This window comes from Herbiconiux ginsengi (assembly GCF_900107435.1).
In the GTDB taxonomy this organism is placed as follows: Bacteria; Actinomycetota; Actinomycetes; order Actinomycetales; family Microbacteriaceae; genus Herbiconiux; species Herbiconiux ginsengi.
On record NZ_FNPZ01000008.1, the window covers coordinates 57064 to 98454 of the forward strand.

General features: G+C 70.3%; 36 protein-coding genes and 1 pseudogene (1 of these 37 only partly in view). 19 read left to right on the forward strand and 18 right to left on the reverse strand.

The features are described 5' to 3' along the window. The 7 genes in view from BLW00_RS21490 to BLW00_RS21520 are tightly spaced (at most 51 nt apart) and all read left to right on the forward strand, a layout consistent with a single transcriptional unit that may run on beyond the window. Positions 1-740, forward strand: the 3' portion of a protein-coding gene (locus BLW00_RS21490; protein WP_175494531.1) for a BMP family lipoprotein. The gene continues 283 nt to the left of window position 1, outside the view; the window shows 740 of its 1023 coding nt (coding positions 284-1023); its start codon lies beyond the left edge, outside the window; its stop codon occupies positions 738-740. After that, positions 740-2314, forward strand: coding sequence for an ABC transporter ATP-binding protein (locus BLW00_RS21495; RefSeq protein ID WP_092558135.1), 1575 nt, complete (start codon positions 740-742; stop codon positions 2312-2314). Before BLW00_RS21490 ends, BLW00_RS21495 begins: the two co-directional genes overlap by 1 nt. Next, positions 2311-4188, forward strand: a complete 1878-nt coding sequence (locus BLW00_RS21500; protein WP_092558137.1) for an adenine deaminase C-terminal domain-containing protein — start codon at positions 2311-2313, stop codon at positions 4186-4188. The genes BLW00_RS21495 and BLW00_RS21500 overlap by 4 nt, the downstream gene beginning before the upstream one ends. Beyond that, entirely contained in the window at positions 4185-5360 is a 1176-nt protein-coding gene (locus BLW00_RS21505; protein WP_175494533.1) for an ABC transporter permease, read from the forward strand. Before BLW00_RS21500 ends, BLW00_RS21505 begins: the two co-directional genes overlap by 4 nt. Beyond that, on the forward strand, positions 5357-6313 hold the full coding sequence (locus BLW00_RS21510; RefSeq protein ID WP_092558141.1) for an ABC transporter permease: 957 nt from the start codon (positions 5357-5359) through the stop codon (positions 6311-6313). The genes BLW00_RS21505 and BLW00_RS21510 overlap by 4 nt, the downstream gene beginning before the upstream one ends. Continuing rightward, positions 6310-7050 (forward strand): GntR family transcriptional regulator, encoded by a 741-nt coding sequence (locus BLW00_RS21515; RefSeq protein ID WP_092558143.1) that lies wholly within the window; start codon positions 6310-6312, stop codon positions 7048-7050. The genes BLW00_RS21510 and BLW00_RS21515 overlap by 4 nt, the downstream gene beginning before the upstream one ends. A 51-nt stretch (positions 7051-7101) precedes the next feature. Next, positions 7102-8235 (forward strand): acyl-CoA dehydrogenase family protein, encoded by a 1134-nt coding sequence (locus tag BLW00_RS21520; protein ID WP_092558145.1) that lies wholly within the window; start codon positions 7102-7104, stop codon positions 8233-8235. A 91-nt stretch (positions 8236-8326) separates the two neighbouring features. Here the strand turns inward: BLW00_RS21520 and gap are convergent, their stop codons facing one another. The 6 genes from gap to BLW00_RS21550 all read right to left on the reverse strand — a co-directional run bounded on the left by gap (position 8327) and on the right by BLW00_RS21550 (position 14296). Further along, positions 8327-9322 (reverse strand): type I glyceraldehyde-3-phosphate dehydrogenase, encoded by a 996-nt coding sequence (gap, locus tag BLW00_RS21525; protein ID WP_092558147.1) that lies wholly within the window; start codon positions 9320-9322, stop codon positions 8327-8329. Between the two features lie 184 nt (positions 9323-9506). After that, positions 9507-10463, reverse strand: a complete 957-nt coding sequence (locus BLW00_RS21530) for a GlxA family transcriptional regulator (RefSeq protein WP_092558149.1) — start codon at positions 10461-10463, stop codon at positions 9507-9509. A 14-nt stretch (positions 10464-10477) separates the two neighbouring features. Next, positions 10478-11314 carry an ABC transporter permease gene (locus BLW00_RS21535; RefSeq protein ID WP_092558151.1) on the reverse strand — a complete coding sequence of 279 codons (837 nt, stop codon included), beginning with the start codon at positions 11312-11314 and terminating at the stop codon, positions 10478-10480. An 11-nt stretch (positions 11315-11325) separates the two neighbouring features. After that, entirely contained in the window at positions 11326-12375 is a 1050-nt protein-coding gene (locus BLW00_RS21540) for an aliphatic sulfonate ABC transporter substrate-binding protein (RefSeq protein WP_092558153.1), read from the reverse strand. 42 nt (positions 12376-12417) lie between these two features. Then, positions 12418-13260 carry an ABC transporter ATP-binding protein gene (locus tag BLW00_RS21545; protein WP_092558155.1) on the reverse strand — a complete coding sequence of 281 codons (843 nt, stop codon included), beginning with the start codon at positions 13258-13260 and terminating at the stop codon, positions 12418-12420. Between the two features lie 124 nt (positions 13261-13384). Further along, complete coding sequence (locus tag BLW00_RS21550) at positions 13385-14296, reverse strand: LysR family transcriptional regulator (protein ID WP_092558158.1); 912 nt, start codon at positions 14294-14296, stop codon at positions 13385-13387. A gap of 107 nt (positions 14297-14403) precedes the next feature. Here BLW00_RS21550 and BLW00_RS21555 point away from each other — a divergent pair, with 107 nt between their 5' ends. From BLW00_RS21555 to BLW00_RS21565, 3 genes are all read left to right on the forward strand, one after another. After that, positions 14404-16989 carry an MFS transporter gene (locus BLW00_RS21555; RefSeq protein WP_092558160.1) on the forward strand — a complete coding sequence of 862 codons (2586 nt, stop codon included), beginning with the start codon at positions 14404-14406 and terminating at the stop codon, positions 16987-16989. A 67-nt stretch (positions 16990-17056) separates the two neighbouring features. Then, entirely contained in the window at positions 17057-17986 is a 930-nt protein-coding gene (locus BLW00_RS21560) for an aldo/keto reductase (RefSeq protein ID WP_092558162.1), read from the forward strand. A 26-nt stretch (positions 17987-18012) separates the two neighbouring features. Continuing rightward, a complete protein-coding gene (locus tag BLW00_RS21565) occupies positions 18013-18951 on the forward strand; it encodes a cytochrome b/b6 domain-containing protein (RefSeq protein WP_092558164.1) in 939 nt (312 codons plus the stop codon). Between the two features lie 71 nt (positions 18952-19022). Here BLW00_RS21565 and BLW00_RS21570 read toward each other — a convergent pair whose 3' ends face one another. The 4 genes from BLW00_RS21570 to BLW00_RS21585 all read right to left on the reverse strand — a co-directional run bounded on the left by BLW00_RS21570 (position 19023) and on the right by BLW00_RS21585 (position 22189). Continuing rightward, entirely contained in the window at positions 19023-20630 is a 1608-nt protein-coding gene (locus tag BLW00_RS21570) for an ABC-F family ATP-binding cassette domain-containing protein (protein WP_092558166.1), read from the reverse strand. Positions 20631-20894: 264 nt separating this feature from the next. Continuing rightward, positions 20895-21512, reverse strand: coding sequence for a hypothetical protein (locus BLW00_RS21575; RefSeq protein ID WP_092558168.1), 618 nt, complete (start codon positions 21510-21512; stop codon positions 20895-20897). A 42-nt stretch (positions 21513-21554) separates the two neighbouring features. After that, entirely contained in the window at positions 21555-21743 is a 189-nt protein-coding gene (locus BLW00_RS21580; protein WP_092558170.1) for a hypothetical protein, read from the reverse strand. A 2-nt stretch (positions 21744-21745) separates the two neighbouring features. Further along, a complete protein-coding gene (locus BLW00_RS21585) occupies positions 21746-22189 on the reverse strand; it encodes a VOC family protein (RefSeq protein WP_092558172.1) in 444 nt (147 codons plus the stop codon). A 68-nt stretch (positions 22190-22257) separates the two neighbouring features. Between BLW00_RS21585 and BLW00_RS21590 the strand changes: the two genes are divergently transcribed. Beyond that, positions 22258-24519, forward strand: a complete 2262-nt coding sequence (locus tag BLW00_RS21590; RefSeq protein WP_092558174.1) for an ATP-binding cassette domain-containing protein — start codon at positions 22258-22260, stop codon at positions 24517-24519. 183 nt (positions 24520-24702) lie between these two features. Next, positions 24703-24837, forward strand: coding sequence for a hypothetical protein (locus BLW00_RS24290; protein WP_281242444.1), 135 nt, complete (start codon positions 24703-24705; stop codon positions 24835-24837). 98 nt (positions 24838-24935) lie between these two features. Here the strand turns inward: BLW00_RS24290 and BLW00_RS21595 are convergent, their stop codons facing one another. Then, positions 24936-25343 (reverse strand): hypothetical protein, encoded by a 408-nt coding sequence (locus BLW00_RS21595; RefSeq protein WP_092558176.1) that lies wholly within the window; start codon positions 25341-25343, stop codon positions 24936-24938. Positions 25344-25439: 96 nt separating this feature from the next. On the opposite strand from BLW00_RS21595, the gene tal reads away from it, so the two are divergent. Next, positions 25440-26570: a transaldolase gene (gene tal, locus BLW00_RS21600; protein ID WP_092558178.1), complete on the forward strand. Its 1131-nt coding sequence runs from the start codon at positions 25440-25442 to the stop codon at positions 26568-26570. Here tal and BLW00_RS21605 read toward each other — a convergent pair. Continuing rightward, the gene (locus BLW00_RS21605; RefSeq protein WP_092558180.1) at positions 26557-27009 is read right to left on the reverse strand and encodes a VOC family protein; all 453 of its coding nucleotides are present in this window, start codon (positions 27007-27009) and stop codon (positions 26557-26559) included. The genes tal and BLW00_RS21605 overlap by 14 nt on opposite strands. 19 nt (positions 27010-27028) lie before the next feature. Next, positions 27029-27628 carry a TetR/AcrR family transcriptional regulator gene (locus BLW00_RS21610; protein WP_139256838.1) on the reverse strand — a complete coding sequence of 200 codons (600 nt, stop codon included), beginning with the start codon at positions 27626-27628 and terminating at the stop codon, positions 27029-27031. A 95-nt stretch (positions 27629-27723) separates the two neighbouring features. On the opposite strand from BLW00_RS21610, the gene BLW00_RS21615 reads away from it, so the two are divergent. Next, the gene (locus BLW00_RS21615) at positions 27724-30753 is read left to right on the forward strand and encodes a glycoside hydrolase family 2 TIM barrel-domain containing protein (protein WP_092558182.1); all 3030 of its coding nucleotides are present in this window, start codon (positions 27724-27726) and stop codon (positions 30751-30753) included. A 20-nt stretch (positions 30754-30773) separates the two neighbouring features. On the opposite strand, the gene BLW00_RS21620 is transcribed toward BLW00_RS21615, so the two are convergent. The 3 genes from BLW00_RS21620 to BLW00_RS21630 form a co-directional block, all read right to left on the reverse strand. Further along, positions 30774-31217: a hypothetical protein gene (locus tag BLW00_RS21620; RefSeq protein ID WP_092558184.1), complete on the reverse strand. Its 444-nt coding sequence runs from the start codon at positions 31215-31217 to the stop codon at positions 30774-30776. Positions 31218-31327: 110 nt separating this feature from the next. Continuing rightward, a complete protein-coding gene (locus BLW00_RS21625; RefSeq protein ID WP_092558186.1) occupies positions 31328-32149 on the reverse strand; it encodes an enoyl-CoA hydratase/isomerase family protein in 822 nt (273 codons plus the stop codon). 112 nt (positions 32150-32261) lie between these two features. Next, positions 32262-34775: a X2-like carbohydrate binding domain-containing protein gene (locus BLW00_RS21630; protein WP_092558188.1), complete on the reverse strand. Its 2514-nt coding sequence runs from the start codon at positions 34773-34775 to the stop codon at positions 32262-32264. Positions 34776-35088: 313 nt separating this feature from the next. Here BLW00_RS21630 and BLW00_RS21635 point away from each other — a divergent pair, with 313 nt between their 5' ends. The 5 genes from BLW00_RS21635 (at position 35089) to BLW00_RS21655 (ending at position 39439) form a co-directional block, all read left to right on the forward strand. Then, on the forward strand, positions 35089-35769 hold the full coding sequence (locus BLW00_RS21635; RefSeq protein ID WP_092558190.1) for a hypothetical protein: 681 nt from the start codon (positions 35089-35091) through the stop codon (positions 35767-35769). Between the two features lie 145 nt (positions 35770-35914). Then, entirely contained in the window at positions 35915-36628 is a 714-nt protein-coding gene (locus tag BLW00_RS21640; RefSeq protein WP_092558192.1) for a 3-oxoacid CoA-transferase subunit A, read from the forward strand. Further along, the gene (locus tag BLW00_RS21645; protein ID WP_092558194.1) at positions 36625-37269 is read left to right on the forward strand and encodes a 3-oxoacid CoA-transferase subunit B; all 645 of its coding nucleotides are present in this window, start codon (positions 36625-36627) and stop codon (positions 37267-37269) included. Before BLW00_RS21640 ends, BLW00_RS21645 begins: the two co-directional genes overlap by 4 nt. 114 nt (positions 37270-37383) lie before the next feature. Continuing rightward, positions 37384-38556 carry a thiolase family protein gene (locus tag BLW00_RS21650; protein WP_092558196.1) on the forward strand — a complete coding sequence of 391 codons (1173 nt, stop codon included), beginning with the start codon at positions 37384-37386 and terminating at the stop codon, positions 38554-38556. A 100-nt stretch (positions 38557-38656) separates the two neighbouring features. Beyond that, positions 38657-39439 carry an IclR family transcriptional regulator domain-containing protein gene (locus BLW00_RS21655; protein WP_092558206.1) on the forward strand — a complete coding sequence of 261 codons (783 nt, stop codon included), beginning with the start codon at positions 38657-38659 and terminating at the stop codon, positions 39437-39439. 66 nt (positions 39440-39505) lie between these two features. Here the strand turns inward: BLW00_RS21655 and BLW00_RS21660 are convergent, their stop codons facing one another. Together BLW00_RS21660 and BLW00_RS21665 are read right to left on the reverse strand one after the other, a co-directional pair. Then, positions 39506-40618, reverse strand: coding sequence for a 3-hydroxyacyl-CoA dehydrogenase NAD-binding domain-containing protein (locus BLW00_RS21660; RefSeq protein ID WP_217634471.1), 1113 nt, complete (start codon positions 40616-40618; stop codon positions 39506-39508). Next, a pseudogene (locus BLW00_RS21665) lies at positions 40615-41391 on the reverse strand (iron-containing alcohol dehydrogenase); the annotation flags it as partial. The gene BLW00_RS21660 and the pseudogene BLW00_RS21665, both read right to left, overlap by 4 nt.

A 41391-nucleotide genomic window follows, 5' to 3' on the forward strand; every position in this document is an offset into this window, starting at 1 on the left:
ACTTCGCCAGCCAGGGCTACGACCTCATCATCGGGCACGGTATCGAGCTCGGCGACGCGGTGTTCTCGGTCGCCGGCGACTTCCCCGACGTGCACTTCACCGCATCCGGTGGGCCCGACATCCTCGAGAAGTACACCGACAACGTCGAGACGTGGACCTACGACACCCCTCAGGTCGGCTACCTCTCCGGCTACATCGCCGGAGTGACCGGCGCGTCGCCGATCGGCCGGGTCGAGAGCATGGAACTCGACTTCGTCAAGGCGACCGACTCGTTCTTCCAGCAGGGGGTCACCGCCGCGAACCCCTCGGCGGAACTCCTCCCGGTCGTCTACGCGGGCAGCTTCGACGACGCTCAGGCAGCTGCGGCCGCCACCACCGGACTCGTCGGCCAGGGCGCGAAACTCGTCTACACGACCGGAGACGGCATCGCCACCGGTGTCGGGTCTGCCGCCGCCGAAGCCGGTGTGCTGAGCGTCGGGGTCTCGTCCGCCGCCGGAGAGGCGGCGCTCGCGAACAACGTCTCCACCGTCGATCTCGACATGTACCCGATCATCAAGGCCTGGGTCGAGGAGGTCGCCGCTGGTGACTTCGGCGGCAAGGGCGTCACCTCGACCCTCCAGAACGGCGGGATCGTCTACTCGCCGATCAACGACGTCGACGGCGCGGTGCCGGCGGATGCCGCCGCCAAGGTCGACGACGTGATCGCCGGCATCACCGACGGATCCGTCACGATCGGCTGATGACCGTCTCACCCCCGGAGATGGACCGCGTTCTCGAGGCGCGGTCCATCTCCAAGAGCTTCGGGCCGGTGCACGCCCTGACCGACGTGTCGATCCTCGTGCGCCCCGGCGCCGTGCACGCCCTGGTGGGCGAGAACGGCGCCGGCAAGTCGACCCTCGCCAAGGTGCTCGCCGGAATCGAGCAGCCCTCGAGCGGCACGATGACGATCGACGGCGCGGCCTTCGCCCCGCGAGACCGGGCCGATGCCAAACGGGCAGGCGTCAACATGGTTCCGCAGCAGCTCAGCCTGGTCGGCGAGCTGAGTCTGGTCGAGAACTACCTCCTGGTGGGATCGCGGCGGCTGGTGAGCCGTCGATCGGCCCGCGCCCTGCTCAAGGCGACGCTCGAACGCGCCCGTGTCGATGTCGATCTCGATCTGCCGACCGCGACGCTCAGCCAGGCGCACCGGCAGCTCGGCGAGATCGTCGTCGCGCTCGCCGAAGGCGCCCACACCCTCATCCTCGACGAGCCCACCGCGAGCCTCGGCCCGCTCGAGGTCGGAGGGTTGTTCGAGCACCTCCGCTCGCTGTGCGACCTCGGCACCGCGGTGGTTCTCATCACCCACCGCCTCGACGAGGTGCGGCAGGTGGCCGACGACTTGACCGTGCTCTCGCACGGCGAGAACGTGCACCACGGCTCGGCCGCGCGTCTCGAGTCCACCGAGATCGCCCGGCTCATGGTGGGCGAACTGCCTCCGCCGGCGGCCCGCTCGGAGCGCCGGCCGGGGGCCACGGTGCTCCGTGCCGCCGGTGTCGTCGCCGCCTCGACCCGCGACGCCTCGCTCGACGGCGTCGACCTCGCGGTGCGCGCCGGCGAGATCGTCGGCATCGCGGGCGTCGCCGGCAGCGGTCAGAACCTCCTGCTCGACGTGCTCGGCGGGTTCGTGAAGCCCGACTCGGGCACCGTCGCCTTCGCCGGCACCGAGGCCGGCTCCCGGGCGGGCGCATCGGCGGCTGCATTCCAGCGGGCCGGCCTCGCCTGGATTCCCGAGGAACGCACCGAGGCCGTGGTGCCCGCGATGTCGCTGCGCGAGAACCTCACCGTCTATTCCGCCGCCGTCGGCGCTGCGCGGAAGCGGGGTGGTGCGACGAGAGACGCCCGCACGGGTGGCACCCAGACCGTGGAGGACACGTTGAGTGCCTACGACGTGCGGCCGGTGCGGCCCGAGCTCGCGGCATCCGGTCTCTCCGGCGGCAATCAGCAGAAGTTGCTCGCCGCGCGCGAACTCGGCGCGAGCCCCGCCCCGCGGGTCGTGCTCGCCTACGGCCCCACGCAGGGTCTCGACCTGCGCGCCTCGCAGGCCATTCGTGAGCGGCTCGTCGATCTGGCCGTCGGCGGCTCGGCCGTGGTGGTGGCCTCGCACGATCTCGAGGAGATCCTCGGTGTCGCCGACCGCGTCGTCGTGATGTTCGCCGGCCGCATCGTGGCCGACCTGCCGATCGCCGAGGCCGACACCGAGCGGATCGGCCGCGCGATCGCCGGTCTGGTCGACGGTTCCGCCCCCGATTCCCCAGCCCGAGGAGATGTCGAATGACCGACAAGACCGATCTCTACCCGACGGTCGCCGAGCTCGGGCGTCTGCGCGCCGTCGCGGCCGGCCGGGAGAAGCCCGATCTGATCGTGCGCGGCGGTCTCGTGCAGTCCCCGGGCACCGAGGAGTGGCTCGAGCGCGACGTGCTCGTCGCCGGCCGTCACATCGCCGCTCTCACTCCGTGGGGGCACGTCGCAGCGACGCCCGGAACCGGTGGCATCGTGATCTACGGCGCCGAAGCCGACGACGCCCACGGCCACGCGATCGAGGAGATCGACGCATCCGGATGCCACGTCGTGCCGACCTTCATCGACGCGCACCTCCACATCGAATACACGAACCTCACGCCCGGAGAACTCGGCCGTCTGAGCGTCGCCCGGGGCACGGGAACCGTGCTGACCGATCCGAACGGCGCCGCGAACGTGTGGGGCGCACGCGGGATGGACGCGCTGCTGTCGACCACGACGCCGCTGCACATCTTCCAGCAGGTCTCGCCGAAGACACCTGGCTCGCCGCACCTCGAGCGCGGCGGTGCCGTCATTCCCGAGGAGGTCGTGCGCGGCCGGCTCTGGCACGACGTCACCACCAACCTCGGTGAGGGGAACCCCTTCGACTACGGCTCGGAATCGACCGGCAGATTCCGGGAGGCGCTGGTCGCCGGCCGCCGCATCACCGGCCACACGGCCGCCCAGACGAACGAGTCGCTCTGGGGTTACCTCGCTGCCGGCGTCGGCGACGACCACAACTCGGCCACCATCGACGAGGTGCTCGAGCGGGTGCGCCTCGGCGCGATGATCACCGTGATGGGCGCGTCGCTCACCGACAACACGGTGCCGATCTTCTCCGACCTGGAGAAGGTCGCTCCCGCGCTCCGCAGCCTCTGCTTCTGCGCCGACGACAAGCACGCGCTCGACCTCAGCACCGAGGGGCACATCGACCATCACGTGCGGCAGGCGATCCGCTTCGGCGTCGATCCACAACTCGCCTACCGGATGGCCACGACGCAGCCGGCCTCCTATTACCGGCTGGATCAGATCCTCGGCCTGATCGCTCCGTCGAGGCTCGCCGACCTGCAGATCATTCCCGACCTCGCCGAGGTGCGGCCATCCGTGGTCATCGTCGGAGGCCGCGTGGTGGCTCGCGACGGCGAGGCCCTGTTCGCGAACACCGACGAGCTGCCCGACTGGATGTCCGACACCGTGCGACTGCCCGAGACCCTCGACCCGGCGATGTTCGAGGTGCGCGCCGCGGGTACCGACGGGGCCGAGAGCGGCCGGGTGCGTGTGCGGGCGATGGAGCTGTACAAGGGCTACTTCAAACAGGCCTTCGAGGCCGAGCTCGATGTGGTCGACGGGCTCGTGCAGGGCGACACGACGGCGGACGTGCTGAAGATCGCCATCGTCGATCGGCACCACGGCGACGGCCTGACCGGTATCGCCTTCGTGAAGGGCTTCGGACTCTCCCGCGGCGCCATCGCGATCACGATGAACTGCCCCAACATGAACATCGCCGTGGTCGGCGTCGACGACGCCGAGATGGTGCACGCCGTCGAGGAGCTGCGGTCGATGCAGGGCGGTTTCGTGACGGTCGCGGGCGGGGAAGTGCTCGGCCGGGTCCCCCTGCCGGTGGGCGGCATGATGAGCGCCGCGCCGTTCGAGGAGACGGCGGATGCGCTCCGTCGCGGTCACGAGGCCACGCACGCTCTGGGCTGCCCGATTCCGTCGCCGTACATCATCCTGTCGTTCGTCGGGCTCTATGTCGTTCCCGATCTCGGCGTCACCGAACTCGGCCTCATCGACGCCACGACGCAGTCGTTCGTCGACGTGCTGCTGCCCGGCCCCGTCGACCGCTGCGGACACGACGAGGAGCGCTCGTGAAAGCGATCGACCGCCGCCGCTGGGTGCTCACCGGGTCGGTCGTGGTGGCCGTGCTGGTGGTGGCGGGCGCGCTCATCCTGTTCGCCGGAGCCGATCCGTTCGTGGGCGTCCAGGGGCTCGTGCAGGGCGTGTCGAGCTCGCCCTATCGGGTGGGGGAGGTGCTCGTGGGTGCGGTGCCGATCGGCATCGTCGCACTCACCTTGATCCCCGCACTCCGCGCCGGCATCTTCTCCGTCGGAGCCGAAGGCCAGATCGTCGTGGGCGCCATCGCCGCATCGGGGTCGATCTTCGCGGTCGATCAGGTGCTCGGCGGTGCCGCGCCGAGCATCCTGCTCTGGATGGCCGGCATCGTCGGAGGGTCGGCCGGAGGCGCCGTGATGGCACTGATCCCGGCCTTCCTCGCCGTGCGCTGGCGCGTGAACGAGATCCTCAGCACCCTGCTGCTCAACTATCTGGCCGCCGGATTCCTCGGCTGGACCCTGCGCACCTGGCTCGCGAGCCCCGAAGAGACGGCGACACCGCAGAGCGCCCGGCTGCCGGAGGCGGCCGCGCTCCCCGCGCTCCTGCCCGGCACGAGGGCCCACTGGGGGATTCTGCTGGTCGTCGTCGTCGCCGTCGCCTTCCTCCTCTGGCGCCGTTCGGCGGCGAGCACCCGGCTGACCGTCTTCGCGAGCCGGCCCAAGCTCGCCCTGCGGCTCGGCGCGACGCGTTCCCGCACCGTCTACTCGACCATGCTCGTCTCCGGGGTCGGCGCCGGGGTGGTGGGCTGGATCCAGGTCGCCGGCGTGAACGACCGCCTCCTCAACTCCGTGTCGGGAGGTGTCGGCTTCTCGGGACTCGCGGTCGCGTTGCTCGGTGGACTCGCTCCCGTCGGCATCGTGCTCGCGGCACTTTTCTTCTCGGCGCTCACCGCCGGCGCAGTCGGAATGCAGTCCGCCACCGGCACCGTTCCCGCGTCGATCGCGGAGGTCATCAAGGGAGTGCTTCTGCTCGGCGTCGCGTGCATCGCGGCGTATCAGCGCCATCCGGCGACCGTGCTCGCCCCGGCCGGCACCACGTCTGCCGCCGACGAACCGGCGCTGTCTGCCGCTCTGCCTGCTGGATCAGGGCCGGAGCCGGAGACCGTCGTCGGCACGCTCGCCGAGGCCGAACACCGAGGAGGTCTCCGATGAGCGTCGAACTCTGGGTCGCGATCATCGCCGGCACCCTCGTGCTCGCCACGCCGCTGGTGTTCGCGGGCATCGGCGAGGGCTTCGTCGAGCGGGCCGGCCGGATCAACCTCGGCATCGAGGGCATGATGATCATGGGCGCCTTCGTGGGTGTCTGGGCCGGCAGCCTGGGCGGCCCGCTCATCGGTCTCGTCGCCGGAACAGCGGTCGGGCTGCTGATGGCGGCGGGGATGAATCTCGTCGTCTACCGGTTGCACGCCAACGAGATCGTCGTGGGCCTCGGGGTGACGATGCTCGGTCTGGGGCTCAGCACCTATTTCTACCAACTCTGGATTCCCAGCGGCGAGACCAACGTCACCGTGCAGACGGTGCCCCGCTCGGGGTTCGGGCCGCTCGCCGACATCCCGATCGTCGGACCGATCCTGTTCGGCCAGAGCCCGCTGGTCTATCTCGCCGGGGTGCTGCTCGTCGCGGCCTGGGCGGTCTCGCGGTTCACCCGGTTCGGTCTCGCGGTGCAGGCCGTCGGAACCGACCCGGCGTCAGCCGCTCTGCGCGGCGTTCGCGTGCAGAAGACCGGCGCATCCGCCTTGCTGATCGGCGGGGCCCTCGCGGGTCTGGGCGGCGCCGTCATCACCGTGGGCACGATCGGGTCGTTCACTCCCGACATCACGGCCGGCCGCGGCTACATCGTGCTGGCCATCGTGATCATGGGGCGCAGTCGCCCGGTCGGCATCGCCCTCGGCGCGCTGTTGTTCGCCTTCTTGCAGAGCTTCGCCCTCTTGTCTCAATCGACCGCGCTGACGTTGCCGAGCGAGGTCTATCAGTCGATTCCCTATCTGGTCACCCTCGCGGTGCTCGTGATCACGTCGCGCAGCCAGTTGCGGCGTCTCTACCGCACCACCCGCGCGACTCGCGCGATCCGCCCGGCCGTTGAGACCAAGGGGGAGGCGACATGACCAGCGAGAGCCAGCGAGTGCTGGCCGGGGTGTTGCGCTTCGTGCGCGACGCCGCGGCCGCAGGGTCGACCCTGCCCGGTGAAGTGGAGATGGCCGAGCAACTCGGGAGTACGCGCAAGCAGGTGCGCGATGTCCTCGCCTCGCTCGAACAGCAGGGGATCGTGCTCCGGCGCCAAGGCGCCGCGACCGAGGTCGACCCCGTGGCCACCAGGATGAGCGTTCGGTTCGAAGACCAGCTCGAGTACAGTGTCTTGCTCCGTCAACTCGGCTATCAGAGCACGGTCGAAGTGCTCGAGATCGCCGACACGCTGATGCCGAAGGAGATCTCGCGGTTGCTCATGACCGAGCCCGGCCGGCCGGCCGCGCGGATCGTCAAGCGCTGGCGGGCCGACGGGGCCGTGGCGATGCTCGCGTTCGGCACCGTCCCGCTTCCCTTTCCGCGCGCCGATGTCGATCTCGGCGATTCCATCTACTCGGCGATCGCCAAGGTGTGGAACGAGGCGATCGCCTGGGAGACCGCAACGCCCTCGGCCGAGGTGCTGACCGAGGAGGACGCCGAGCTGTTCGAGCATCCGGTCGGCACCCCCGTGCTGACGCTCGACATCGTCGGGATCGGTCTGAGCGGGCGGCGGTTGTTTCACGCCCGCGAACTGCACGACCCCAAGACGGTGTCGTATTCGATGATGCGCACCCGACGGCCACCCCAGGTGTTCTCCACCGCCCGCTACCAGTTCTGACGATGCGCCTGTTCCGATCCCCGTTCCGATCCTGTTCCGAGAGGATGCTCCATGCTCACCCGACCATCGCCCGTCATCGTTCCCGACAGCGAGGCCCGCTGGATCGAGACCGCCGAGAGTCTCGCGGAACACTTCTCCGCGACCGTGGCCGCCGACGACGAATCGGGGGAGCTGCCGATCGAGCACCTGCGGGCCATCTCGGCGAGCGGTCTGGATGTCGCCTTCCTCCCGGTCGAGGTCGGCGGCCAGGCGCTGTCGTACGCGACGCTCGCGCAGGTCGTGCGAATCTTCGCGGCGGCGCATCCGGCCGTCGCCGCGGTGTGGTTGATGCACATCGGCGCCGCGCACGGCCTCGTCACGATGTCGGCGCCGGCGACCGCAGAGTACTTCGCCGAGCGGCTCCGCGCGGGTGACCGGTTCGCGAACGCCCTCTCCGAGCCCGCGGGCGGCAACCACTTCCTGGCCTCGCAGCAAGACGTCGATCCGGTCGACGACGGGTGGGTGCTCTCCGGCCGCAAGCTCTTCGTGTCAGGTGTCGAGGCCGCGGATCACCTGCTGCTGAACGTGCGGATCGACGGTGGCCCGGCATTCTTCGGGGTCGACCGCGACGAGACGATGTCGCTGCCGCCGATCGACCAGACCATCGGCATGCGGGCGACGCGCAGCCGCACCATCCTGTTCGAAGGAACCGTGCTCGATCGGGCACGGCTGTGCGGGCCGCCGCCCGTCGACTACGCGAACCTCATCACGGTGGGATTCGCGTCGCTCTCGATCGGCATCGCCGAGTCGGCGATCGACGCCCTCACCGTCTCGGCGAACGCCAAGAAGGGCCCCGCCGCCGAGCGCCTGGCCGACGCCTCATGGGTGAAGTCGGAGACGGCCATGGTGTGGGCGGAACTCCGGGCGGCGCGCTTGCTCGCCGAACAGACCGCGTGGCTGGCCGACCGCCGCGACCCGCAGGCGATGCTCGCCGCCACCGAGGCGAAGATGCTCACCAACGAGGTCGCCAAGAAGGCGGCCGCGCTCGCACTCAAGGTCGGGGGAGGTGGAGCCTATCTCGCGCGCTCACCGATCCAGCGCATCTTCCGCGACGCGCAGGCCGGCGCGCTGATGGCCTATTCGGTGCCGTTCAGCCAGGAGCTCGTGGGCGGCTGGGTGCTCGCGGCGCCGCCCACCCAGGTCTGACCCTCGGTTCCGGTCGGTACTTCGTCATCGAGTGGGCACTTTTCGTCTCCGCGATGCGGATGACGCGACGAACCGTGCCCACTCGAGTCGGTCAGGCGGTGAGCAGCTCGAGCGTGTCGATGACGCGGTTCGAGAAGCCCCACTCGTTGTCGTACCAGGCGACCACCTTCACATGGCGGCCGTCGACGCGGGTGAGCGCCGAGTCGAAGATCGACGACGCCGGGTTGCCGGTGATGTCGCTGGAGACGAGGGCGTCGTCGGAGAACTCGAGGATGCCCGCGAGCGCCCCGTCCGCCGCCGCGCGGTAGGCCTCGAGCACCTGCTCACGGGTGACGTCGCGCGCCACGACCGTGTTGAGCTCCACGATGGAGCCCACCGGCACCGGCACGCGGATCGAGTCGCCCGAGAGCTTGCCCTCGAGCTTCGGCAGCACGAGACCGATGGCCTTCGCGGCGCCCGTGGTGGTGGGCACGATGTTGACGCCGGCGGCGCGGGCGCGACGCGGATCGCGGTGCGGGCCGTCCTGCAGGTTCTGCTCCTGCGTGTAGGCGTGCACCGTGGTCATGAAGCCGTGCTCGATGCCGGCCAGGTCGTCGAGCACCGCGGCCAGCGGAGCGAGCGCGTTGGTGGTGCAGGACGCGTTCGACACGATGGTGTGCACGGCGGGGTCGTAGGCATCCGTGTTCACACCGAAGGCCAGCGTGACGTCGGCGCCGTCGGAGGGGGCGCTCACGAGCACCTTCTTCGCGCCCGCGTCGAGGTGCGCGCGGGCGGCGTCGGCCGAGGTGAACCGGCCGGTGGCCTCGAGCACGATGTCGACGCCGAGCTCGGCCCAGGGGAGTTGCGCGGGTTCCCGTTCGGCGAGCACGCGGATGCGCCGGCCGTCGACCACGAGGGTGTCGCCGTCGACCGAGACCGGGCGGCCGAGGCGGCCGGCGGTGGAGTCGAAGGCGAGCAGACGGGCGAGGGTGGTGGGATCGGCGAGGTCGTTCACGGCGACGACCTCGAGGTCGCTGTCGCGTTCGAGCAGCGCGCGGAGGGCGTTGCGCCCGATGCGGCCGAATCCGTTGATGGCAATGCGAGTCATGGGTTGGTGTTTCCTTTCCGCCCCCTAGATTCGCTCGCGGCATCCGTTCGCGACAGTGGCCGGAGCGCCATGGTTCGCAAGGATCACGCCAGGATCGCTGCTCGCCCGCACCTCGGTGCCGACCCGTCACTTGGTGCCGGAATAGGGAGGCCATTGCGGCACCAAGTGACGGGTCGCGGTGGAATCACTCGCCGTTCGCGAAGGTGCGGCGGTAGTCGCTCGGGGTGGTGCCCAGGATGCGCTGGAAGTGCAGGCGCAGGTTCGCGCTCGTGCCGAGGCCCACATCCGCCGCGATCTGCTCGACGCTGTGTTCGGAGCGTTCCAGCAGCTCGCGCGCCACGTCGATGCGGGCGCGCATCACCCATTGCATGGGCGTGTAGCCGGTGTCCTCGACGAACCGGCGCGAGAAGGTGCGGGGCGAGACCGCGGCCTGATGGGCCAGGACCTCGAGGGTGAGAGGTTCGGCCAGATGCACCAGCGCCCATTCGCGCACGGCGGCGAAGCGCTCCCCGAGCGGTTCGGGAACGCTGCGCGGAACGTACTGCGCCTGCCCGCCGCTGCGGTACGGCGCCGCCACGAGCCGGCGCGCGGTGTGGTTCGACGCCGCCACACCGAGATCGCGGCGCAGGATGTGCAGGCACAGATCGATTCCGGAGGCGGCACCGGCGGAGGTGAGCGCGCTGCCCTCGTCGACGAAGAGCACGTTCTCGTCGACCGTGACCTGCGGATATTTCGCGGCGAGGGCCTGCGTGTAGTGCCAGTGGGTGGTGGCGCGCTTGCCGTCGAGGAGGCCTGTGGCCGCGAGGGCGAAGGCGCCCGTGGAGATGGCCGCGAGCCGGGCACCGCGGTCGTGGGCGGCGATGAGGGCGTCGACGACCTCGGGCACCGGGTCGTCGCGATCCGGATGCCGGTAGCCCGGCACGAACACGATGTCGGCCCACTCGAGGGCGTCGAGCCCGTCGGCCACGTGGTACGAGAGGCCATCGCCGCCCGTGACGAGTCCGGGTGCCGCCCCGCACACGCGCACCTCGTAGGGCATGCTCGCGCGGGTGCTGAACACCTGCGCCGGGATGCCCACGTCGAGCGGTTTGGCGCCGGCGAGCACGAGCACGGCCACCCGTCCCAGCCTCGCATCGGTCATTGGACCAGGCTACGTCAGGCCCACTTCTTGACGGCCCAGCGCTCGAAGAGCGCCAGGATCGAGTCGGTGACCTTGCCGAGCACGGCGAGGAGGATGATCGCGAGGAAGATGCGGTCGATACGGCCGTTGTTGCCCGAATCCGAGAGCAGGAAGCCCAGGCCCATCGAAGCGGCGATCAACTCCGCGGCCACGAGGAACAGCCAGGCCTGGGCGAGCGCGAGTCGCAGACCGGACGCGACCGAGGGGATCACCGCCGGCAGCTGCACCGTGAAGAACAGGCGCGCGCCCCGGTAACCGAACGCGCGCCCCGCCTCGACGAGCTGCCGGTCGACGTGCCGGAGCGCCGCGGCCACCGTCGTGTACACGGGGAAGAAGGCGCCGATCGTGATCAGGATGATCTTCGACTCCTCACCGATCTTGAACCAGAGGATGAGCAGCGGCACCCAGGCCAGCGACGGCACCGCCCGGATGGCGCCGAGCGTGGGTGCCAGCAGGATGTCGGCGAACCGGGACAGCCCCACCACGGCGCCGAGCGCGAGGCCCAAGGCCGCGCCGATCAGGAAGCCGATGACGACGCGCTGGGTGGAGATGGCGACGTACTGCCAGAGCAGCCCGCGCTGGGCGAGGTCGACGGCCGCCTCCCACACCATCTGGGGGGAGGGGAGTTGCGAGGTGGCGACGGCACCCGTGGCGGTGACGAACTGCCAGACCGCGAGGATCAGTGCCGGCAGCAGGGCGCCGCCGATCACCACCGCCCATCGCCGCGAGCCCGGCCGCGGCGCGCGGCTGAGCGTCACGGCGACGGCGGGTGCGTTGCCCGTGGCGGCGTAAGCGGTGGCGTCGACCGACATCCGTTCTCCGATCAGCCGATCGCCGCGGGGTCGGCGGCCTTCGCGAACCGGTCGTTCACGATCGTGTCCAGGGCGTCGTCGATCAGGCCCTGGTTCGCCACGTCGCCGGTCTCGACGAAGAGCGGCCCGATCGTCTTCAGCACGGAGACCTGGGCGTCACCGGGAACGTTGTCGACGTCGAGGTTGGTGCGCTCGGTGATGACCTTGGTGGCCACGGCGGGGTCGAGGCCGGCCACCTCGGCGAGGATGGCCGCGGTCTCGTCGGGGTTCTCCTCGGCCCAGGCGCGCGCGTGCTCGTAGGCGTTCACGACGGTCTGGGCGACATCCGGCTTGGTCTCGAGGAACGATTCGGTGGCGTTGAGGAAGCCGTAGCTGTTGAAGTCGACGTTGCGGTAGAGCAGTTCCGCGCCCGACTGCTCGGCGCCGGCCATGATCGGGTCCAGGCCCGCCCACGCATCGACCGAGCCGTTCTGCAGTGCTGCCCAGCCGTCGGCGTGCTGCAGGTTCTGCACGGTGACGTCGTTCGCGGTGAGGCCGTTCGCGTCGAGCGCCTGGATGAGGAAGAAGTACGGGTCGGTGCCCTTCGTGGCCGCGATCTGCTTGCCCTTGAGGTCGGCGACCGAGGTGATCGGCGATCCCGCCGGCACGACGAGTGCCGACCACTCGGGCTGCGAGAAGATGTCGATGACCTGGATGGGCGAGCCGTTCGAGCGGGCCAGGAGCGCGGCCGACCCGGCGGTCGATCCCACGTCGATGGCGCCGGCGCGGAGGGCTTCGTTCGCCTTGTTGGAGCCGGCCGACTGCACCCAGTTGACGGTGATGCCCTGCGGCGCGAGCGCCTCCTCGAGCCAGCCCTGGTCTTTGATGACCAGGCTGAGCGGGTTGTAGGTGGCGAAGTCGATGTTGAGGGTGCCGCCCTCGGTGACGACCTCAGCGCCGTCGGAGGCTGCGGGAGCGGCGGCGGCCTGACCGCTGTTCTCGCCGGCGACGCAGCCGGAGAGCAGGAGGCTCGCGGCGGCGGTCGCGGCGAGCGCGATCGGGAGGAGTCTGGTGCGGGTCATGGTCGTCCTTCGTCGTGTGCTGTGTGCTGGATTGTTCGTGGGTCAGAGGTGTTCCTGGCCGGCGGCGTGGCGCTCGATGCCGAGGCCGCCGAGCAACTGTGCCCGCAGTTCGGCGAGCTCGGCCGAGCCGCGATCGCGAGGCCGGATGCCGGGAACGGTGACGACCTGCTGGATGCCGTTCGCGGCGTCATCCTGCCCTTTGCCGAGCAGGATGACGCGATCGGCGAGTTGCAGGGCCTCGTCGACGTCGTGGGTCACGAGCAGCACGGTCGTGGGAGCGGCCCTGTGCACCTCGAGGAGCAGGTCTTGCATCCTGAGCCGGGTGAGCGCATCCAGAGCTCCGAAGGGCTCGTCGAGCAGAAGCACCCCGGGGTTCCGCGCCAGCGCGCGGGCCAGCGAGGTGCGCTGGGCCATGCCGCCGGAGATCTGTCGCGGCGTGTGGCCGGCGAAATTCGACAGTCCGACGAGCGATACCAGCTCGGCGACGATCTCGCGGCCGTCGGTGCGGGAGCCGCCCCGCGGCAGACCGAGGGCCACGTTGTCCGAGAGCGTGCGCCAGGGGAGGAGCCGCGGTTCCTGGAAGCCGATGGCGCAGCGCGCGTCGAAGGGCGTCACGGGAGTTCCGTCGATCGTGACCGCTCCGGCCGTGGGGGAGTCGAGGCCACCGGCGATCCGCAACAGTGTCGACTTGCCGCAACCGCTCGGACCGAGGATCGCGACGATCTCTCCCGGCTCGATGCGCAGCGTCACGTCACCGAGCACGCCCGTGGACGTCTTCTTCTTCGGCGCGGGAAAACTGCGGCCGAGACCGGCGAACTCCACCGAGAACGCGCGGTTCGTGACATGGCTCGAGCGCGAGAGCAGGGGCGGCTGCGTCAGTGCCACGATCCCCCCTCGTCAACAGTTGTCTGGCTGCCACCGTATGGGGAGGCTTCGCCGTCGTCACATCAGGGCGTTACGCAGCGTAATATTCGGGCGGCCCGACGCCGCATAGCTACCATCGCGCAGCTCAGCCGAGCGACGTCGTGCCGGAGACCTCGGCCGCGCGGGCGAGGATGCGCTTGTGCAGCTCCCGGAAGGCGGCACCGTGGTGCCGACCTCGCTTCGTCGCCAGTGCTCCGGTCCATCGGGGTTCGAGACCGGTGACCTCGATGATGGTCACGCCGTGGGGCGGGCCACCGGGGAGCACGGGAACGAAGCCGATCCCGGCCCCGGCGGCGATGTAGGCCGTGACGTGATCGACCGACGGCCCCTCGATCCGGCTGTCGCGGGATACGCCCACCCGGGCGAACGCCGCATCGACCGCGGCGCGCGTGCTGAATCCCTGCGGGAAGTCCACGAAGGGGTAGGGAACGACGTCGGCCGGGCGCACGGTCCCCAGGGCGGTGAGGGGGTGCCCCGGGGCGACCGCGAGCCGAAGCGGTCCGGATGCGAATTCCGTCACCTCGATCTCCGGCGGGACATCGATGGGCAGCACCACCATCGACACATCCAGGCGTTCGGCGACCAGGTCGTTCAGGAGCGCTGCGGACCCCTCCGGGTGGGCGCGCACGGTGAGCGACACGGCCGGGAACTCTGCCGTGAAGGTCCCCACGAGGTGCGCGAGGTCGAGGATGTCGGGGGCGGCCAGGATGCCGATCGCGAGCGACCCGCGCAGTTCCCCCGACAGCGCGGCGACGGAGTCACGGAAGGCCTCGAAGCTGCGCAGCACCTCGCGAGCCGGTTCGAGCAGTGCGGAGCCTTCCGGGGTGAGGGTGACGGTGCGCGGCGAACGGAAGAAGAGGGGATGCCCTACTTCCGCCTCGAGCGTCTTGACCGTCGCCGAGACGGCCGATTGCACCACATGCAGTCGTTCGGCCGCGCGCGTGAAACCGCGCTCCTCCCAGACCGCGACGAAGCATTCCATCTGGCGGAGATCCATGCCGGAAGTATCTCATTTCGAGATGGCTATTGTCACGATAAATCGTTGGACACGATAGACCGCGCGGAACACGATTGGGTCACCGACTTCGAAGAAAGGAAGCCTTCATGAACACCGCTCCGCGCGGCCGGCACGTCGCCGGAATCGCCATCGCCTTCGCCACCGCGATGGCGTTCTCCACCGCCCCCACCCCGCTGTACCCGCTCTATCAGGCCGTGAACGGCTGGGACACTCTCATGGTCACGATCGCCTTCGCCGGATACGGGCTAGGGGTGGCGCTCAGCCTGTGGTTGGCCGGACACCTGTCCGACCGGGTCGGCCGTCGTCGGCTCCTCGTGATCGGGCTCGCGGTCGAACTCGTCTCGGCGCTCCTCCTCGCCGCCGACGACTCGTTCGGAGTCGTGCTCGCAGCCCGGATCGTCGGTGGCGCGGGTGTGGGCCTGCTGAGCGCGACGGCGACCGCGTGGATCGGGGAGCTGACCGGCCGCACCCGGCTCGCCTCACGGCCCATGGCCGGCGTCGTCGTCGCCACCGCCGCCAACCTCCTCGGATTCGCCGTCGGACCTCTGGTGAGCGGCGTGCTGGCCGACACGGTGCCTGCACCGCTGCGCACGCCCTACCTCGTCTTCGCGGCCGCCCTCGCGGTGGCCCTCGTCGTCGCGCTGCGCACCCCGGAGACCGTGGCCCTCCCGCGGACGCCGGCGGTGTACGCACCCCAGCGGCCGCGCATCCCGGCGGGTTCCCGCGCCGCCTATCGCTCGGCGGCACTGTCGACCGCGGCGGCGTTCGGAGTCCTCGGACTGTTCAGTTCCGTCGCGCCCGGATTCGTGCAGTTCCTGACCGGAGACACGTCGGCGTTCCTGGCAGGTCTCGTGGCCTTCATCGTGTTCGCGGCCTCCGCGGTCGCACAGCTCGCGCTCGCCGGTCTTCCGGCCCGTGTGCAGCGCGTCGGCGGCTCGGCGGCGCTCCTGGCCGGCCTCGCCGTGATCACCGTCGCGGCCTGGATCCCGGATGCCGTGCTCCTGGTCGTCGGTGGAGCGATCGCCGGGGTCGGAGGCGGCCTGGTGGTGCGTGCCGCGCTCGCCACGGCGATGAGCGCCGTCGCGGCCCGCGCACGCGGCGAGGCAGTGGCGGGGATCTTCTTGGCCGGATACGTCGGGCTGGGTGCACCCGTGGTCGCGGTGGGCGTGCTCGTGATGCTCACCGATGCGCGCACGGCCGTCACCGCACTCGCCGTCGCGACCGGCGCGGCCATTCTCTTCAGCGTGCTCCGCCCCTTCCTCCCCGCCCGGCCGCGGGAACACGCGGCCGCTGTTCCCGGCCAGCCCGGAACCCGCGCCTACGCATCCGCGACGCGCCGCTACGATCTGGCGGCGCCTCTCGAACCCGCCCGCGCCGTCGTCGTGCGCTCGGTGGGACAGGTGCGCGATGCGCTCGCGCTGGCGCGCCGCGACGGGCTCACCGTTCGGATGCACAGCACCGGGCACGGGGCGGCTGCAGCGACGAGCGCATCCGGCGAGCTGCTTCTCAGCGTGCAGATCGACGAGCCGGTCGTCGTCGCCGACGACGCCGCGACGGTGCGCATCCCGGCCGGCACACGGTGGGGTGCCGTGGTCGACGCGCTCGTCGGTCGCGGAGTGTCGGTACCGCACGGGTCCTCACCCGATGTCGGCGCCGTCGGCTATCTGCTGAAGGGTGGGATGAGCTTCTACGGCCGGCAGGTCGGACTCGCGTCCAACAGCATCGCGTCGATCGAGGTCGTGCTCGCCGACGGCCGAATCCTCACCACCGGCGCGGCGCACGAACCCGAGCTGTTCTGGGCTCTGCACGGCGGCGGTGGCGGCCTGGCGGTGGTGACGGCGGTCACTCTGCGCACGTTCCCCGCGATCGGCGCCGTCACCGGCAGCGCGTTCTGGGGTGTCGAACACGCCGCCCCGCTCTTGGCAGCGTGGGAGCGCTGGACGCGCAGCGCGCCGCACGAGGCCTCGACCTCGTTCCGGATCATGAATCTGCCGACGCTGCCCGGCATTCCGAGGACGCTCACCGGCCGCACGGTGGTGAACGTCGACGGCGCCGTCATCGCGCCGCGATCCGCCGACCGAGGTCGAGCCGAGCATCTCGCCGTCGCGCTCCTCGATCCGTTACGCTCCGTCGCGACGCCGCTGCTCGACAGCTGGCGCTTCGGCGGGATCGACGAGGTTCCGCTCACCCACATGGATCCTCCGGTCCCGATCCGGCACTCGGGCGACCATCTCCTCCTCGGCGAACTCGACGCCGCAGGCCGGTCGGCGTACCTCGAGGCGGCCGGGGTGGCCGGCGGCGACCGCACTCTCGCGAGCGTGGAGCTGCGCCAACTCGGCGGCGCGTTCGCCACCGGAGCCGAGGGGCTTGCTGCCCTGAGTCGACTCGACGCGAGTTTCGCTCTGCTCGCGGCGGGGATGCACTCCCGCCGCACGCCGCAGGCGGCGGTCGAACGGCGACTCGCCCACGTGCGCGAGACCCTCGAGCCCTGGAACACGGGGTTCACGGCGCCCACCTTCGTGAGCTCGCCGAGTGCGCCGCAGCGCACCTTCGACGACGTGACCGCGGGCCGGGTGGACGAGGTGCGACGGTCCGTCGATCCAGAAGGACTCTTCGCACGGGATGTCGCGCCCGGAGCGCTCGTCCCTAGGCACGAACCCGCGTTCGGGTGATCGAGCCCGCCGGCGGCCCCCACGCCGCCGGCGGGCCGCGTGCCGCCGGTGGGGCCAGGATGGAGGGATGAAGACTTTCGCACTGCCACACACCGACCTCACGGTCTCCGACGTCATCCTGGGCCTCATGCGGATCACTCCGCTCAGCGACGAGGAGATCCGCACGCTCGTCGGCGCCGCCCGCGACTCGGGCGTGAACGTGTTCGACCACGCCGACATCTACGGCGACGTGCGGCACGGCTGTGAGACCCGCTTCGGCGAGGCCGTCACGTTCAGCCCGGCGGAGCGGGAGCAGGTCGTCATCCAGAGCAAGGTGGGCATCCGGCCGGGCTTCTTCGACTTCTCGAAGGAGCACATCCTGCGCACGGTGGAGGAGTCGCTGGCCGCGCTGAAGATCGAGCACCTCGACCTGCTGCTCCTGCACCGGCCCGACACCCTGGTGGAGCCGGAGGAGGTCGCCGCGGCCTTCGACGAGCTGCAGGCCGCCGGGAAGGTCACCCACTTCGGCGTCTCGAACCACACGCCGGGGCAGATCGAGTTGCTCAAGCGCTTCGTGAGTCAGCCGCTCGTGGTGAACCAGGTGCAGCTGAGCATCACCCACGCGCCCCTCATCGCGGCGGGCGTGGCCGCGAACATGGGCGGGCTCGACCAGTCGATCGACCGCGACAACGGCATCCTCGACTACGCGCGTCTGCACGACATCACGCTGCAGGCGTGGTCGCCTTTCCAGAAGGGCTTCTTCGACGGCGTCTTCCTCGGCGACCGAGAGCACTACGGCGAGCTGAACGACGTGCTCGACGACCTCGCCGCAGCCTACGGCGTGACGCCGACGGGCATCGCGGTGGCCTGGATCACGCGACACCCCGCACAGATGCAGGTGGTGCTCGGCACCACGAACCCGCGCCGTGTGGCCGACTCGGCGGCCGGCTCCGACGTGCGTCTCACCCGCGAGGAGTGGTACCGCCTCTTCCGAGCCGCCGGCCACCTCCTGCCCTAGGGCGGGGCCGCTACTCTAGATTCACGATGAGCAACAGATCCCGCTGGTTCCGCCTCGTGTGGATCGCACCCGCACTCGTCGTGCTCCTGCTGATCGCCGTCCTGGCGGCCATCGCCATCCGCTACTCACCGGCCGGCCAGGACTTCCTCGCCGACTACCCGGGCTCTACGCCGCTGCCTGACGGCGCGCCCGTGGGCATCCCGGCGTGGCTCGGGTGGCAGCACTTCCTCAACATGTTCTTCCTGCTGTTCATCGTGCGCACCGGATGGGTCATCCGGCAGGGCGTGCGGCCGTCGGCGTTCTGGACGCGCAAGAACGACGGGCGCTTCCGCACGAAGAACCCCCCGGTGCGCATCGGGCTGCCGCTCTGGTTCCACCTCTCGGTCGACGCCCTCTGGGTGCTGAACGGCATCGTGTTCGTGGTACTGCTGTTCTCGACCGGGCAGTGGATGCGCATCGTGCCGACCAGCTGGGGCGTGTTTCCGAACGCCGTGTCGGCCGGGCTGCAGTACCTCTCGCTGAACTGGCCCACCGAGCACGCCTGGGTGAACTACAACAGCCTGCAGCTGCTCAGCTACTTCGCCACCGTCTTCCTGGCCGCGCCGCTCGCTCTGATCACCGGCATCCGGATCGCCCCCGGATTCGCCGCCCGGCTGCGTCCGCTCGACCGGGTGTTCCCCACCCGATTCGCGCGCACGGTCCACTTCTTGGTGATGATCTACTTCGTCGCCTTCGTGGTGGCGCACGTGACCCTGGTGCTGGCCACCGGCGCGCTCGAGAACCTCAACGTGATGTACGCCGCGAGCGACGACGCCGGCTGGGCCGGGTTCTGGATCTTCGCGGCCTCGCTCGTGGTGCTCGCGGTGGCGTGGATCGCGGCGCGACCGGCGGTGCTCACCGCCATCGCCGGACGCACCGGCACCGTGCGGGTGATGGGCCCGCCCGCCCCGCGTCGGAAGCCGTAGACCCGTCGCAGACCCGTCACCTTCGGCTCCATGCTGCACGGCGATGGGTCGAGAACGACGGATGCCGGGGGTCAGGCGAGGGGGACGTCGGTCAGTCCGCCCTTCTCGTCGAGTGCGAGGAGTCGGTGCAGACCGAGCCGGGCGAGGAAGGCGTCGTCGTGGCTCACCACGAGCAGAGCCCCGCGGTAGGCCTGCAGCGCCTCCACCAGCCGGTCGACGCTCGGGATGTCGAGGTTGTTCGTCGGCTCGTCGAACACCAGCAACTGGGCCGGCGGATCGGCGAGCAGCAGCCGCGCCAGATGCACCCGGAAGCGCTCGCCGCCCGACAGCGACCGCACTGGCCGGTTCACCGTGTCGCCGCGCAGGAGCAGGCGCGCCAGCTGGTTGCGGATCTCGCCTGGCGGCACGTCGGGAGCGGCGGCCCGCACGTTCTCGAGGGTGCTCGCGTCCTCATCCAGTCCGTCCAGCCGCTGGGTGAGGAGGCCCACCCGGTCGGTGTGCAGCTGCCCGCTCACGCGACCGGGCTCGGGCGGCGTGCCCTCGAGCAGCCCGCGCAGCAGCGTGGTCTTGCCCACCCCGTTCGGCCCGATCACGGCGACGCGTTCGGGTCCCTGGATGACGTAGCCGCGGTTCGTGCCGTGCAATTCGGCGATGCGCCGTGACCGCGAGACGTCGGGATCGGGCAGCTCGAGGTGGATGTGCTCCTCCTCGCGCACCCGTGACTCCGCGGCATCCAGCACCGCCTGGGCCGAGCGCACGTCGTCGTCGAGCCCCGAGCGGAGCTTGCCCGCCGAGACCTGCGCGTCGGAGATGCGCTGCTTCATCACGATCTTGTCGCCGCTGCGGTTGTCGTAGCTCTTCTTGGCGGTGCGGGCCCGGCGGGCGAGCTTGGTCTCGGCCTCGATCCGCTGGCGCTTCTCGGCCTTCACCGCCTGTTCGGCCGAGCGCGCCGCCTGTACGGCCGCGGACTGCTGCAGCGCGAGCTGCTCGCGCCAGACGCTGTAGGGGCCGCCGAAGACCGTCAATCGGCCGGCATGGAGTTCGGCCGTGTCGTCCATGTGCTCGAGCAGGGCCGTGTCGTGGCTCACCACGACCAGGGTGCCCGGCCATGAGTCGACGAGGCCGGTGAGGCGGGCGCGGGCGTCGCGATCGAGGTTGTTGGTCGGTTCGTCGAGCAGGGTGATGGCGGTGCGCCGGATGCGCAACCCCGTGATCGCGACGAGCATCGCCTCGCCGCCGGAGATCGTCGCCACCTGGCGATCGAGGTCGGCCGCGCTGAAGCCCACGTCGCGGAGCGCTTCGTCGGCCCGCGCCTCGATGTCCCAGTCGTCGCCGACGGCGTCGAAGTTCTCCACCGAGGCGTCGCCCTGCTCGATCGCGCGGAGCGCTCGCAGGGTCGCCCCGATGCCGAGCAGCTCCGCGACGGTGGTGCCGGTCTCGAGCGTCAGGGACTGGGGGAGGTAGCCGACATCGCCTGCGAGCGTGACGGAGCCCGAACTCGGTGTCAGGATGCCGGCGATCACGCGCAACAGGGTGGACTTGCCGGCGCCGTTCGTGCCGACGAGTCCGGTGCGGCCGACACCGAAGCTGCCGCTGAGCCCGGTGAGTGCGGTGCTCCCGTCGGGCCAGCGGAAGGTGAGATCGGTGAGTGTGATGGAGGAGTTCTTCGAGGAGGACATGGGGGCTCGACAATTCTGCGGACGACCGCATCGCTACTGGACAGAGGAGCTGTGCGAACCGTCGGCCGGAGAGCGCGGAAGGCGCTGTCGGCTGTCAGAAAAGGGGCGCGGCGGCACACGGCGGGATTCCGCCGTGGTGCGGGGCGCCACCGACGGCTCGGTGGCTAGAGTCTGTCGACCTCGAGCATGCGTCGAGGATATCAGGCGCGGCCGTGCCGTCGGTGGGCGCGAGGGTCCCGTCGTCGTGGCACGCCCCGCAGTCGTTCAGAAGTCGAAGCCGCCGCCGAATCCGTCGAAGCCGCCGCCGCTCGGGTCGTCGAACCCGCCGGATGACGAGTCGTCGTAGCCGCCGGAGGCCTGCGTGTCGCCCGAAGCGCCGTCGCTCCCGTCGTCGCCGCCAGCGCCGCCGTCACCGCCGTCACCGCTGTCACCCGAGCCGGCGTCGAACCCCGTCCACAGCGTCGAGGCGATCGAGTACCAGATCACCGTGTCGAGGATCGAGAGGCCGAGGTAGGTGTTGAATCCGTCTCCCGTCGCGTCGTCGCCCAGCACCCGCTGCAGGGTTCCGGGCTTCTTCTGCTCGACCTGGGTGGCCGTCTTCGCGAGGGTGGCCGGTCGCGCATCCGCCGGTCGGTCTTCGGCCGTCGACGCGTTCGCCGTGAAGCGGTCGTAGAGGATGTCGAGCTGCTCGGGCGTCAGCTTCGAGAACGCCTCCACGTGCACCTTCTGGATGGTGTCGGGCGGCGCCGTGCGGAGCAGCCGCTCGTACTCCGCCACCGCCCGCTCATCGGCGGGCTTCGCCGGAGTGCGGGAGGCGGAGGCGGGGGTGCGCTCCTCCTCCAGGTCGCGCTTGCGGCCCAGGATGCGGTCGACGAATCCCATGTCTCGTCCTTCTTCCTCGTGCTGGCCTGCTCGTGCCGGTCGTCAGGTCTCGGCCGCGCCGAGCGGCGCGATCGTGTAGCCCTGGTCTTTCAGCGCCTGCGTCATGTGCGCGGCGTACCACTCGGGCCATTGCTCGTCGAAGACCCCGCCCAGGTCCTCCTTCTCGTGGATGCCGTGGGCGGCGGCCGCGTCTTTCAGCAGCTGCAGCAGGATCGCGCCGTTGTCGACCATGATCAGCGCCCCGGGAGACGTGTCGTGAGCTCCTGCGCGATCCAGCCGTTGCCGTCGGGGTCTTCGAAGGAGAGGAAGGAGCCGTAACTCGCCCGTGCGGGGTCGGGGCCGGCGACGCGCCCGGTGGTGCCGGCCTGGTGGAACACGCCGGTCTCGTCGTGGAACACCTCGCTCACGTCGACGCCGCGCTCGGCGAGCCAGTCGTGGGCCTCGAGGATGTCGGTGACTGCGACCTGGAGGCCCTGCACCGAGCCCGGCGCAGCCGTGCTGAGGCCCTCGCCGAAGATGATCGAGGCCAAGGAGCCGGGAGGGGTCAGCTGCACGACGCGATAGCCGGGCTTGACCGTGAAGTCGGCGTCGAGGCGGAAGTCGAGCTTCTCGTAGAACGCCTTCGCGCGATCGACGTCGGAGACCGGGATGACGACGACTTCGAGTTTCAGGTCCATGTTCTCTCCAATCAGCGATTGCTGACGATAGTGGCACGCCGTCTCGGCCGTGTCACTACCATCGGAGCATGAGCCACCCCGCCGACTCCCACGACCTCATCTCCGTGCGCGGCGCCCGCGAGAACAACCTCAAAGACGTCTCCGTCGACATCCCGAAACGGCGCCTCACCGTGTTCACCGGGGTCTCCGGATCGGGCAAGAGCTCGCTCGTGTTCGGCACCATCGCGGCCGAGTCGCAGCGCCTCATCAACGAGACCTACACGGCGTTCGTGCAGTCGTTCATGCCGAGTCTCGGCCGGCCTGACGTCGACGGGCTGAGCGGCCTGAGCGCTGCCATCATCGTCGACCAGGAGCGGATGGGGGCGAACTCGCGTTCCACGGTGGGCACGGCGACGGATGCGAACGCGCTGCTGCGCATCCTGTTCTCCAGGCTCGGCGAGCCGCACATCGGGCCGTCGTTCCACTACGGCTTCAATGCCGCCGAGGGCATGTGCCCGCGCTGCGAGGGGCTCGGCGAGGTCAACGACATCGACATCGACCAGCTGGTCGACCGCACGAAGTCGCTCAACGACGGCGCGATCACGATCCCGGGGTACAAGGCCGACGGCTGGTACGTGCGCATCTACGCCGACTCCGACTTCCTCGACGGCGACAAGGTGCTCGCCGACTACACCGACCAGGAGTGGGCCGACTTCCTCTACAAGGAACCGGTGAAGGTGCAGGTGCAGAACATGAACCTCACCTACGAGGGGCTCGTGCCGAAGGTGCAGAAGTCGATCCTGTCGAAGGATCGCGACTCGGTGCAGCCGCACATCCGCGCCTTCATCGATCGGGCCGTCACCTTCACCACCTGCCCGGAGTGCCACGGCACGCGCTTCAACGAGGCCGCGCTGTCGTCGAAGATCGACGGGCGCAACATCGCCGACTGCACGGCGATGCAGATCAGCGATCTCGCCGAATTCGTGCGGGGGATCTCCGACGAGTCGGTGGCCCCCGTGATCGCCACGCTCTCGCAGACGCTCGACTCCTTCGTGGAGATCGGCCTCGGCTACCTCAGCCTCGAGCGCACCTCGGGCTCCCTCTCCGGCGGCGAGGCGCAACGCGTGAAGATGGTGCGGCACCTCGGATCGAGCCTCACGGATGTCACGTACGTCTTCGACGAGCCGACCGTGGGCCTGCATCCGCACGACATCCAACGCATGAACGGGTTGCTGCTGCGGTTGCGCGACAAGGGCAACACGGTGCTCGTGGTGGAGCACAAGCCCGAGACCATCGGCATCGCCGACCATGTGGTCGACCTCGGGCCGCGCGCCGGCGTGCACGGCGGAGAGATCACGTTCACGGGGTCGGTCGACGAATTGCGGGCATCCGACACACTCACGGGGCGGCATCTCGGCGACCGGGCGCGGCTGAAGGATGCGGTGCGCACACCGACGGGGGCGCTGGAGATCCGCGACGCCAGGCGGCACAACCTGCAGGGCGTCGACGTCGACGTGCCTCTCGGGGTGCTCACCGTGGTCACCGGGGTGGCGGGGTCGGGCAAGAGCTCGCTCATCCACGGCTCGATCCCGCGCGGGGCGAACGTGGTGTCGGTCGATCAGACCGCCATCCGCGGGTCGCGGCGCAGCAACCCGGCCACCTATACGGGCCTGCTCGACCCGATCCGCACCGCCTTCGCGAAGGCCAACGGGGTGAAGGCTGCGCTGTTCAGCGCGAATTCCGAGGGCGCGTGCCCGAATTGCAAGGGCGCCGGGGTGATCTACACCGATCTCGCGATGATGGCGGGCGTGGCCACCGTGTGCGAGGAGTGCGGGGGCAGACGGTTCCAGCAGCAGGTGCTGGAATACCGGCTCGACGGCAAGAACATCGCGGAGGTGCTCGCGATGCCCGTGGCCGAGGCCGAGGAGTTCTTCGGGTCGGGCCCCGCGCACGCCATCCTGCAGCGGATGGTGGATGTCGGGCTCGGCTATCTGAGTCTCGGGCAGCCGCTCACCACGCTCTCGGGCGGGGAGCGGCAGCGGCTGAAGCTGGCCATCCACATGGCCGAGAAGGGCGGCGTCTACGTGCTCGACGAACCGACGTCGGGTCTGCACCTGGCCGATGTGGAGCAATTGCTGCACCTGCTCGACCGGCTGGTGGACTCGGGCAAGACGGTGATCGTGATCGAGCACCACCAGGCCGTCATGGCGCACGCCGACTGGATCATCGACCTCGGCCCGGGCGCCGGACACGACGGTGGGCGCGTGGTGTTCGAGGGCACGCCGGCTCAGTTGGTGGCCGATCGATCGACGCTGACCGGGCAGCACCTGGCGCAGTACGTCGCGGGCTGAGCACGACCGAGGAGTCGGCCGGGCCGGGTCGAGGGTGAGCGTGAGGGTGATTCCGGCCGGAATCCCGCAGTCGGGGCGTCGGAGCGGGTTAGCGTAATGCTGGGCCGATCAGCCGGTTAACCCGAGCGGCGAGACGTTCACCCGACGTCGCGATCGGCCCATCGTCTTTCCGGAGGTTCCGTCGTGCCCGATTTTCCGAGCGAACACCCCCAGAGCGCGCAGAGCGCCCAGCGTGAGCCCGAGCGCGCCGTGCGCGAGACGGCCGCCTGGACCGTCGCGGTCGTCGCCCGAGCGATCGAGGACGCCCGCACCCGCTGACCTGAGGCATCACCCTCGGGAGGCCACGCTCGGAGTGTCGCTCGTTCGGGAGGACTGATCGGCCTCCCGGACGGCGATCGGCCTCCCGAACGGCGGGGCTAGGCGCGGGCGATGAGGGCCCGGGCGTAGGTGGCGCGGCTCTCGAGCTCGGAGAACTGGGCCGCGGGGTTGAACTGCGCCGGTTCGCCGGTCTGGTGGGTGAACGAGCCGTTCGTGATCGTGATCTGCGCGAAGCCGCTCACCCGGTCTTCCTTCGCGAGCAGGAAGAGCAGGCTGAACAGGGTGATCACGAACAACCCGACGATGGCCACCACGATCGCCCAGGTGGGGATGACGCGATCCACGCGCGTGTTGTTCGTCACGAAGATCTGGCAATGGGCCAGCGGAACGCTGCCCTGCGGCGTCACCACCCAGTGCTCGGTGAGGTAGAAGTCGCCGAAGCGCACGAGCGGCTGCTCGCTCTGCGGAGCGGGAAGGGAAGCGCCCGTCGGGCCGGCCAGAGACATGCCGCAACCCTATCGAGAGAGCGCCCGGATTGCCTCTGTCTCGCGCCTGCCCGGTCGGCGTACCCTCGGATGTGGGGCCGCGAAGGAGCAGGAACCATGAACGACACGAAGACCACCCGCACGGCCGCACTCGCCGCCGAGGGTGTCAGCATCTGGCTCGACGACCTGTCGCGGGAGCGCATCCGATCCGGCGGCCTGCAGAAACTGATGGCCGAGCGTGGCGTGGTCGGCATCACCACGAACCCCACGATCTTCGCCGCCGCGGTGTCGAAGGGCAGCGCCTACGACGAGCAGATCGCCGAGCTCGCCGACGGCACGGCTACTCCCGAGGAGGCGGTGTTCGCCCTGACCACGGCCGACGTGGCCGCGGCCTGCGACATCCTGCGGCCCGTGCACGACGCCACCGGCGGCTACGACGGCTGGGTCTCGATCGAGGTGGGCGCAGGCTCCGCCCATGACACCGCAGCGACCGTCGCCGAGGCCAAGCACCTCGCCGCCACCATCGACCGGCCGAACGCGTTCGTCAAGATCCCGGCGACGCTCGAGGGTCTCGACGCGATCACCGAGACGATCGCCGCCGGCATCAGCGTCAACGTCACCCTGATCTTCAGTCTCGAGCGCTACCGCGGCGTGATCGATGCGTACCTCACCGGCCTGGAGCGGGCCGCCGCGTCGGGCATCGACCTCGCCGGCATCCGTTCGGTCGCCTCGTTCTTCGTCTCCCGCGTCGACACCGAGGTCGACCGCCGGCTGGATGCGATCGGCAGCGAGGAGGCGCGGGCGTTGCGCTCGAAAGCGGGCGTCGCCAACGCGCGCCTCGCCTACCAGGTGTACGAGGAGGCGTTCGCGAGCGACCGCGCCCGGTCGCTCGCCGACCGCGGGGCCAATCGGCAGCGCCCGCTCTGGGCGTCGACGGGAGTGAAAGACCCGGGCCTGCCCGACACCTTCTACGTGGTCGAACTGGTGGCGGCGGGCGTGGTGAACACGATGCCCGAGAAGACCCTCGATGCGGTCTTCGACCACGCCGAGCTGCGGGGCGACACCGTCTCCGGAGCGGCCGACGCAGCACGGGCGCACCTCGACGCGCTGGAGGCGCTCGGCGTCTCCTACGACGACGTCACCGCCACGCTCGAAGACGAGGGGGTGGCCAAATTCGCCGCGTCGGGTGAGGAGCTCCTCGCCACGGTCGCCGCCGCACTGGAAGCGGAGACGGTCAGGCCGTCGTAGGGCCTGTCTCATGGCCGCCGAGCTCCTCGAAAAGGGTGATCTGCAGGTCGGCCGTGGTGTGCAGGCGCGCGTTGAGCGAGTTCCACGGGGTGCGCGTCGGCGGCGCGATCACGTCGGCGCCCGCGTCGGCCAGCGCCGCCGTGGCGGCGGCCGAATCGGAGACCTCGAAGGCGAGACGGATGCGCGGACTCACCGGCCGCCCCACCTCCACCTCATCGATCATCGCCACCTGCGCCGGGTTCGCGATCTCGAGGGTGGCGCGGCCGGCCTCCAGGATGATGACGCGCGCGTCGCCGGCGCCTTCGAACGCGGCCTGTTCGGGCAATCCGAGCACGTCGCGGTAGAGGGCGACGGCTTCGTCGAAATCTGCGGCCTCCACGACGACGCGGAGCTGGGCGACCCGGATGGCGGGGGCTGCAGGGTGGGATTCGTCGGTCATGACTCCACCGTAGGCGCCTTCAGGGGCGAGCGAACAGGGCGTCGAGGTAGTCGCGCAGGCAGGCCACCACGTCGACCTCCTCGGGGGCGAGCAGCCACTGCAGCTGCAGGCCGTCCCAGAGGGCGGCGAGCGAGGCCGCCGCGATCGTCACGTCGACGTGACGGCTCAGCACCCCCTCGCGCTGCAGGGCGCGGAGTTCGTCCGCCGTCCCGGCGCGCAGCCGCTCGAAGCGGGTGGTGAAGTAGGCGCGAGCCGGATGATCTGCGGTCGTCGACTCGCCGCAGAGCACCGCGTAGAGCTGGATCACCCCCGGGATGCGCTCGTTGGCCTGAGCGGTGAGCAGCACCGACTCGGCGAATCCGGCCGAGGGGTCGGTCGCGGCATTCGACACCTCGTCGCGTCGTTGCAGGACGGCCAGCAGCAGATCGCTCTTGGTCGGGAAGTAGTGCAGCAACCCGGTCTGGCTCATGCCGACCCGGTCGGCCACGGCCTGGAACGAGCCCGCGTTGTAGCCGCGCTCGGCGAAGACGGCGTGTGCGGCGTCGACGATCGAACGCCGGCGCTCGGCCGATTTCGCGCCCGGGCCGCGACGGGCGGCCGGTGAACTGCTCGTCGCCATCCTCGTCTCCGATCTATTTCGAGTGATCACTCGAATTTGATGCTAGCCTCACGATGACGTCCGCGCACCGTGGTGAGGAACCAGTTTTGCAGCCCATGACCTATCTGACCGATACCGCTCCTGGTTCCGGCGCCCGCCGCCCGGCCCGGGCCTGGCTCGCGACCGATGCACCGGCGCTCTCGCTCGACGGCGACTGGCGGTTCCGTCTGCTCTCCGGTGCCCCGGGAACGCCCGGCGCCGCCGGAGTGCTGCCCGCCGGGGAGGAGCCGGAAGCCGTGGCCCGGGTGGACTTCGACGACTCGCACTGGGGCAGCATCCCCGTTCCGTCGCACTGGGTGCTCGAGGGCGACGGCGCGTTCGGGCGGCCCATCTACACCAATGTGCAGCTGCCCATCCCGCTCGATCCGCCGTTCGTGCCCGATGCCAATCCCACCGGGGACTACCGCCGCCGCTTCGAGCTCCCCGGCGGATTCGACGGCGCCGAAGCGGTCGTGCTCCGCTTCGACGGCGTGGAATCGCGCTACAAGGTGTGGCTGAACGGCGTGGAGATCGGCGTCGGCAGCGGCAGCCGGCTGGCGCAGGAGTTCGACGTGACGGAGCAGCTGCAGCCGGGCGAGAATCTCCTCGTCGTGCGCGTGCACCAGTGGTCGGCGGCGAGCTACGTCGAAGACCAGGATCAGTGGTGGCTGCCGGGCATCTTCCGCTCGGTGACCCTGCAGGCGCGACCGCACGGAGGCATCGACGACGTGTGGGTGCGGGCCGGCTACCGCGACGGGCGCGGCACGGTGGAGGTGGAGACGCGAGGCGCCGCGTTTCCGGTGCGCCTGCGCATCCCCGAGCTCGGCGTCGACCGCACCTGGGCGACCGCGGCGGAGGTCGCGCCCATCGACATCGCCCAGGTCGAACCCTGGTCGGCGGAGCGTCCGCGGCTCTACGACGCCACCGTCTCGAACGCTGCCGAGACCGTCACCCTGCGCCTGGGCTTCCGCACCGTGGAGATCCGGGGCGACCAGTTCCTCGTCAACGGCCGCAAGGTGCTCTTCCACGGCGTGAACCGGCACGAGACGCATCCCGATCGGGGCCGCGTGTTCGACGAGGAGTTCGCCCGGGCCGATCTGGCCCAGATGAAGCAGTTCAATGTGAACGCGATCCGCACGAGTCACTATCCGCCGCATCCGAGGCTGCTCGACCTGGCCGACGAACTCGGTTTCTGGGTGATCCTCGAGTGCGACCTCGAGACCCACGCGTTCTCGCGCAGCGGGGCTTCGACGTTGAGCTGGACCGGCAATCCGAGTGCCGACCCCGCATGGCGCGACGCCTACCTCGACCGCATCGAGCGCACGGTGGAGCGGGACAAGAACCACCCGAGCATCGTCATGTGGTCGCTCGGGAACGAAGCCGGCACCGGGTCGAACCTGGCGGAGATGGCCGCGTGGGTGCACGACCGCGATCCGGAGCGCCCCGTGCACTACGAAGGAGACCACGCGGGGGCGTACACCGACGTCTACTCGCGGATGTACGCCACGGTTCCCGAGACCCGGTCGATCGGCGACGACGGCGACGACTCCCTGCTGCTCGACTGCTCGGCGGCGGAGTCGGCCCGGCAGCGCTCCAAGCCGTTCCTGCAGTGCGAATACGTGCACGCGATGGGGAACGGGCCGGGTGCCATCGATCAGTACGAGGACATCGTGGATCGTCATCCACGCCTGCACGGCGGTTTCGTGTGGGAGTGGCGCGACCACGGAATTCGCACGCGGACTCCGGATGGGCAGGAGTACTACGCCTACGGTGGCGACTTCGGCGAGACCGTGCACGACGGGAACTTCGTGATGGACGGCATGGTGCTCTCCGACGGCACGCCGAGCCCGTCGCTCTTCGAGTGGAAGCACGTCGTGGCGCCGGTGCGCATCGCCTTCGAGGGCGGCGAGGTCGTGATCGACAACCGTCAGCACTCGGCCGACCTCTCGGCGTTCGCGGTGCGCTGGTCGCATTCGGTCGACGGCCGCTCCGCCGCGGACGGGTCGCTCGAGCTCCCCGCCAGCGTGCCGGCCGGCGAAGCGGTCCGCCTACCGGCCCCGACGGTGGTGACCGATGCGCCGGGTGAGCACTGGCTCACGGTCGACATCGCGCTCGCCGAGGCGACGGCCTGGGCGCCCGCCGGACACGTCGTCGCGACGGCGCAGACGGCTCTCGGCAGGCCGGTGGGCCCACCGGCGTGGTCGCGCGGCCGCCGCGTCGCCGGATCGATGACGGCGCCGGATGCGCGGTCTCCTTTCGAGGGCCTGACGCAGCTCGCCGGCCGACCCGTCGACGGGCCGCAGGCCGAGCTCTGGCGCGCGCCCACCGACAACGATCTCTCGGGCAACTTCACCGGCCAGGGCGGATTCGGCAGCTACGACCTGGTCGACCCCTGGTCGAACCGCGGGCAGGGCGAGCCGTCGCCGTCGTCGGCCGAGCTCTGGCAGAAGGCAGGTCTCGACCGCCTGGTGCCCCGTGTCGAGGCGGCCGCGGCCGACGGCTCGCACCGCCGCACCCGCTACGCCGCCGCCGATTCGCGGGAGAGCGTGCTGCTCGACGAGTCGTGGAGCCGCGATGGCGAGGCGGCCGTGCTCCGGGCGACGCTGACACCGGTCGGCGACGGGGGCATCCACTGGCCGCGGATCGGGGTGCGGTTCGATCTGCCCTCGACCGTCGACCGGGCGGAGTGGTTCGGCGCGGGGGAGCGGGAGTCGTATCCGGACAGCATCCGCTCGGCCCACGTGGGCCGCTACTCCGCCTCGATCGACGACCTCGTGGTGCCGTACGCGCGCCCGCAGGAGAGCGGTCACCGCAGCGGTTTGCGTGAAATGGTGCTCTGGGAGGCCGGATCGCCGTGGCTGAAGGTGGAGGCCGCTCCCGATCACCTCGATCGCCGCCCCGGGTTCACGCTGCGGCGGCACACGACGGCGGAGGTGACGGCGGCCGCTCACCCGCATGAGCTCCCGGAGTCGGACCGGGTGTACCTGTGGTTCGACGCGGCGCAGAACGGACTCGGTTCGCGGGCCTGTGGACCGGATGTCTGGCCCGACCACATCCTGCGGCCCGAGCAGCGGACGCTCACGCTGCGATTCACCCCGCTGCGCTGAGCGCCGCTCCTCCAGGGGCTCTACGGACGATAGGGCGGCGGCAGGCGGTGGATCAACGCCGCACGGTGCTCGGTCTCGGGCGGGGTCAGCAGCAGACTGACGAGGGCCACCGTCGTGGAATCGGGGGCGGTCATCCGCTCGGCCTGGCGTGCGGCCCAGAGGTGACGGGCCGACTTCGCCGCCGAGGCCCGCACGGCGTCGAGGAAGTGGTCGACGAAGGTCGCCTCGTCGGGGCGCCGGCGCGGTGGTTGCCGCTCGGCGGCGATCACGATGCGGGCCAGAGTGTAGTCGAAGAGGAAGGCGTTGGGCTCGTGCCACTGCGGGCCCGAGGCCAGGCGCACCTCCTGATGCTCGATCTTCCACTCCTCGGGCGGGGCGCCGCGGGAGAAACGCATGATCGAGCGGGTCAAGACGTAGTCCTGCACCGTGTCGGTGTCGGCCTGGCTGAGGATGGTGTGCGGCATCGCTCCCGGAGTCTAACGCCACAGCTGTCGATCAACCTGGACATCCGCCCAACTCACGATGCCGTCGACCACCGGTCTCGGGAGCCTGGCCTGCCCTCCCGCGTGCCGAGTCACTCCACGAGGCGCCCGCCGAGGTCGCGCTCGATGCCGTCGGGCTGCTGCAGGCCGAGAGCGAACAAGCGCTTCACGCGGTCGGCGTTCTCGGGGCGGCCGGATGTCTGGAAGAAAGCCTTCATGCCCGACGCGAATTCGTCGTTCGAGTCGGGCAGCGACCCCGCGTCCACCAAGTGCTTCGTGGTGCGCACGGCGGTGCGGTCGAAACCCGCCACCCGGCGGGCGAACGCGTCGACGAAGGCATCCAGCTCGGCGTCGGGGAGCACCCGGTTGACGTAGCCGTACTCCGCGGCCCGGGCGGCCGGCACGTCGTCGGCGCCGAGCAGGATCTCGAGCGCTCGCCCGCGCCCCACCAGCCGGGCGAGCCGCGCCATCGCACCGCCGCCGGGCACCGAGCCCACTCCCACCTCGAATTGGCCGAGCACCGCGCGGTCGCCGGCGAAGCGGATGTCGGTGGCCAGCACGAATTCGCTCCCCGCCGCCCGTACGCGGCCGTGGATCGACGAGACGGTGAGCGGCGGCACCCGGCTGAGGCGGATGAAGTTGTCGACGTAGGCCGGAAGGCCCGTCGGCCCGATCGCCATGGCTGCCACGCGCGCGGGGTCGGAGAGGAAGTCCCAGTGCGCCATGAAGTAGTCGGGGTTCGCGCTCTCGAACACGACCACCGTGAGTTCGGGTGCACCTTCGATGCGCGTGACCAGATCGGCCAGCTGCTCGACGGTGTCGGGGTCGATCAGGTTCACCGGCCCGTTCTCGAACACCACGCGCCAGTAGGTGTCACCCACCTCGTGCACCCGGAACTGCTCGCTCGCGGCCATGCTGCACCACCTCTCGTCGGCCCCACACGCGCGATCACGCACTGGCCCCGATGATGCCACCGTCGCCGGCCCGACTCAATGCCCGGCCGGCGACGGAAGCGCATCGCTCCGGCTACTTCACCTTCTTCACCGTGTAGCTGAAGGCATCGTGCCGCAGCAGGGTGCCGGATGTCTTCACCACGGTGATGGTGTGGTCGCCGTCTCTCAGATCATCGGACGAGAACAGCGGCTGCGCGGTGAGGCGCGCGTCGCTGTGCGTGTCGACGGTCGCCACCACCGCACCGTCGAGGCGCACCTCGACCGTGCCCTGGTCGGGGCCGGTCGGGCCGCTCCACGAGACCCCTGTTCCCCGGAAGGCGAACGAGACGGAATCGCCGTTCGTGCTGGTGGCGTGCACGTCGTCGTGGAGGTCGCCGCGGAATGCGACGTCGATCACCGCATCGCCCGTGGGCAGCGTCGCCAGATAGGCCGACCGGATCGTGATCGTGGAGCCCGACACGTCGTAGTCGGTGCCGGCCACGAGTGCTGCGCCGTCGTGGCTGAGGCCTGCCAGTTCGCCCGGGTCGCGCAGAACCTCGACCGCGACATCCGCCCCCGCCCCCGGCGCCTGGTCGAAGACCGCGGTGCTCGTGCTCAGCAGGCTCTCGAGCGTGACGTCGAGCTTGTCGAGGAGCATGAACGCGCCCGACTTCTTCACGACCTGCAGGGTGTGGCTGCCGTTCGGCAGATCGGAAGCGCTCCACACCGCCACCTGCACCCCGCGGCCCTGGCTTGGGTCGAGGTGAGTGCTCACCGTCTGCTGGAACACGCCGTCGAGATACACGTCGACGTCGCCCTGCGACTCGTGGGTCTCGGTGACGTAGTCGATGCCGGTGCCCTGGAAGGTGTACTGGAACGACGACCCGTTCGCCTCGACGTAGTGCACGTCGTCGTTGAAGTCGCCGAGTCCGCGGTTGCCGCTCTGGCCCCACGAACCCGTGTAGACGATGCCCGGATCGTTGTCGTTCACGGCCACTGTGCGCCCGTCGGCCGGGGTGGCCGGGGGAGCGGCGCCCGTCGACGAGTCGAACACCGACACAGTGAGGGGCTGGCTGGTGGCCGCCACCTCGGTGTTGCCGTTGCGCGCCCAGTCGCCGTCATAGGAGACGCGCAGGGAGTCGTCGTTCACCGTGAGGTTCGCCTTCTTCGCGGGGGTGACCTTCAACAGGCGCACGCCGTGGATCGGCACGTCGTCGGCGGTGAATCCGGTGTCGGCCGAGCCGAGGTTCTTGCCGGCCCAGAGGTCGCGCACGGATGCCCCGCCGGCGAGCCCGAGATCGGCCCAGTTCGCCGTGATGTCGGCGTCGGTGCGGCCGAGGTTGAACAGCGCCACCGTGTAGGTGCCGTCGGCGTTCAGGGCGTACCAGACCTGCTTCTTCGTGGCGATCGACACCGGTTGCGCGGGCGTGCCGGCCTGGTTCACGGCCAGTACCTCCTTGTTCGTCACCAGGTCGAGGCCGAACTGGTCGAGCTGCGTGAGGTCGTTGCCGAGATACATCGGGGCGGCCGAGATGGCCCAGAGGGTGGTGGCGGTGCGGCGTTCGTCGCGGGTGAGGCCGTCCATCGATCCGTTGCCCACGTCGAGCGAGTCGAGGTCGTTCCAGCCGCCCGGGCCGCCGTGGCGCCACCAGTCGGCCATCCGCGGGAACAGGCGGTCGATGTTCTCCCAGGTGGTGAGGGCCTCGTGGGCGCAGTAGCACTCGACGTCCCAGTCCACCCGCCAGCCGTCGGCCTTCTCCTTCCAGTAGTCGGCGTAGTTGATGTCGAGCGCCCAGGAGAGCTCGAACCAGATGCCGCGGGAGTGCAGGGCCTGCGACCACGCGGACACGTCGTCGCGCGCATCCAGCGAGAGGTCGCTGATGCCCGATCCCGGGGTGACGCTGTCGAACTTCACGAAGTCGACGCCCCAGGTGTCGAGCAGGTTCGCGATCGAGTCGATGTACTTCTGCGAGCACGGGTTCGCGAAGTCGAGGCGGTAGCCGATGTTCCAGTAGTCGGCCTGCTGGATCGGCTGCTTCACGATGTCGTGCGTGGTGCACTCGGGAGCGCCGGCGATGGGCAGCGCCTGCTCGTAGACATCCGGGGAGATGCCCGGGATGAAGTAGAGGCCGAACTTCTGGCCGTTGGCGTGCACGTGGTCGATGACCGTCTGCAGACCGTCGGGGTAGAGCTCGGCGCTCGGCACCGGGAGTCCGTTGCCGTCGACGCTGCCGTTCCAGCCCGAGTCGACGTTGATGTGGTCGTAGCCGAAGGGCTGCAGCTTCTCGTGCATCGCATCCGATTGGGCGATGATCTGATCGGCGGTGATCCACTTGCTGTCGCCCGAGTAGACCTGCATGCTGTAGCTGCTCCAGCCGAGGTAGGGCTTGGTGGCGAGCTCGGCGGGGTCGGCGGGGTCGGGGGTGGGCGTGCGAGCGTCGGTGCCCGGCTCGGGCGAGGGCGCCTCCGTCGCGGCGGGCGTGTCGGGTGGTGGTGTCTCCTCCGTCGCGGCGGCGGTCCCCGCGCCGGCCAGACCGATCGAGAGTGCCACGACGCCGGCGGTGACCGCCGCGATCGTCGTGCGAAGGAGTTTCTTGCGTTCGTGCATCAGTTCCCCATCTCCGGCAACGTTGCCGTAATTACTTGACGACGTTAATAAATCACGGCGAGGGTGCCGAGCACAAGAGCGATGTGCCGTGTTCGGGGGTGGATCCCGCGGGTGCCTCGCTGGAGGCCGCCCTTCTCCGCGGCGCCGATCCGCGCATTGTGGCGCAATGCCGAGCCTCGGTACCGCGAAAACGTGCGGGATGAGCAGGCGCGTGGGCGGGCGACCGGATGCACCCAGGCGGGTTCGGGGCCCGGCTGGTAGGGTGGGGCACCTCGGCGCGGCCGCTCGGTGCGGTCTCCGCGGAGCAGCCCCGATGACACTCTTCCTCCGAAACTCGAACCGCCCCGGCCGTGGTCCACGCCCTCGGGGCGTCATCCTCACCCTCTGCGCCGGTGCGGCCGTGTTCGCGCTCACTGCCCTCACAGCGCTCGCGCCGCCGCCGCCCACCGAAGAAGCCCAAGCCGCCGCCCGGCAGTCGGCCGGATACGCCCAGCCCGACCAGACCGTCGCCGTTCCGGGGAGCGCCGTCGCCGCCGCGATCTCGCGCGACGGCTTCGCCGCCGCCCCGGGTCTCGAGACCTACACCTCGGGCAGCACCAACCGCGACTGGGCCGAGCTCGTGCTCTACCTCGCGGGCTTCCCGGTGAGCGAGTCGAACGTCACCGTCATGCTGCGCTGGATGCGCCAGGAGAACGGCCCCGACGATTGGTGGCTGCGCAACAACCCGCTCAACAACGGTTGGGGATCGGGCGGCGGCAGCGGTCTCGGCAGCTACGACAATCTCGTCACCGCCGCCGAGAACGTGGGCAACGCCCTGCACGGCAACTCCGGGTACGCGGCGATCGTGGCCGGCTTCTCGTCATCCGCCCCCACCGCGCAGATCGAGGCCGCGATCTGGGCGTCGCCCTGGGCGAGCAGTCACTACGCGAACGGCGCGCACTGGTCGTACACCCCCGTGCCCGAGTACGCCTCACCCCCCGGCACCTGGGGCTAACCCTCCTCGCGACCCGCCAAAAAAGGCCCTGAAAACTCACGTTTCAGGGCCTTTTTTGGCGGGTCGCGAGGTCTGTACAGGTGCGTGGGGGGCTGATAGTATCGGGATGCGTACACTCGTTCGTATCGCGAACACAGGAGGCGAGATGATCTCGAAGGTGAGCCCGGGCATCCAGGATGCGGTGGCCGGCATCGAAGACGGGTCGACCGTCATGATCGGCGGCTTCGGCCGGGCGGGTCAGCCGGTCGAGTTGATCGACGCGTTGATCGAGCAGGGCGCGACCGGATTGACGGTCGTCAACAACAACGCCGGAAACGGCGACACCGGCATCGCCGCGCTGATCGGTGCGGGCCGGGTGCGCAAGGTGGTCTGTTCCTTCCCGCGTCAGGTCGACTCCCATGTCTTCGACGCGAAATACCGTGCGGGTGAGATCGAGCTCGAACTGGTGCCGCAGGGCAACCTGGCCGAGCGCATCCGTGCCGCCGGTTCGGGCATCGGCGCCTTCTACACGCCCACCGGTGTCGGCACCCTGGTGGCCGAGGGCAAGGAGACCCGCACGATCGACGGTCGTGAGTACCTGCTCGAATACCCCCTCCGCGCCGACTACGCCCTGGTCAGCGCCTTCAAAGCCGACCGCTGGGGCAACCTGATCTACCGCAAGACGGCCCGCAACTTCGGCCCGCTGATGGCGGCGGCGGCGGCCACCACCATCGTGCAGGTCGACGAGGTGGTGGAACTCGGTGCCCTCGACCCCGAGGCCGTCGTCACGCCGGGCATCTTCGTGAACCGGGTGGTCGCGGTGGGCGAGCGGCCCTGGCTGCACGACGGCGAGTTCGTCGGAACGGAGAAGGTGGCATGACAGGCATCGACCGCGAGGCGCTCGCCGCTCGCATCGCCCGCGACATCCCCGAGGGCGCCTACGTCAACCTCGGCATCGGCGCGCCCACGCTCATCGCGAACTACCTGCCCGACGACCTCGAGATCATCCTGCACACCGAGAACGGGATGCTCGGCATGGGCCCGAAGCCGGAGGCCGGCCGCATCGACCCCGATCTGATCAACGCCGGCAAGCAGCCGGTCACCGAGTTACCGGGCGCCGCCTACTTCCATCACGCCGACTCCTTCGGCATGATGCGCGGCGGCCACCTCGACGTGTGCGTGCTGGGCGCCTTCCAGGTCTCCGAGCGAGGCGACCTGGCCAACTGGCACACGGGTGCTCCGGATGCGATCCCCGCGGTGGGTGGCGCCATGGACCTTGCCATCGGCGCCAAAGACGTCTACGTGATGACCGACCTGGTGACCCGCGACGGTACCGCGAAGATCGTGGCCGAGTGCACGTATCCGGTCACCGGCGTGCGCTGTGTGAGCCGCATCTACACCGATCTCGCCGTCTTCGACGTCACGCCGGACGGCCTGGCCGTCACCGACGTCTTCGGCGACACCACGCTCGACGAACTCCGCACGATCACCGGTCTCACCCTGCTCGACCGCACCCCCTAACCCACCCCCCACCCCCCCACAACCCCGCGTCCCCTCCTCGCGACCCGTCGAAATCCGCCCTGAAAACGGCGCGGATTGGGCGGATTTTGACGGGTCGCGAGAGAGGAACATCCCATGACCGGCAGTTTCGTCTACGACGCCGTGCGCACCCCGTTCGGCCGCATCGGCAAGGCGCTCGCGGGGGTGCGGCCCGACGACCTCGCGGCGTCGACGCTGCACGCGCTGCTCGAGCGCACACCGGGGCTCGACCCCGCCGCGATCGACGACGTCATCCTCGGCGCTGCCAACCAGGCCGGGGAGGACAACCGCGACGTCGCCCGCATGGCCCTGCTGCTCGCCGGGCTGCCGACATCCGTTCCCGGAGCCACGGTGAACCGGCTCTGCGGATCGAGCGTCGAGGCCGTCATCCAGGCCAGTCGTGCGATCGAGGCGGGTGACGCCGATGTGATGGTGGCCGGCGGTGTCGAGTCGATGAGCCGGGCGCCGTGGGTGATCGGCAAGCCGTCGCGGCCCTATCCGGCCGGTAACGAGACCATGTACTCGACCACGCTCGGCTGGCGCTTCGTGAACCCCGCCATGCCGAAGGAGTGGGCGATCTCGAACGGCGAGTCGGCCGAGATCCTCGCCGACCGCTTCGCCATCTCGCGGGAGGAGCAGGATGCCTTCGCGGCCCGCTCGCACAACCTCGCGGCCGCCGCGTGGGATGCAGGCGTCTATGCGAACGAGATCGTGCCCGTGCCCGGTGTCGAGCTCGACCGCGACGAGGGCATCCGCCCCGGTTCGTCGGTCGACTCGCTCTCCGGCCTGAAGCCCGCGTTCCGGCCCGACGGCACCGTCACGGCCGGCAATTCCTCACCGCTCAACGACGGCTCGTCGATGGTGCTCGTCGGCGGCGAGAACGCCGTGCCCGGGGCCGAGCCGCTCGCCCGCATCGCCGGTCGCGGGGTGTCGGGCGTCGACCCCGACGTGTTCGGCATCGCACCGGTCGAGGCCGCGAACCGCGCCCTCGCGCGCGCCGGCAAGACCTGGGCCGACGTGGATCTCGTGGAGCTCAACGAGGCCTTCGCCGTGCAGAGCCTCGCGTGCCTCCGTCTGTGGACCGAGCTCGACCCCGAGAAGGTGAACATCCACGGCGGGGCGATCGCCATGGGGCACCCGCTCGGCGCCTCCGGAGGGCGCATCATCGGTCACGTCGCGCACGAGCTGGCGCGACGTGGGGGTGGTGTCGGGGTGGCCGCGATCTGCATCGGCGTGGGTCAGGGCCTCGCGGTCGTGCTGGAACGGTGACCGGATGCGCGCGGCCGGCCCCCCGCACACCGAGCGGATTCGCGGTGCGGGTCACCGGATGCGCCGCGCCGCCCGCCGATAGCATGTGACGATGGCCGAGATGAGCGAGCACCCGGAGCCGAGCAGCCAGTTCGTGCAGTCGCTGGCCCGCGGCCTCGACGTGGTGAAGGCATTCACCGCCGAGCGCCCCGAGATGACGCTCAGCGACATCGCGCGGGTCACCGACCTCACCCGGGCCACTGCACGCCGCTTCCTCCTCACCCTGGTGGAACTCGGCTACGTGCGCACCGACGGTAAGCTCTTCGCCCTCACGCCGAGGGTGCTCGAACTGGGCTTCAGCTACCTCTCCGGGCTCAGCTTGCCCGAGGTCGCCCAGCCGCACCTGGAGCAGCTGTCACGCGAGCTCGGGGAGTCGACCTCGGCATCCGTTCTCGACGGCCGCGACATCGTCTACGTGGCGCGGGTGCCCACGCGGCGCATCATGACCGTCGGCATCACGATCGGCACGCGCTTCCCGGCCTATGCCACTTCGATGGGGCGGGTGCTGCTCGCGAATCTGCCGGCCGCCGAGCGGGATGCGCTCCTCGGCGACCTGCACCCGGCCGCTTTCACGCCGTCGACGCTGACCGATCCGGAGGCGCTGCGGGCCGAGCTCGACGCGGTGCGCGAACGCGGCTGGACCATCGTCGACCAGGAGCTCGAGGTGGGCCTGCGCTCGGTTGCGGCGCCGGTGCACCGCGGCGGATCGGTCGTGGCGGCCATCAACGTCTCCACCACCACGGGCACCTCCTCGCTGGAGAAGCTCACCGAGGAGTTCGTGCCGGCCCTCCTGGCGGCGGCCGAGAGTATCGGCGCCGACCTCGCCCTCACGAGCCGCCGCTGACATCGACTCGTCCCAAACGGGGCCACAACTCGCGTTCTTGCCCGATTTGAGACGAGTCGTGAGGGGTCAGCGGGAACTCATACCCTCCCAGAGGGGCTTCAGGCGCATGAGCTGCTCGTCGCGCCAGCGGACTCGGGCCTCCCACTCGTCGAGGGGGAGGAGGGCGCGGCGCTGCGCGACCGCGGTCGCGACCAGATCGGGGGTCCACGGATCGTGCTGGCCGCGCTCGGCACCCATGCGCTCGTAGGCGGGGCCCATCTTCTCGGCGTGCGACTCGAGACCGCCGCGGGTGTTCAGATCGACCGTCTCGAACGGGCCGATGAAGCTCCACCGCCGGCCGAGCCCCGAGCGCACCACCTCGTCGATGTCGTCGACCGTGGCCACCCCGTCGCGCACGAGCGCGTACGCCTCACGCAGCACGGCGCCCTGCAGACGGTTGAAGAGGAACCCCTCGACTTCTTTGCGCACGAGCACGGGCCGCAGCCCCGCGCCGCGATACAGAGCGGATGCGCGGTCGAGCACGGCCGCATCCGTCGCCGGAGAGGGCACAAGCTCGATCACCGGGAGCAGGTAGGGCGGATTGCCCGGATGCGCCACGATCAGCCGCGCAGCAACACCCGTGAGAGCGACGTCGAGCTCGGCCGCGTCGACGCCGGCGGCATCGCGGTCGGCAGGGACCACGCCGGCGGGTTCGAGCCCGGCCAGGATCGTGCTCGGTGTGATGGCCGAGCTCGACGAGGCGAGGATCGCATCGGCGGGTGCGACTGCGGCGACCGCCGCGAACAGCTCCCGCTTGAGCTCCACGCGTTCCGGTGCGCACTCCTGCACGAGAACGGCGGCGCCGAGCGCATCGGCGAGCTCGGCTTCGAACGAGACCCGCCCGGCGACGAGGGAAGGTGACTCCGCGAGCAACCCGAACTCGGCGAGCAGCCCGAGGCGCGAGCGGAGATCGGCTCGCGCCCGCTCGAACGCCTCGGGAAAGGCGTCCCACACCCGCACCGGATGCCCGGCCGAAGCGAAGAGCACCGCGAACGCGACCCCGATCGATCCGGCACCCGCGATCGCGACCACCGGCCGGGCTGCATCCGGCGCCGGCCGATCACTCTCCGGCGGGGTGCGCCCACCGCCCTCGGGCGGCGCGGCGCCCTCGCCCACGGCGGTCCGCGGTGCCGCGCTCACACCTCCCACCAGCTCCGGTCGCCCGCGTAGCTGCGCTCGAGGATGGCCACGACGGCCTCCTTGCTGAGCTCGCGCGGGTTGTTCGCGGTGAGACGGGTGGCGAGCATCGCCTGGTCGGCGACGAAGCCGAAGTCGTCGGGGGAGAGGCCGAGCGACTTGACGTCGAGCGGTGCGCCGATCGCGGCGAGCAGCCCTTCGATGCGCTGGATGCCGGCGTGCGCCTGTTCGAGCGGCGAGTCCGACGGCGAGGCGACACCGAGCAGTCGCCCGATCTCGGCGAACTCGTCGACGCGCTCGGGCAGGTTGAAGCGCATGACGTAGGGCAGCAGTGCGCTGATGCCGAAGCCGTGCGGGGTGTGGGTGAGGTTACCCACCGAGCCTTGGATGGCGTGCGCCCCGGCAGTTCCGGCCGTGTTGATCGACATTCCCGCGCTGTACGCGGCGAACATCGTGTCCGAACGCGCCTCGAGGTCGGAGGGGTTCGCGGCCACGGCCTCGAGCGAGGTGTTCAGCAGCGTGAGGCCGTTGCGGGCGAACACGTCGGTGAGGCGGTTCTTTCCCGCGTAGAGCTTCGTGTCGAGGTCGTCGGCCGACGGGTTCTTCACGCGTCCGGTGAAGGCCTCGACGAGGTGCGACAGCGCATCCGCCCCCGTCGCCGCGGTGAGTCCGGGCGGGCAGGTGAGCGTGAGTTCGGGATCGATCACGGCGGTGTGCGCTTCGAGGAACGGGCTCGCCACGCCCACCTTCATGCCCTTCTCGGTGTCGAACACCAC

Coding starts and splice junctions, on each gene's coding strand:
- BLW00_RS21510 (WP_092558141.1), top strand. CDS start 5,357: ATGAGCGTCGAACTCTGGGTCGCGATCATCGCCGGCACCCTCGTGCTC.
- BLW00_RS21635 (WP_092558190.1), top strand. CDS start 35,089: ATGACACTCTTCCTCCGAAACTCGAACCGCCCCGGCCGTGGTCCACGC.
- BLW00_RS21630 (WP_092558188.1), bottom strand. CDS start 34,775: ATGCACGAACGCAAGAAACTCCTTCGCACGACGATCGCGGCGGTCACC.
- gap (WP_092558147.1), bottom strand. CDS start 9,322: ATGACTCGCATTGCCATCAACGGATTCGGCCGCATCGGGCGCAACGCC.
- BLW00_RS21495 (WP_092558135.1), top strand. CDS start 740: ATGACCGTCTCACCCCCGGAGATGGACCGCGTTCTCGAGGCGCGGTCC.
- BLW00_RS21530 (WP_092558149.1), bottom strand. CDS start 10,463: ATGACCGATGCGAGGCTGGGACGGGTGGCCGTGCTCGTGCTCGCCGGC.
- BLW00_RS21570 (WP_092558166.1), bottom strand. CDS start 20,630: ATGTCCTCCTCGAAGAACTCCTCCATCACACTCACCGATCTCACCTTC.
- BLW00_RS21650 (WP_092558196.1), top strand. CDS start 37,384: ATGACCGGCAGTTTCGTCTACGACGCCGTGCGCACCCCGTTCGGCCGC.
- BLW00_RS21620 (WP_092558184.1), bottom strand. CDS start 31,217: ATGCCGCACACCATCCTCAGCCAGGCCGACACCGACACGGTGCAGGAC.
- BLW00_RS21605 (WP_092558180.1), bottom strand. CDS start 27,009: ATGACCGACGAATCCCACCCTGCAGCCCCCGCCATCCGGGTCGCCCAG.
- BLW00_RS21550 (WP_092558158.1), bottom strand. CDS start 14,296: ATGGATCTCCGCCAGATGGAATGCTTCGTCGCGGTCTGGGAGGAGCGC.
- BLW00_RS21615 (WP_092558182.1), top strand. CDS start 27,724: ATGACCTATCTGACCGATACCGCTCCTGGTTCCGGCGCCCGCCGCCCG.
- BLW00_RS21560 (WP_092558162.1), top strand. CDS start 17,057: ATGAAGACTTTCGCACTGCCACACACCGACCTCACGGTCTCCGACGTC.
- BLW00_RS21580 (WP_092558170.1), bottom strand. CDS start 21,743: ATGGTCGACAACGGCGCGATCCTGCTGCAGCTGCTGAAAGACGCGGCC.
- BLW00_RS21590 (WP_092558174.1), top strand. CDS start 22,258: ATGAGCCACCCCGCCGACTCCCACGACCTCATCTCCGTGCGCGGCGCC.
- tal (WP_092558178.1), top strand. CDS start 25,440: ATGAACGACACGAAGACCACCCGCACGGCCGCACTCGCCGCCGAGGGT.
- BLW00_RS21500 (WP_092558137.1), top strand. CDS start 2,311: ATGACCGACAAGACCGATCTCTACCCGACGGTCGCCGAGCTCGGGCGT.
- BLW00_RS21540 (WP_092558153.1), bottom strand. CDS start 12,375: ATGACCCGCACCAGACTCCTCCCGATCGCGCTCGCCGCGACCGCCGCC.
- BLW00_RS21645 (WP_092558194.1), top strand. CDS start 36,625: ATGACAGGCATCGACCGCGAGGCGCTCGCCGCTCGCATCGCCCGCGAC.
- BLW00_RS21565 (WP_092558164.1), top strand. CDS start 18,013: ATGAGCAACAGATCCCGCTGGTTCCGCCTCGTGTGGATCGCACCCGCA.
- BLW00_RS21585 (WP_092558172.1), bottom strand. CDS start 22,189: ATGGACCTGAAACTCGAAGTCGTCGTCATCCCGGTCTCCGACGTCGAT.
- BLW00_RS21515 (WP_092558143.1), top strand. CDS start 6,310: ATGACCAGCGAGAGCCAGCGAGTGCTGGCCGGGGTGTTGCGCTTCGTG.
- BLW00_RS21595 (WP_092558176.1), bottom strand. CDS start 25,343: ATGTCTCTGGCCGGCCCGACGGGCGCTTCCCTTCCCGCTCCGCAGAGC.
- BLW00_RS21610 (WP_139256838.1), bottom strand. CDS start 27,628: ATGGCGACGAGCAGTTCACCGGCCGCCCGTCGCGGCCCGGGCGCGAAA.
- BLW00_RS21520 (WP_092558145.1), top strand. CDS start 7,102: ATGCTCACCCGACCATCGCCCGTCATCGTTCCCGACAGCGAGGCCCGC.
- BLW00_RS21640 (WP_092558192.1), top strand. CDS start 35,915: ATGATCTCGAAGGTGAGCCCGGGCATCCAGGATGCGGTGGCCGGCATC.
- BLW00_RS21555 (WP_092558160.1), top strand. CDS start 14,404: ATGAACACCGCTCCGCGCGGCCGGCACGTCGCCGGAATCGCCATCGCC.
- BLW00_RS21535 (WP_092558151.1), bottom strand. CDS start 11,314: ATGTCGGTCGACGCCACCGCTTACGCCGCCACGGGCAACGCACCCGCC.
- BLW00_RS21625 (WP_092558186.1), bottom strand. CDS start 32,149: ATGGCCGCGAGCGAGCAGTTCCGGGTGCACGAGGTGGGTGACACCTAC.
- BLW00_RS21655 (WP_092558206.1), top strand. CDS start 38,657: ATGAGCGAGCACCCGGAGCCGAGCAGCCAGTTCGTGCAGTCGCTGGCC.
- BLW00_RS21575 (WP_092558168.1), bottom strand. CDS start 21,512: ATGGGATTCGTCGACCGCATCCTGGGCCGCAAGCGCGACCTGGAGGAG.